This is a genomic window from Atlantibacter sp. MEI4A-1023, assembly GCF_056155425.1.
This window is the reverse complement of the sequence record NZ_CM149568.1, coordinates 3,791,499-3,849,169: the sequence shown is the minus strand read 5'-3', so window position 1 is coordinate 3,849,169 and position 57,671 is coordinate 3,791,499. Positions and strand designations below refer to the sequence as shown.

The following is a 57,671-nucleotide window of genomic DNA, read 5'->3' as shown; positions in this document are numbered from 1 at the left end:
CACCAGGATAGTCGGCCAGATGATGAACAGCCTGGGTTACTGGTGGTACACAATATCAGTTTGCCGCCGGGTGAGTTCGGCGGGCCGTGGATTGACGCGCTGTTCGCCGGAACGTTAGATCCCGATGCCCATCCTTACTTTGCTGATATCGCCCATTTGCGCGTGTCCGCACATTGTCTGATTCGCCGCGATGGCGAAATCGTGCAGTATGTCCCCTTCGATAAACGCGCCTGGCATGCGGGAGTCTCGTTGTATCAGGGCCGTGAGCGCTGCAACGACTTTTCTATCGGTATCGAGCTGGAAGGCACCGATACTTTGCCCTTTACCGATGCGCAATATCAGCAGCTTGCCGCGCTGACACGCACGCTTATCGAACAGTATCCGAAAATTGCCCGGCATATGACCGGGCATAGCGATATCGCGCCGACGCGCAAAACCGATCCCGGCCCGGCGTTTGACTGGCAGCGTTTTCGCGCGCTGGTTGCCAGCCCGACAAATAAGGAGGTGTCATGACGTTATTCACCCTGCTGCTGGTGCTTATCGCCGAGCGCTTATTCAAGCTTGGCGAGCACTGGCAGTTGGACAGCCGTCTGGAAGGCGTATTCCGCCGGATCCACCATTTTTCCTGGTGGCGCACTCTCGGCATGGCGCTGCTCGCGATGCTCATTGTCTGGCTCTGCCTGCGCGCACTGTACGGGCTGTTTTTCAATGTGCCGCTGCTGGTGTTCTGGATATTGCTGGGGCTGTTATGTATCGGGGCAGGGCAGGTTCGTCTGCACTACCATGCCTATTTAAAAGCGGCGAGCCAGGGCGACAGCCATGCCAGAGAAGCGATGTCGGCGGAGCTGACGCTGATTCATGGTGTTCCGCACGAGTGTGACGAGCGCGAGTATCTGCGCGAGCTGCAAAACGCGCTGCTGTGGATTAACTTCCGTTTTTATCTGGCACCGCTGTTTTGGTTTATTGTCGGTGGGATCTGGGGACCGGTATTGTTGACCGGCTACGCGTTCCTGCGTGCCTGGCAAGCCTGGCTGGCGCGCCATCACTCGCCGCAGCAACGTCTTTATTCCGGCGTGGACAGCATTTTGCACGTGCTGGACTGGGTGCCGGTACGTCTGGCGGGCGTGGTGTATGCCCTGTTGGGCCACGGCGAACGGGCGCTGCCGGCGTGGTTCGCGTCGCTGGCCGATCGCCATACGTCGCAATATCAGGTGCTGACGCGTCTGGCGCAGTTCTCGTTAGCGCGCGAGCCGCACCTGGATAAAATCGAAACGCCGAAAGCGGCGGTATCGATGGCGAAGAAAACAACATTCGTGATTGTGGTGGTCGTTGCACTGCTGACGATTTACGGCACGCTGGTATAACCCAGCGCACTGTAGCGCTTAGATCGTCTCCGCTGGCGGGATGCCGAAATCGGGCATCCCGTTTTCGTCCCAGCAGATAATTTTCAGACGGGTATGACGGTTGGGATCGTACAGCGGGTCGCCTTCGATTTCCGTATAGTTGCGCGCATGGTAAACCAGCACGTCGTCCCCCTCTTCGGTTTGGGTGAAGCTGTTATGACCGGGGCCGTACTGGCGGTTTTCATAGCTGGTGCGGAACACGGGCTGCGGGGATTTGTGCCAGTTCGCCGGGTCCAGCGGGTTGGCGTGGATGTCGATCCACAGCAGGCCCATACAGTAGTTTTCATCAGTGGCGCTGGCGGAGTAGCTGATAAACAGCCGGTCGCCATGAAACAGTACTGCGGGGCCTTCGTTCACCAGAAAACCCCGGCATTCCCAGTCGTATTCCGGTTTGCTGAGCATCACCGGTTCGCCTTTCAGCATCCACGGCGTTTCCATTTCTGCCAGATACAGGTTCGAGTTGCCGGGAATATGCGGCGATTTCTGCGCCCACAGATACCAGCGTTTGCCCTGATGCACAAAAGTGGTGGCATCCAGCGCGAAGGTATCAAACGGCGTTTTAACCTGGCCTTTCTCATGCCACTTTCCGGTCAGCGGATCGGCATCTTCGCATTCCAGTACAAACATGCGGTGCTGGAACATATTCAGCGCGTCCAGCGCTTTGGTCCAGGTTGCCGCGAAGTAGAGGTACCATTTCCCGTCGATAGGGTGCAGTTCCGGTGCCCAGATCAGTTCGCTCATCGGCCCGGAGGCAGGTTTGCGCCACACCACAACCGGTTCGGCACTGCGCAACCCATCCAGAGTGCTGGCCCGGCGCAGTTCCAGCCTGTCGTATTCCGGTACGGAGGCAACGAAATAGTAGTCGCCCTGGTGGCGCAAAATATACGGGTCGGCGCGTTGCTCAATAAAAGGATTAGGCCAGTTCATTATGCTTTCCTTACCTGTTCGCTGACGGGAACGCCCACATTCTCGCCAAGTTCATGATAATTGACGCGGCGCTTCGCCAGGTCCGCCTGAATGGTTTTCATCAGTTCACGATCCACTTTCAGCAGACGCACCACGCCTGCGGTGATGAGGTAGCCGACGCCTGGGATCACCGAGAATAACAGCACGATGCCGTTGATGGCGCTGGCGCTTTGGGATTTGGCCCCGGCGTCGTAGCCATACCAGGAGAGCAGGAAGCCCACCATCGCTCCGGCCACCGCCAGGCCCACCTTCAGGAAGAACAGGTTACCAGAGAAGCTGATGCCGGTGATGCGCTTGCCGGTTTTCCATTCGCCGTAATCGTCGACGTCCGCCATTAATGACCAATGCAGCGGGGAGGGGATCTGGTGCAAGATATTCAGCAGGAAGTAGAGCACGACAATCATGACTGTCGCCTGTGGGTCAAAGAAATAGAACGCACAGGAGAAGAGAGCCAGTGCGATGTTGGTCCAGAAGAAAACTTTCAGTTTGCACCAGCGGTCGGTCAGCACTTTCGCCAGCATACTGCCGATCATCATACCGACCACACCGAGACTGATGAAAATCGTGGCGAAATGGGTGCTTTGCCCCATCACCCAGGTGACGTAATACATGGTGGCCGCCATGCGGATAAAGCCCGGACAAACGTTGCACAGGGTGAGCAGTAAAATTCGCACCCACTGGTCGTTTTTCCAGACATCCTTCATGTCTTTTTTCATATCGTCGTGAGTGGGTACTGCCGGGCGGATACGCTCGCGCACCGTGGCAAAGCAGAACAGGAACATGCACATGCCGATAAACGCCAGTACGGTCATCGCCATCTGGTAGCCTTTGGCTTTGTCCTCGCCGCCAAACCATTCCGCCATCGGCAGGAGGGTCAGCGACAGCAACAGCGTGGCGATACCCACCATGACAAAACGATACGACTGGCAGGCTACGCGCTCTTTCGGGTCGCTGGTGATCACGCCCCCCAGCGAGCAGTAGGGGATGTTGATCGCCGTATAGGTTAACGACAGCAGGAAGTAAGTGACAAACGCATAGACAACTTTGCTACTGTAGCTCCAGTCCGGCGTGGTAAACATCAGGATGCTGAACAGGGCGTAAGGCACCGCAATCCACAAAAGCCAGGGGCGGAAGCGCCCGTATTTGCTTTGGGTGCGGTCGGCGAGGGCGCCCATAATGGGGTCCGTTACGGCATCAATGACCCGGATAGAGAGCAGAAGCACCCCGACCAGCGCAGGGGAAAGGCCAAAAATATCCGTATAAAAATAGTTCACAAACAACATGATGGCGCCGAAGATGATGTTGCATCCCGCGTCGCCCATGCCGTAGCCGATTTTTTCTTTAACAGACAGTTTGCTGTTATCCATGTTGGTTTCTCCCACTGAGATGTGGGAATAATTATTCGCCTGCTAAAGATTTATTGCGTTGCAGGAAGTTGGTAGAGACATGGATAAAAACGCTGTGAAAAGGAAAGTGTGAGCCAGGTAGCATTTAAGGAACCACCCTCTCCGAAAGAAGAGGGTGAAAAGAGAGGATTAGTGCGCTTTCGCGACCTTAGCGCCTTTTTGTTTGAACATATAACCTACGCCCAGAACCACCAACCATACCGGGATAAGGTATACAGAGATCGCCATACCCGGGGTCATCAGCATGATGACCAGTACTGCTGCCATAAAGGCCAGGCACAGCCAGTTGCCCATCGGGTAGAAGATAGCCGGGAAGCGCGTTTTAACGCCCTGCAACTGTTTGGCGCGGCGGAATTTCATGTGCGCGAGGCTAATCATCGCCCAGTTGATCACCAGTGCGGAAACCACTAACGCCATCAGCAGGCCGAAAGCTTCTTCCGGTGCGAAGTAGTTAATCAGCACGCACAGCGCGGTGAACAGCGAGGAGATCAGGATGGTGTTAACCGGTACGCCGCGTTTATCCACTTTTTGCAGCATTTTCGGCGCGTTACCCTGTTGCGCCAAGCCAAACAGCATACGGCTGTTGCAGTAGACGCAGCTGTTATAAACCGACAGCGCCGCCGTCAGTACCACGATGTTAAGCGCATTCGCGACCAGCGCATCGCCCAGCTCATGGAAGATAAACACGAACGGGCTGGTATCGGCGGTCACGCGCGACCACGGCATCAGCGACAGCAGCACCGCCAGGGAGCCCACATAGAAAATCAGGATGCGGTAGATAACCTGGTTAGTGGCTTTCGGGATGCTTTCTTGCGGGTTATCGGCTTCAGCGGCGGTAATACCCACCAGCTCCAGGCCGCCGAAGGAAAACATAATGATTGCCATCATCATTACCAGCCCTGACATACCGTGCGGCAGAAAACCGCCCTGTTCCCAGAGGTTACGAACGGTGGCCTGCGGGCCCGCCGTACCGCTAAACAGCAGCCAGCCGCCGAACAGGATCATCCCGATAACCGCGATAACTTTGATAATCGCGAACCAGAATTCCATTTCACCAAACACTTTCACGTTGGTCAGGTTGATGGCGTTGATCAGCACGAAGAATACGGCGGCTGAGACCCATGTCGGGATTTCAGGCCACCAGAATTGAATGTATTTACCGACGGCGGTCAGTTCCGCCATCGCGACCAGCACATACAGTACCCAATAGTTCCACCCGGAAGCGAAGCCAGCAAATCCGCCCCAGTATTTATAAGCGAAGTGGCTGAATGACCCTGCAACAGGTTCTTCTACTACCATTTCGCCTAACTGACGCATAATCAAAAAGGCAATAAAACCCGCGATAGCGTAGCCGAGAATAATACCTGGCCCTGCGGACTGGATAACAGAGGCGCTGCCCAGAAACAGGCCAGTGCCAATTGCTCCTCCCAGCGCGATAAGCTGAATATGGCGGTTTTTTAGGCCGCGCTTCAGCGTGTCGTGTTGACCTTCCATCATAGAACCTCGTGTGCGGTTATAATCGGTGTGAAATATCACCGTTGTAAGTTGTATATTCCGATAGGTGTATTTTTTTATTTACGAAGTGGAAGGCTTAATTTTCCCTATTCCTCTACCACAGCGCCAAGAATAGTGGTAAGCGCAGTTGATTGCACCTGGTTTTATCGCGGTTGCAGATGAAGTGAATAAAAAGAAACCATTTGTAAATCGCCCCGTTATTAATCCTTCCCGAATGCATTTTCAATTTATACGACTATTACGCATTTATATTCATATTTTACTCTGATGAATCGGTTCAGATCGCAAATATCCACGTTTCATTAAGGTTAAAACTACTTCTTTGGTGGTAATCAACTCATTTGTGCAAAGTTACATTAATGAAACGTTATTTCTGTAGGGTTGTTAAAATGTGCCTGCTTTACTGATTTCAATCAAAACCGGGATGGACAGAAGGTGAATACTTTGTTACTTTAGCGTCACGAATGTGAAATTGGTCATACCAATTGACTCCGGGCTAATGGCAGAGACAGGGAATAATGGCCTACAGCAAAATCCGCCAACCAAAACTATCCGATGTGATTGAGCAGCAACTGGAGTTTCTCATCCTGGAAGGGACCTTGCGTCCTGGCGAAAAACTCCCACCGGAACGCGAACTGGCAAAACAGTTCGACGTATCGCGTCCTTCACTCCGAGAGGCGATTCAGCGTCTCGAAGCAAAAGGATTACTGCTTCGTCGCCAGGGAGGCGGGACATTTGTTCAAAGCACACTATGGCAGAGCTTCAGCGACCCGCTGGTCGAGCTGCTGACCGATCACCCTGAATCTCAATTTGATCTGCTGGAAACCCGTCATGCCCTTGAGGGCATCGCCGCGTATTACGCCGCGCTTCGCAGCACTGACGAAGACCTTGAGCGTATCCGTGAACTCCATCAGGCCATTGAGCTTGCCCAGCAATCCGGCGACCTGGATGCCGAATCCGACGCCGTCATGCAGTATCAAATTGCAGTCACCGAAGCTGCACACAACGTTGTGCTACTACACTTACTGCGCTGCATGGAGCCTATGTTGGCCCAAAACGTTCGACAGAATTTTGAATTGCTGTACGCCCGCCGGGAGATGCTCCCGCTGGTAAGCAACCATCGTTCTCGTATATTCGAGGCGATTATGGCGAGAGAGCCGGAGCAGGCGCGAGAAGCGTCGCATCGCCATCTCGCTTTTATTGAGGAGATATTGCTGGACCGCAGCCGTGAGCACAGTCGTCGTGAACGTTCACTGCGCCGCCTACAGCAACGAAAGGACTAAGCGCTTTTTCCGGCTCGTCAGAGTAAGAAAACAGTGCGAATTGAGCGCCAACTTTTAGAGCGCGGCAACTAAACGCAGAACCTGTCTTATTGTGTTTTTGTGAGCAGTCACTTCATGAAAATACAATGGGACAGGTTCCAGCTAAATCAACGTATTAGATAGATAAGGAATACCCCCCATGTCAGAACGTTTACAAAATGACGTGGATCCGATTGAAACTCGCGACTGGCTACAGGCGATCGAATCGGTAATCCGTGAAGAAGGTGTTGAGCGTGCTCAGTATCTGATTGACCAGCTCCTGAGCGAAGCCCGTAAAGGCGGCGTACAGGTTGCCGCTGGTACCGGAGCTGGCAACTACATCAACACTATTGCCGTTGAAGATGAACCGGAATACCCGGGGAATCTGGAGCTGGAACGTCGTATTCGCTCGGCTATTCGCTGGAACGCCATCATGACCGTACTGCGCGCGTCTAAAAAAGACCTGGAGCTTGGCGGCCACATGGCGTCCTTCCAGTCTTCCGCGACCGTGTATGATGTGTGCTTCAACCACTTCTTCCGTGCGCGCAACGACAAAGACGGCGGCGACCTGGTGTACTTCCAGGGCCACATCTCTCCGGGCGTTTACGCACGTGCCTTCCTGGAAGGCCGTCTGACTGAAGAGCAGATGAACAACTTCCGTCAGGAAGTGCATGGCAATGGTCTGTCCTCTTACCCGCACCCGAAACTGATGCCGGAATTCTGGCAGTTCCCGACCGTATCTATGGGTCTGGGTCCGATCGGTGCGATCTATCAGGCTAAATTCCTGAAGTATCTGGAACACCGTGGCCTGAAAGACACCTCCCAGCAAACCGTTTACGCCTTCCTGGGCGACGGCGAGATGGATGAGCCGGAATCCAAAGGCGCCATCACCATCGCGACCCGTGAAAAACTGGATAACCTGGTGTTCGTGATCAACTGTAACCTGCAACGTCTGGATGGCCCGGTAACCGGTAACGGCAAAATCGTTAACGAACTGGAAGGCATCTTCGCAGGCGCTGGCTGGAACGTGATCAAGGTGATGTGGGGTTCCCGTTGGGACGAGCTGCTGCGTAAAGACACCAGCGGTAAACTGATCCAGCTGATGAACGAAACCGTTGACGGCGACTATCAGACCTTCAAATCCAAAAACGGCGCGTACGTTCGCGAGCACTTCTTCGGTAAATACCCGGAAACTGCCGCACTGGTTGCCGACTGGACTGACGATCAGATTTGGGCCCTGAACCGTGGCGGCCATGATCCGAAGAAAATCTACGCTGCATTCAAAAAAGCGCAGGAAACCAAAGGTAAAGCGACCGTTATCCTGGCCCATACCGTTAAAGGCTATGGCATGGGCGACACCGCCGAAGGTAAAAACATCGCTCACCAGGTGAAGAAAATGAACATGGACGGCGTGCGTTATATCCGCGACCGTTTCAATGTTCCCGTCACCGATGAGCAGGTTGAAAAGCTGTCTTACATTACCTTCCCGGAAGGTTCTGAAGAGCACAAATACCTGCACGGCCAGCGTGAAAAACTGCACGGCTACCTGCCGAGCCGCATTCCGAACTTCACTGAGAAGCTGGAACTGCCGAAGCTGGAAGACTTCCAACAACTGCTGGAAGAACAGAACAAAGAGATCTCCACCACCATCGCTTTCGTTCGTGCCCTGAACGTGATGCTGAAGAACCCGTCTATCAAAGACCGTCTGGTTCCGATCATCGCTGACGAAGCGCGTACCTTTGGTATGGAAGGTCTGTTCCGTCAGATTGGTATCTACAGCCCGAACGGCCAGCAGTACACCCCGCAGGACCGTGAGCAGGTTGCGTACTACAAAGAAGACGAGAAAGGCCAGATCCTGCAGGAAGGCATCAACGAGCTGGGCGCAGGTTCTTCCTGGCTGGCGGCGGCGACCTCCTACAGCACCAACGATCTGCCGATGATCCCGTTCTACATCTACTACTCCATGTTCGGTTTCCAGCGTATCGGCGACCTGTGCTGGGCAGCAGGTGACCAACAGGCGCGCGGCTTCCTGATCGGCGGGACGTCTGGTCGTACGACCCTGAACGGTGAAGGTCTGCAGCACGAAGATGGCCACAGCCATATTCAGTCTCTGACTATCCCGAACTGTATCTCTTACGATCCGTCTTACGCCTACGAAGTTGCGGTCATCATGCACGATGGTCTGCAGCGCATGTACGGTGAAGCGCAAGAGAACATTTACTACTACATCACCACCCTGAACGAAAACTACCACATGCCGGCGATGCCGGAAGGTGCCGAGGAAGGTATCCGTAAAGGTATCTACAAACTCGAAACTATCGAAGGTAGTAAAGGTAAAGTTCAGCTGCTGGGTTCCGGTTCTATCCTGCGTCACGTCCGTGAAGCAGCAGAGATCCTGGCGAAAGACTACGGCGTGGGCTCCGATGTGTACAGCGTAACCTCCTTCACTGAACTGGCGCGTGATGGCCAGGATTGTGAGCGCTGGAACATGCTGCACCCGATGGAAACCCCGCGTGTTCCGTACATCGCTCAGGTGATGAACGACGCACCGGCAGTCGCATCTACTGACTATATGAAACTGTTTGCTGAACAGGTTCGTACTTATGTACCGGCTGATGATTACCGCGTACTGGGTACCGATGGTTTTGGTCGCTCTGACAGCCGTGAAAACCTGCGTCACCACTTCGAAGTTGATGCTTCCTATGTGGTGGTAGCGGCCCTGGGCGAACTGGCTAAACGTGGCGAAATCGATAAGAAAGTGGTTGCCGATGCAATCACCAAATTCAACATCGATGCAGAAAAAGTTAACCCGCGTCTGGCGTAAGAGGTAAAAGAATAATGGCTATCGAAATCAACGTACCGGACATCGGGGCTGATGAAGTTGAAATCACCGAGATCCTGGTCAAAGTGGGCGACAAAGTTGAAGCTGAACAGTCGCTGATCACCGTAGAAGGCGACAAAGCCTCTATGGAAGTGCCGTCTCCGCAGGCTGGCGTCGTGAAAGAGATCAAAGTCTCTGTCGGCGACAAAACCGAGACCGGCAAACTGATTATGATTTTCGATTCCGCCGACGGTGCAGCTGACGCTGCACCTGCCAAGGCAGAAGAGAAGAAAGAAGCGGCTCCGGCGGCAGCACCTGCTGCAGCGGGCGGCGTGAAAGACGTTAACGTTCCCGATATCGGCAGCGACGAAGTTGAAGTCACCGAAATCATGGTTAAAGTCGGCGACAGCGTGACCGCTGAGCAATCTCTGATTACCGTGGAAGGCGATAAAGCCTCTATGGAAGTCCCTTCTCCGTTCGCGGGCAAGGTTAAAGAGATCAAAATCAGCACTGGCGACAAAGTCTCCACTGGCTCCCTGATTATGGTATTTGAAGTGGAAGGCGCTGCGCCGGCTGCGGCTGCAAAACCTGAAGTCAAAGAGCAGGCGGCTTCCGCGCCGGCGGCGGCATCCGGTTCTAAAGAAGTTAACGTACCGGACATCGGCGGCGACGAAGTCGAAGTGACCGAAGTGATGGTGAAAGTGGGCGATAAAGTGGCCGCTGAACAATCATTGATCACCGTAGAAGGCGACAAAGCCTCTATGGAAGTTCCGGCACCGTTCGCGGGCACCGTGAAAGAGATCAAAATCAACACTGGCGACAAAGTGTCTACCGGTTCTCTGATCATGATCTTCGAAGTGGAAGGCGCTGCGCCTGCTGCTGCTCCGGCGGCTAAGCAAGAAGCGGCTGCACCGGCTCCGAAAGCAGAAAAACCGGCCGCTGCACCAACTAAAGCGGAAGGCAAAACTGAATTCGCTGAAAACGACGCTTACGTTCACGCGACTCCGCTGATCCGCCGCCTGGCGCGCGAATTCGGCGTTAACCTGGCGAAAGTGAAAGGCACCGGTCGTAAAGGCCGTATCCTGCGCGAAGACGTTCAGGCTTACGTGAAAGATGCAGTGAAACGCGCTGAATCCGCACCTGCTGCTGCCATCGGCGGCGGTATCCCGGGCATGCTGCCGTGGCCGAAAGTGGACTTCAGCAAGTTTGGTGAAATCGAAGAAGTGGAACTGGGCCGCATCCAGAAAATCTCTGGTGCCAACCTGAGCCGTAACTGGGTGATGATCCCGCACGTTACGCACTTCGACAAAACCGATATCACCGATCTGGAAGCGTTCCGTAAACAGCAGAACGCCGAAGCTGAGAAGCGCAAACTGGACGTGAAATTCACCCCGGTTGTCTTCATCATGAAAGCCGTTGCCGCGGCCCTGGAGCAGATGCCGCGCTTCAACAGCTCCCTGTCCGAAGATGGTCAGAAGCTGACGCTGAAGAAATACATCAACATCGGTGTTGCGGTAGATACCCCGAATGGTCTGGTTGTTCCGGTCTTCAAAGACGTGAACAAGAAGAGCATTACCGAGCTATCCCGTGAACTGACCGTGATTTCTAAGAAAGCGCGTGATGGCAAGCTGACTGCTGGCGAAATGCAGGGCGGTTGCTTCACCATCTCCAGCATCGGTGGCCTGGGTACCACCCATTTCGCGCCGATTGTTAACGCGCCGGAAGTGGCTATCCTCGGTGTGTCCAAGTCTGCGATGGAACCGGTGTGGAATGGTAAAGAGTTTACTCCGCGTCTGATGATGCCGATTTCTCTGTCCTTCGATCACCGCGTCATCGACGGTGCTGATGGTGCGCGTTTCATCACCATCATCAACAACATGCTGAGCGACATTCGCCGCCTGGTGATGTAATCGAAAAAGCCGGCCTGACGGCCGGCTTTTTTCTGATAATCTCATGAGGCTTTATGCGGTTATCAGGAACAAAGGACAAATCGTTTGCCGTTTTGTTGTTTCAAAATTGTTAACAATTTTGTAAAATACGGGCGGATAGAACGTCCCGGTGGATGATGGGCGTAACAACAATAGCGTCAGACCCGCCGGATATAAATTACAGAGGTCATGATGAGTACTGAAATCAAAACTCAGGTCGTGGTACTTGGGGCAGGCCCGGCAGGTTATTCTGCGGCCTTCCGTTGCGCTGATTTAGGTCTGGAGACCGTCATCGTAGAACGTTACAACACCCTGGGCGGTGTTTGTCTGAACGTCGGCTGTATCCCTTCAAAAGCGCTGCTGCACGTCGCTAAAGTTATCGAAGAAGCCAAAGCGCTGGCTGAACACGGTATCGTCTTCGGCGAGCCGAAAACCGATATCGACAAGATTCGTACCTGGAAAGAAAAAGTCATCAATCAGCTGACCGGTGGTCTGGCTGGCATGGCGAAAGGCCGCAAAGTAAAAGTGGTCAACGGTCTGGGTAAATTTACCGGGGCCAACACCCTGGAAGTGGAAGGCGAAAACGGCAAAACCGTAATCAACTTCGACAACGCGATCATCGCGGCGGGTTCCCGTCCGATTGAACTGCCGTTTATTCCGCACGAAGATCCGCGCGTGTGGGACTCCACCGATGCGCTGGAGCTGAAAACCGTTCCGAAACGCCTGCTGGTTATGGGTGGCGGCATCATCGGCCTGGAAATGGGTACCGTGTACCATGCGCTGGGTTCAGAGATTGACGTGGTTGAAATGTTCGACCAGGTGATCCCGGCTGCCGATAAAGACATTGTTAAAGTCTTCACCAAACGCATCAGCAAGAAATTTAACCTGATGCTGGAAACCAAAGTGACTGCCGTTGAAGCCAAAGAAGACGGTATTTACGTTTCCATGGAAGGCAAAAAAGCGCCTGCCGAAGCGCAGCGTTACGATGCCGTACTGGTTGCTATCGGCCGTGTGCCGAACGGTAAAAACCTCGACGCCGGTAAAGCGGGCGTGGAAGTGGACGACCGTGGCTTCATCCGCGTTGACAAGCAACTGCGCACCAACGTGCCGCACATCTTCGCGATCGGCGATATCGTCGGTCAGCCGATGCTGGCGCACAAAGGCGTGCATGAAGGCCACGTTGCCGCTGAAGTTATCGCCGGTAAGAAACACTACTTCGATCCGAAAGTGATCCCGTCCATCGCTTACACCGAGCCAGAAGTGGCATGGGTTGGCCTGACTGAGAAAGAAGCGAAAGAGAAAGGCATCAGCTACGAAACCGCCACCTTCCCGTGGGCTGCTTCTGGCCGTGCTATCGCTTCCGACTGCGCAGACGGTATGACCAAACTGATTTTCGACAAAGAAACTCACCGCGTTATCGGTGGTGCGATTGTCGGTACCAACGGCGGTGAGCTGCTGGGTGAAATCGGTCTGGCGATCGAAATGGGTTGTGACGCAGAAGACATCGCGCTGACCATCCATGCTCACCCGACTCTGCACGAGTCTGTTGGCCTGGCGGCAGAAGTGTTCGAAGGTAGCATCACCGACCTGCCGAACCCGAAAGCGAAGAAGAAGTAACCCTTCGTTTCAAATGATAAAAGCGGCTGAATGGCCGCTTTTTTTTGCCCGCTTCCTGTACCGCACCCGCACCTGAATTCCCTCCCGCTGAAAAAACATTTCCCGAACAATATTTCCATACATCTTGTCGCGCAATGCAAACTAATAACGCATTAAATTAATAGCGTGATAATTAATAATTAATGAACTCATTAGAGGTGCAAGATGAAAACGCTTTTGATTACCACAGCCTTTGCCGCCACGTTATTTTCTGGCCTGACGCTTGCCGCCGATCAGCAGATCCCCTGGGCTGATAACAGCGGCGGTACCGAATCGAATCACATCGCCGCTATGGGCGAAGATTTAAATGCCCAGCACCAGCAAATCACTAAAACCGAGGAAGGCGTCTGGGCCACCGGCTCCGGCAGCATTCGTGCCGATGAAGCCGATCTTTCCAGTAACAAACCGCCAGTGGTGGGTCATCCTGACCTGATGCCGCATCAGGGATAAGTTTTTCATTATTAAAAAGCGGCGCAAGGGCCGCTTTTTCAGTTAAAGGTTAACGGCTTGCCATTCGCTTCCGGGATCGAAACGCGTAATAGCTTTAGCTTTTTCGTCGGTTTGCTGGCCAAAATCCGTCTGTAAAATTTCATCCTGTTGGTTAATCATAAAGGTGGCGATGCCGGTTTTCCCGTACTCAACCGGCCAGGCGATAAGCGCGAACCCGCCGACCATTTTTCCGTCCTGTAGATAGTTTTTCTCGCCTTCCTCCGCGTGCTTACCCTGGGCGGTAATAATGCGGAAATGGTAGCCGTGATAGCCCATACCAGGCTGCACCGGACTGAATGATGGCCCTAACGGGCTGGGCGCTTCGCCCGGCCCGGCAGGCCAGTAAAGCCCGTCTTTTTTGCCTTCGCTGCTGACAAATTTTTGCGCATATTCCTGATTCATTTGATAAAAGCTATGCTGGGCATCCACATAGGCATGTATCGCCTGAATAGCAGAGAGTTCGTTGCGGCCAATCGCCCGGGTCAGGATCTCATCCGCTGCGCCTTTCATATCGAACCGCCAGCCGTTTTCGGCTTTAACAATGGGTAGCGGCAGTTGCCAGCCCTCGCTGCCGACGTTGAGGTGCGCAACGTTATCTTTTTGCACGATCCGATGGCTGACTTTCCAGTCACGGGTAAAACGTGCCACGGCTTCGGGATCCACGCCTTCAGGGGGTAAAAACTCCCGCCAGTCGTTGCCCAGTAAGTTGCTGAGTTCTGTCTCATCCTGTTGGTTTATCGCGACGGCAAATGCGTTCGCCGCTTCTTCCGGTGTGTTGAAATACTGCTGCGCCTGAGCAAGGACAGGCAGTAAAAGCAGGGGAAGGGCGCTTAATGTGATTCGGTTTTTCATGCTCGCTCCTGCTTATTGACGATGAAATTCACGATGGCGTGGAGCATTTTCCCGGGCGTGGGAAAGACGCTCCCGATCCGCTGTCGCATGCTGGCGGCTTTGGATCCCCCTTTGCTGCTGCGCCTGCCAGGACGGCGAGCGGCTGTCATTGCCGCTAAAGGCGTTGGCGTTCATTGTTTCTCGCCGCTGCTGGCGCTGCTCCGGGGTAATGGTCGCCCGGTGTTGTTGCACGGCTTCCCGGCGCTGTTGCTGCTGGGTACCAGAATGCTGCATCTCGTTCCTCGCTGCGTCCCGGCGTTGCTGCTGTTGCGCGGTGGGGTTTTTAGCATGCTGCTTCGCCGTTTCACGGCGCTCGCTGTTATCGGCGCTGTCATAACCGCGGTAATTATTACGCTGGGCTATCTGGTTCAGCTGTTTTGATGCGGCCTGGCGCTGTGCATCGCGCGTTGCCGGCTGGGGCGTTTTTAACTTGCGGTCCGTAGATTGCTGGAGTTGCTGCATCGCCGCCTGGCGTTGGCCATCGCGCGATACTGCTGTGTTTTGTGTGGTGCTTAAGCCACCCGCGACAGTGGTCTGGTGGAAACGCGCGGCTACAGCGTCGTTTCTGTACGGCACGTTGTCCCGGTAGGCAGGATTATGCGTCCAGACCCGGTCACCCCCGGTGAGATGTTCGCCAGAAATCCGGTTGTAATTATCCACATTGATATTGATGTTATTGCCGTTGCGATAATAGCCGTCGCCACGATCGTGGTGATAGTCATCGTCATGATCGTGATGATGATGATCGTCGTCGTCGTCCCAGTCGATACTGCTGAACAGCGCATAGGTGGTTGCCACGCCCAGGCTATAGCCAAAGCCCTTCACAAAGCTTTCGGTAAATTGCTGCCCCGGAGGGGGCGGTAAATAGACCGGCGGGTAGCTGGCGTTGGGCCAGGTACCATACACCGTGCCCGGATTGTAAGTCGGGACATACACCATCTGCGGATCGGCGGGCTCGATTTTAATCACGGTTTCGGCGGGCGCGCTACTGACGACGGTGGTTTTCCCGGAGCCCGAATTCTGCGGCGCGGGTGCGGCGGCGGTGGTTTTAGGCGTCTGTGTCACCGTCTGCTGCTGGTTCGATTTCAATGCGCCGGTTTGTTGCGCCAGTGCCCGTAGCTTCTGCACGGCATTCATCACATCCTGAGGCTGGGCCAGAAAAGCATTCCCTAAATCTTCCACCCACTGAGGGTTTTCACCCATGAGCGCCATCAACTGCGGGAACGCCACCAGCGATTTTACGCTGGGGTCCCAGGGCTGGCTCGCCACCGCCTGAATCGCTGGATCGCCCTGCAGCGAGGGGTTATCCCGCGACCATTGCACCGCCTGAATCACATTGGCCGGGTACGTTGAGGCCATCAATACCTGGGATAACAGCGCATCGGGATACAGCGCCACAGGCGCGACCCACTGATCGATTTGCGCGGTGGTATAGGCAGCGGCAGCCGGTGCGACGGGTGCCGGTTGCGCCTGAGCGGGCGCGGGTTGGGAGGCAGGGGGGCTCGTTACAGGTGGCGTCTGGCTTTTCACGTACAGCATGCCGGAGGCGGCTAGCAGCCCGGCACTGCACAGCAGTGCAAGCAGGTGTGGCTTAAAGGGCAATTTCATAGATGACTCCGACGAAGGCCAGCCATAAGGCGTTTAGGATGCCGCGAGTATATTCAACCGTATTTTGCGTTTTTGACTTAAAGGGGGAATAGGGCCATTAAGTCCGGATAAAGAATGTGAGCATTTATTACACAAATTATAAGCGATGATAGATTTGCTGCTGCGCTGATGATCGGTCACTGAAGTACTTCTCTTTCCGCTTGTGTTCAGTTTCTGAGCGGAGCAGAATGTACAGCGTGAGGATTTGCCACAAATCATTACCGCCGGACCGGTGCTTGCTACCACTGCATGGCACAAACTAACCGCTGAAAAGCGGTTTTTTTGTCTTCGCAAAACGCCGCTTTGCTGCGCTATACCCTGCTTAACGATTCAGCAAATCTTTTTATGTTGCTTTTTTGTAAACAGATTAACACCCCCTCAAAATCCTGCTATGCTGCCCGACGCGGTATCGGGCATTTACCCTACAAACTACTGTCTCACAGGAGCGTGAAGAAAATCGCCTGGTTACACCTTGTGTAAGCCGCACTATGACAATGAGAGCGAGGAGAACCGTCGTGCTAGAAGAATACCGTAAGCACGTAGCAGAACGTGCAGCCGTTGGGATTGTTCCAAAACCCTTAGATGCAACCCAAATGGCCGCGCTCGTCGAGCTGCTGAAGAACCCGCCCGCGGGCGAAGAAGAATTCCTGTTAGATCTGCTGACCAACCGTGTACCGCCGGGCGTTGATGAAGCCGCCTATGTTAAAGCCGGATTCCTCGCTGCAATTGCCAAAGGCGAAGCAACCTCCCCGCTGGTCACCCCTGAAAAAGCTATCGAACTGTTAGGCACCATGCAGGGTGGCTACAACATCCACCCGTTAGTGGACGCGCTGGAAAACGACAAACTCGCGCCGATTGCTGCGAAAGCGCTGTCCCATACTCTGCTGATGTTCGATAACTTCTACGATGTGGAAGAAAAAGCCAAAGCGGGCAACAGTTACGCGAAGCAGGTGATGCAGTCCTGGGCCGATGCCGAATGGTTCCTGTCGCGCCCGACGCTTGACGAAAAAATTACCGTTACCGTCTTTAAAGTGACCGGTGAAACCAATACCGATGACCTGTCTCCGGCCCCGGATGCCTGGTCGCGCCCGGATATCCCGCTGCACGCCCTGGCGATGTTGAAAAACGCCCGCGAAGGCATTGAGCCGGATCAGCCCGGCGCAGTCGGTCCGATCAAACAGATCGAAGCCTTGCAGCAAAAAGGTTACCCGCTGGCCTATGTCGGCGATGTCGTGGGTACGGGTTCTTCCCGTAAGTCCGCCACCAACTCGGTGCTGTGGTTTATGGGTGACGATATCCCGAACGTGCCGAACAAACGCGGCGGCGGCTTGGTGCTGGGCGGCAAAATCGCGCCAATCTTCTTTAACACTATGGAAGATGCCGGTGCGTTGCCGATCGAGGTTGATGTTAACAACCTGAATATGGGCGACGTCATCGACGTATACCCGTACAAAGGCGAAGTGCGCAATCACGCAACCGGCGAGCTGCTGGCGAGCTTCGAACTGAAAACCGATGTTCTGCTGGATGAAGTGCGCGCCGGTGGCCGTATTCCGCTGATCATCGGCCGCGGCCTGACCACCAAAGCGCGTGACGCGCTGGGCCTGCCGCACAGCGACGTATTCCGTCAGGCGAAAGACGTGGCGGAAAGCAACCGCGGCTACTCTCTGGCGCAGAAAATGGTCGGTCGTGCCTGCGGCGTTGCGGGCATCCGTCCGGGTGCTTACTGCGAGCCGAAAATGACCTCCGTGGGTTCTCAGGACACCACCGGCCCGATGACCCGTGATGAACTGAAAGACCTGGCGTGCCTGGGCTTCTCTGCGGATCTGGTGATGCAGTCGTTCTGCCACACCGCCGCGTATCCGAAGCCAGTTGACGTCACCACGCACCACACTTTGCCGGACTTCATTATGAACCGTGGCGGCGTGTCGCTGCGTCCGGGCGATGGCGTTATCCACTCCTGGCTGAACCGCATGCTGCTGCCGGATACCGTCGGCACTGGCGGTGACTCCCATACCCGTTTCCCGATTGGTATCTCTTTCCCGGCGGGTTCAGGTCTGGTGGCGTTTGCCGCTGCGACCGGCGTCATGCCGCTGGATATGCCGGAATCGGTACTGGTCCGCTTTAAAGGTAAAATGCAGCCGGGCATCACCCTGCGCGACCTGGTTCACGCGATCCCGCTGTATGCCATCAAACAGGGCCTGCTGACCGTTGAGAAGAAAGGTAAGAAAAACATCTTCTCTGGCCGCATCCTGGAAATCGAAGGGCTGCCGGATCTGAAAGTCGAGCAGGCGTTCGAACTGACTGACGCCTCTGCCGAGCGTTCAGCGGCAGGCTGTACCATCAAACTGAACCGTGAGCCGATTGAAGAGTATCTGCACTCTAACATTGTGCTGCTGAAGTGGATGATCGCGGAAGGCTACGGCGACCGCCGTACGCTGGAGCGTCGTATCCAGGGTATGGAAAAATGGCTGGCGGATCCGCAACTGATGGAAGCCGATGCCGATGCGGAATACGCGGCGGTCATTGAGATCGATCTGGCGGATATCAAAGAGCCGATCCTGTGCGCGCCGAACGATCCAGACGATGCGCGTCTGCTGTCTGACGTGCAGGGCGACAAGATTGATGAAGTGTTTATCGGTTCCTGCATGACCAACATTGGTCACTTCCGCGCGGCAGGTAAACTGCTGGATACCCATAAAGGCCAGTTGCCGACCCGTCTGTGGGTTGCGCCGCCGACCCGTATGGATGCCGCGCAGTTGACCGAAGAAGGCTACTACAGCGTATTCGGTAAGAGCGGGGCGCGTATCGAGATCCCGGGTTGTTCACTGTGCATGGGTAACCAGGCGCGTGTGGCGGACGGCGCGACCGTGGTGTCGACCTCTACCCGTAACTTCCCGAACCGCTTAGGCACCGGCGCGAACGTCTACCTGGCGTCTGCGGAGCTGGCGGCTGTTGCGGCGCTGATTGGCAAACTGCCGACGCCGGAAGAGTACCAGACGTTTGTTTCCCAGGTGGATAAAACCGCCGCGGATACCTATCGCTATCTGAACTTCGACCAGCTTTCCCAGTACACCGAGAAAGCGGACGGGGTGATTTTCCAGACAGCGGTCTGATCCTTCGCGTAACGAAAAGGGAAGCCTCAGCGCTTCCCTTTTTTATGCCTTACGACAGGGCATCCTCTTTGCCGCTGTAGCGCGGCAGGCTTACCACCGGATAGGTAAAGCTCTCTTCAACCCGGCAACGTTCCGGCTTTTTCTGGTCGGCATAAATAATGAACCAGCGCTCATTCTCCGGGAAATAGACCAGATCATCGCCGTTGCGAAACGAGTAGGTTTTATAACGCACGCCCGATTTTGTGTGATCTTTATGCGCGCCAGAGGCTATCTGAAAATGTTTGCCCCACTGCATGGTGGTGAGGTGATATTTAAAAAAGGAGATCAGCACATTCTGGCGGGTCAGACAGTCGAGCCGCACCGCTTCGCCCGCATACGCGGCGGAGAAGGGAAAGGCGAGGGAGATAAACAGCAGGATGGGGGACAATGACATTTTCAATTTTTGCATAACTGATTACGATTTAAGGCTTTAAGAAGATACTCAGGATAGCACAGCCGTCCCGTCTGGCTTTTTTCTCTATCCCTCTGCCCGCCGCGCTGTTTTTCTTGCGCCGTGCTGCGATAATTACTGATAAGAAGATTCGGGCGCAGTTTGCCCGGCGTGTAGCAGAGGAAAACACTATGGATCATGAATTTCTGCGCGACGTTACCGGTACGGTGAGAGTACGCATGTCGATGGGCCATGAAGCGATTGGTCACTGGTTTAATGAGGAAGTAAAGGAGAACCTGGCGCTGCTGGAGGAAGTGGAGCAAGCGGCGCAGTCGGTCATTGGCAGCGAGCGTCAATGGCAAAGCGCCGGGCATGAATACACGCTGTGGCTGGATGGCGAGGAAGTCATGGTGCGTGCCAATCAGCTGGCCTTCTCAGGCGATGAAATGGAGGAAGGGATGAGCTATTACGATGAAGAGAGCCTGTCGCTGTGCGGCATGGAGGATTTTCTTCAGGTACTGCGAGCCTATCGCGAGTTTATCCAACAAAAATAGCGCTAACCGCGTGGAGCATCCCTGCTCCACCTGCGTTACACCACCGGAATATTGCGTCCGTAGTAAATCTCGCGCATTTCTTTCCAGAGCATAGTGGTAATTACTTTCCGCTCTTCTTCGGTTAAATCTTCCGGTTTGGTGTGGAACATGTAGTGCTTCAGATCGAACTCTTTCAGCAGCATTTTGGTGTGGAAAATATTCTCCTGGTACACATTCACATCCATCATGTCGTACAGTGCCTTCATATCTTCGGACATAAAGTTCTGAATCGAATTGATCTCATGATCGATAAAATGCTTCATGCCGTTGACGTCGCGGGTAAAGCCGCGCACGCGGTAATCCACGGTCACGATATCGGATTCCAGCTGGTGGATCAGGTAGTTCAACGCGTTAAGCGGAGAGATCACCCCGCAGGTTGAGACTTCAATATCCGCGCGGAAGGTGCACAGCCCATTTTCAGGGTGACTTTCCGGGTAGGTATGCACGCAGATATGGCTTTTATCCAGATGGGCCACCACCGCTTCGGGCAATGGGCCGGGATGTTCGGTTTTATCGACCAGCTTCGGGTCGACAGGCTCTTCGCTGACCAGAATGGTCACGCTGGCGCCCTGCGGCTCGTAATCCTGGCGCGCAATATTCAATACGTTCGCGCCGATGATGGAGCAGGTTTCCGTCAGGATCTCGGTGAGACGGTTTGCGTTATACAGTTCATCGATATAAGCGATGTAGCCATCGCGCTCTTCCGCCGTTTTGACGTAGCAAATATCGTAGATACAAAAACTCAGGCTTTTGGTCAGGTTATTAAAGCCATGCAGTTTAAGCTTTTTCAATTTTGTTCACCTCCTTAGGATGCCTGGCGAGCCAGCGCGTCGTTCAAGTATTGCGGCAGAGCGAAAGCGGCCGCGTGGATTGCCGGGTTGTAGTAGCGGCAGGGTAAACCGGCGTCGGCGAAACGCGTCTGGAGGGTGTCCAGATCGAGCTGGCGCAGCGCGGGGTTATCGGTGGCCCAGGCGAAGGTCATAATGCCGCCGTAATAGGTCGGGATCGCGGCCTGGTAAAAACTCACGTCTTCGAAGTAATGGCTGAGTTTACGATGGCTGCCGACGGCTTCGTCCTGCTGTAAAAAACAGACGCCGTTTTGCGCCACGAAAATGCCGCCCGGATTCAGTGCGCGTTTGCAGCCCTGATAAAATTCCGAGGTAAACAGGCTTTCGCCGGGGCCGACGGGATCGGTGCAATCGGAGATGATCACATCGAAGGTTTGCGCGGTTTGATTGACGAAGTTAACGCCATCGTCGATCACCAACGTAAAGCGCGGATCGTCATAGCTTCCGGCATTATGGTTGGGCAGATACTGGCGGCAGAACGACACCACGCCCACGTCGATTTCTACCATAGTGATGGTTTCGACGTTTTTATGGCGCGTGACTTCGCGCAGCATCGCGCCGTCGCCGCCGCCGATGATCAGCACACGCTTTGCGTTGCCGTGGGCCAGCAGCGGTACGTGGGTCATCATTTCGTGATAGATAAACTCATCACGCTCGGTGGTTTGTACGACGCCGTCCAGCGCCATGATGCGGCCAAATGCGCGGTTCTCGAAAATGATCAGATCCTGGTGATCGGTCTTTTCGTGATACAGCACATTATCAACGGCAAAGTATTGTCCAAACTGGTCGTGCAGCGTTTCTTGCCACACTTTTGCTTCGGCCATTGGCAGAGACCTCTTTCGTTAACACTCATGGAAAAATGGCGCAACATGATAGCTAACATCTTAGCCTGATGCACGGTCAATATTTCATCAACGAAAGGCGGGAAAGTGATGAGCCTGAACGCAGGAAAGATTCAGGCTGGCTGGGGAGGATTATTTAACGTAGGCGAGCAGGCTGAGTGAATCGCGGGCCAGGGCTTTACATTTTTTTGCGGTGGGAATGGCGATGCCGCTGAGATCGCGGTAGCTGTCTTCGCCGAGCGCCTTCATATTAAAGCTGTCGTAGTTGCTCAGGTCCCACTGGTTTTGCTGGGCGAAAAACACCAGCGCGCGTCGAATCTGGCCGTTGGGCAAGTTTTGGTAGCCGCAATCATTCTTCAAAAATACAAAAACCGCCGTAAGATCAGCCATATCTTCGGCTTCAGACTCATTTAGTGCAAAACTACTGGCGGAGAATCCGAGCAACCCACCGAGTAACACAAACCTGACCCACTTCATCATCGCGCCTGGAACTCCTCTCTGAAGAGTGAAAGTTAGCACAATTCCACATTTCACGACGATCTTTATTATTATTCCGCTGGCTTGACCTTCCGCTTAGGGGAGGGTTTATGCTCAAAATTACACCTGCGAACTATAAGGAAATCGACATGCATCGCCGCGACTTTTTAAAATACTCCGCTGTGCTGGGTGCAGCGAGCGCGTTACCGCTGTGGAGCCGTTTCGCGCTGGCCGCCGAGCGCCCCGCTTTACCTATTCCCAATCTGTTATCCGCCGATGCAGAGAGCCGCATCCGCCTGACGATCCAGGCGGGCCAAACGCTGTTTAACGGCAAAGCGGCGACCACCTGGGGTTACAACGGTAACTTACTTGGCCCGGCGATCCAGTTGCGGCAAGGGAAAGCCGTGACCGTTAATATTCACAACACCCTGGCGGAAGAAACCACGCTGCACTGGCATGGTCTGGAAATCCCCGGCGAGGTGGATGGCGGCCCGCAGGGTGTGATTAAACCCGGTGAAACCCGCACCGTCTCTTTTACGCCGCAGCAGCGCGCCGCCACCTGCTGGTTCCACCCGCACCAGCATGGCAAAACCGGGCATCAAGTGGCGATGGGATTGGCTGGGCTTGTGTTGATTGAAGATAACGACAGCCGCCTGCTGCGCCTGCCTCAGCAGTGGGGCATTGATGACGTCCCGCTGATTATCCAGGACAAACGCTTCGGGGCCGACGGCCAGATCGATTATCAACTGGATATGATGAGTGCCGCCGTCGGCTGGTTTGGCGACACGCTGCTGTGTAACGGCGCGGCGTATCCGCAACATGCCGCGCCGCGCGGCTGGCTACGCCTGCGTTTGCTCAACGGCTGTAATGCCCGTTCGCTGAATATCGCCACCAGCGATGGCCGCCCGCTATACGTCGTCGGCAGCGACGGCGGCCTGCTGGCCGAGCCAGTAAAAGTCACCGAACTGCCGATGATCATGGGCGAGCGCTTTGAAGTGCTGGTAGAAAACCGCGACAACACGCCATTCGATATCGTGACGCTGCCGGTGAAACAGATCGGCATGACCGTCTCGCCGTTTGATCAACCGGTGCCGGTGGTGCGCATTCAGCCGCTGGTGGTCACCGCGTCCGGCGAGCTGCCAGACAAGCTGGTCGATATACCTGCGATACCGGATAGCGCTAACGCCAAAGAGCGCTGGCTACAATTGATGATGGACCCGATGCTCGACATGATGGGTATGCAGGCGCTGGAACAGAAATACGGGAAACAGGCGCTGGCTGGTATGGGCATGCACCACGGTATGGGCCACGGTAATATGAATCATGGGGGGATGGGCCATCAGAATATGGACTTCCACCACGCCAACAAAATTAACGGGCTGGCGTTTGATATGTCTAAACCGGCCTTTGCCGTCGAGCGTGGGCGGTACGAGCGCTGGACCATTTCCGGGGAGGGCGACATGATGATGCACCCGTTCCACATCCACGGCACCCAGTTCCGCATCCTGACCGAAAATGGCAAACCGCCAGCGGCCCATCGCGCAGGCTGGAAAGATACCGTCTGGGTGGAAGGCGCGCGTAGCGAAGTGCTGGTGCGTTTCGATCATCCCGCCCCGGCGGAGCAGGCCTATATGGCCCACTGCCATCTGCTGGAACATGAAGATACCGGCATGATGCTGGGCTTCACCGTTGCGTAAAATAAAAAGGCCGCGAATTATTCGCGGCCTTGTTCTTTAACGTTGAGAGTTATTTCGCGTCATCCGGCAGCGCGAAGGCAACAATGTAATCACCCATCTTCGTGCCGAACGAACCGTGGCCCCCGGCGGAAATCACCACGTACTGCTTCCCGTTAACCTCATAGGTCATCGGCGTGGCTTGGCCACCCGCTGGCAGACGTCCTTCCCACAGTTTTTCACCGTTGGTCATGTTGTAAGCGCGCAGATAGTTATCTGCGGTTGCGCCAACAAACAGCACATTACCGGCGGTGGAGATCGGCCCGCCGAGCATCGGCATCCCGAGATTAAACGGCAGCGGGAACGGCAGTGAGAACGGCAGGCTATCGCGCGGCGTCCCGATACGTTTTTTCCACACCACTTCGTTGGTCTTCAGATCCAGCGCGGAGATGTAACCCCAGGCCGGTTGCTTACACGGCAGACCAAACGGCGACAGGAACGGGTTCAGGGTCACACCGAATGGCACACCGTACTGTGGCTGAATACCGGTTTCCTGGCCGCTTGCGGCATGCGGCGGATCGGACGGCTCCATCGGGTTATCCGGGCCGCGCGGCATCAGTTTCGACACGAATGGCAGCGCAATCGGGTTAGCAATCGCCACCTGACGGTTCTGATCGACGGAAATACCGCCCCATTCGAACATTCCCAGGTTACCCGGGAACACCAGCGTGCCTTGCTCAGACGGCGGGGTGAAAATCCCTTCGTAGCGCAGTTGATGGAACATCACGCGGCACACCAGCTGGTCGAACATGGTGGCGCCCCACATATCCGCGCCGCTCAAATCTTTAGTCGGACGGAAGCTCAGTTCAGAGAACGGCTGGGTCGGGGAGAGGCGGTCGCCTTTCGCCGGGCCTTGCGGGACCGGTTTTTCCGGCGCAGGCACCACCAGTTTGCCGTCACGGCGGTCCAGCACGAAGATGTTACCGGTTTTCGCCGGCGCGTAGATCACCGGAACTACGTTGCCGTTCTTATCAGTGATGTCCGCCAGCGTCGGCTGGGAAGGCATATCCATATCCCACAGATCGTGGTGAACGGTTTGATAAGACCAAGCCAGCTTACCGGTGGATGCGTTCAGCGCCACAATCGAGCTGGCGTAACGCTCCTGATCTTCGGTGCGGTTACCACCCCAGATATCCGGCGTGGAAACGCCCATTGGCAGATAGACCAGGTCCAGTTGCGCATCGTAGGCGGCAGGCGCCCAGGAATTCGGGGAGTTCAGCGTGAAGTGATGCTCATCCGATGGGATAGCATTCGGGTCTTTGGCACCCGGATCGAACGCCCATACCAGATCGCCGGTATTCACATCGAAACCACGAATAACGCCAGACGGCTCGCGAGTCGAGTAGTTATCGGTCACCGCGCCGGCAATCACGATAATTTTATCGGTCACAATCGGCGGCGACGTCGGCTCATACATGCCCGGCGTGGTCACCGGCTGGTTGGTTTGCAGATTGAGAATGCCTTTGTTGGCAAAGGATTCGCACAGCTTACCGTTGTCGGCATTAATGGCGAACAGGCGGCCATCGTTCACCGGCAGGATGATACGACGCGGACAGTCTGCCACCACGTCCGGGCTGGCGGTATCGGCGCGCGCTTCATGATAAGAGACGCCACGGCAGGTCACATGCTGGAACGACGGATTGGCGTTCAGTTGTGGATCGAAATGCCATTTTTCTTTACCGGTCGCCGCATCCAGTGCGAACAGACGCTGGTGCGCGCTGCACAGGTACAGCGTGTCGCCCACTTTAATCGGCGTAACCTCGTTGGTGATTTCGCCCGGGTCGGTCGGCAACTTCACATCACGGGTCTGGAAGGTCCAGGCTTCTTTCAACTCATGAACGTTATCCGCGTTAATTTGTTTAAGCGGAGAGAATCGTTGCCCTTCCTGGTTACGGCCATAGGCAGGCCAGTCGCCGTCCGGGATCGCCGGAGCCGCAGTAGTGGCTGCCGCCGCATCGGTTTTCAGCGTGCCATTGATCTCTTGCGGATCGTTGAAAATGGCCCATCCGAGAATACCGGCGGTGATAATCAGCGTCACCATCATTGAGGGGAGAGCAGGGCGCGATATCACCGGCAGTTTTCGCCAGACAAATGGCAGGATCAGCCAGATGCCGAAGAATACCAGGATGTCGCAACGCGGGGTCAATGCCCAGAAGTCGAAGCCGACTTCCCAGATTGACCACAGCATGGTGGCAAGCAGCAGCGCCGCGTACAGCCAGAGCGCCGATTGTTTACCGCGCCACAGCAGCCAGGCGACACCAAGCATCACCAGGCCCGCTATCGGGTAGTACCAGGAACCGCCTAATGTGACTAACCACACCCCGCCAATCAGTAAATACAGCCCGCACAATGCTGCGAACAGGGCTGTTAACATCACGATTAGTGATGATTGTTTATGTTTTGTTTCCGCCATAATCACACTCTTAATTTTTTAGTAGCAAGTAATTATAGTTATTAACATGTGTGATCTTAATCACAAAAAGAGCTTTTTTTCAGAATAGGTCCCGACGCGCTAATTACTGTTATACTGCCTGCCTTACGAATGAGTGTTGGCGGAAAACGCGTCGGCATTTAATGATTTAGCTTTTAAATCATATGGTTAGTGATATGAAACATACTGTTGAAGTGATGATCTCCGAAGCGGAGATTAAAGCGCGTATTGTTGAACTGGGGCGTCAGATTACCGAACACTACCGCGACAGCGGAAGTGAGATGGTACTGGTGGGTCTGCTGCGTGGTTCGTTTATGTTTATGGCCGATTTGTGCCGTGAAGTGCAGGTCGGGCATGAAGTCGATTTTATGACCGCATCGAGCTACGGCAGCGGTATGTCCTCTACCCGCGATGTGAAAATCTTAAAAGATCTGGATGAAGATATTCGCGGCAAAGACGTGTTGATTGTTGAAGACATTATCGACTCCGGGAACACCCTGTCGAAAGTGCGCGAGATCTTAAGCCTGCGCGAGCCGAAGTCTCTCGCTATCTGTACGCTGCTGGATAAGCCGTCGCGTCGTGAAGTGGATGTGAAAGTCGAGTTTATCGGTTTCTCTATCCCCGACGAATTCGTGGTGGGTTACGGCATCGATTATGCCCAGCGCTATCGCCATCTGCCGTACATTGGCAAAGTCGTTCTGCTGGACGAATAAACAAAGGGGCCGTGGCCCCTTTGGTGTTATTTATGGCTGGTGTGCGTCTGCGTTAAGTTGCAGATGCCGTTGCGATAACGCTGCTCCAGCGTTTCACGGCTGGTAGCGGTCACGTCCAGATCGCGCAGCAGGCCATCATGAATACCGTAAGCCCAACCGTGGATAGTGACTTTCTGTCCGCGTTTCCACGCAGATTGCATGATGGTGGAGTGCCCAAGGTTGTACACTTGTTCCATCACGTTCAGTTCACACAGCGTATCCAGACGGCGTTCCTGCGGGATTTCGCCCAACAGGGAGCTGTGTTTGAACCAGATATCGCGGATGTGCAACAGCCAGTTGTTGATCAGGCCCAATTCAGGATTTTCAACCGCTGCCTGTACGCCGCCGCAGCCGTAGTGCCCACAAATAATAATGTGTTCAACTTCAAGCACATCCACCGCATACTGAACCACTGACAGGCAGTTGAGATCGGTATGGATCACCAGGTTGGCGACGTTACGGTGAACAAACAGTTCGCCCGGCTCAAGGCCGGTTAACCGTTCGGCGGGAACGCGGCTATCAGAGCAGCCGATCCAAAGAAAGCGCGGCTTTTGCGCTTGAGAAAGGCGTTCAAAAAAACCAGGATCTTCGTTCACCAGCATTTTGGACCAGTGAGCGTTATTGCTGATGAGTGTATCGATGTCTTTCATTTAGGTTAACAACCTGTAACCGTGGGATTGCGTTAATGTAATATAAGGCAACTCAATTATTTTTTAAACACCATAACTTTTGTGCGATACAAGGTAACTGTATATCCATGACAATTGCATTGGAACTGGAAGGATTAAAAAAAACCTATCCCGGCGGCGTGAAAGCCTTACGTGGCATTGACTTACAGGTAGAGGCAGGGGATTTCTACGCACTGCTTGGCCCGAACGGCGCCGGTAAATCTACCACCATAGGGATAGTGAGCTCGCTGGTGAACAAGACCTCGGGCCGCGTGAGGGTGTTTGGTTATGACCTCGAAAAAGACGTGGTCAACGCCAAACGCCAGCTGGGCCTGGTGCCACAGGAGTTCAACTTCAACCCGTTCGAAACGGTGCAGCAGATTGTGGTTAACCAGGCGGGTTACTACGGCGTTGAGCGTAAAGAGGCGATGGAGCGCAGCGAAAAATACCTCAACCAGCTCGATCTGTGGGAAAAACGCAATGAACGTGCGCGGATGTTGTCCGGCGGGATGAAGCGCCGTTTGATGATTGCCCGCGCGTTGATGCATGAGCCGAAACTGCTGATCCTCGACGAACCTACCGCCGGGGTGGATATCGAACTACGCCGTTCGATGTGGGGGTTTCTCAAGGATCTTAACGACAAAGGCACCACCATTATCCTCACTACCCACTACCTGGAAGAAGCGGAGATGCTGTGCCGCAATATCGGCATTATCCAGCGCGGTGAATTGGTGGAAAACACCTCGATGAAATCGCTGCTGTCCAAGCTGAAATCAGAGACCTTTATCCTCGATTTAGCGCCGCGCAGCCCGCTGCCGAAGCTGGAAGGCTACCAGTACCGCCTGGTGGATACCTCAACGCTGGAGGTGGAAGTGCTGCGCGAGCAGGGCATCAACAGCGTCTTTAACCAACTGACCGCACAGGGCATTCAGATCCTGAGTATGCGTAACAAAGCCAACCGCCTGGAGGAGTTGTTCGTGACTCTGGTGAATGAAAAGCAAGGAGACCACGCATGATGCAGCTGTATTGGGTGGCGCTGAAAAGTATCTGGACCAAAGAGATCCACCGTTTTATGCGCATCTGGATCCAGACGCTGGTTCCGCCCGTCATCACCATGACGCTCTATTTTATTATCTTCGGCAACCTGATCGGCTCGCGTATCGGCGAAATGCATGGCTTTACCTATATGCAGTTTATCGTCCCGGGGCTGATCATGATGGCGGTGATCACCAACGCCTACGCCAACGTGGCGTCATCGTTCTTTAGCGCTAAATTCCAGCGCAACATCGAAGAGTTGCTGGTGGCACCAGTGCCGACCCATGTGATCATTATTGGTTACGTCGGCGGCGGCGTGGCGCGCGGTTTGTGCGTGGGTATTCTGGTGACCGCTATCTCGCTGTTTTTCGTGCCGTTTCAGGTGCATTCGTGGCTGTTTGTCGGCGTTACGCTGCTGTTTACCGCCATATTGTTCTCGCTGGCGGGGCTGCTGAATGCCGTTTTCGCCACTACGTTTGACGACATCAGCCTGATCCCGACCTTTGTACTGACGCCGCTAACCTATCTGGGCGGGGTGTTTTATTCCCTGACGCTGCTGCCGCCGTTCTGGCAGGCGCTGTCTCACCTCAACCCCATCGTGTATATGATCAGCGGCTTCCGTTACGGCTTCCTGGGCATTAACGATGTGCCGCTCGGCTTTACTATGGGCGTACTGGTGGTGTTTATCCTGGCGTTTTATATGCTGTGCTGGTACTTAATCCAGCGCGGACGCGGCTTACGCACCTGATCGCGTTACTTCTGAAAGTAAAACGAGGCTCTCATTTTGAGGGCCTTTTATTTTCCCATGATTCGTATCACAACAGCGGTTCGTCACTTCGCTAAACTACCCCCTTTGGATAAGGAGCCGCGAATGCTCGGATGGGTCATCGCCTGTCATGACGACAAGGCGCAATGCATACTGGAACACCTGGAAAAACGCTTTGGCCACATTCCGCAGTGCCGGGTGGTGAACTACTGGCATGGCATCGGTACTAACATGCTTAGCCGAATGATGTGCGATGCGCTGCACCATGCAGACTCAGGCGACGGGGTGATTTTTCTCACTGACTGCAATGGCGGCGCGCCGTATCGCGTTGCTGCACTGATGAGCCACAAGCACGATAATTGTGAAGTGATTTCCGGCGTCACCGCCCACCTTCTTGGCGAACTTTATCCGCTGCGTTTCTGCTTAAGCAGCCGCGCCTTTCGCCACACCATCGTCGAGCGCGGCGGCGACGGCGTGAGCAGTCTCTGGCACCAGCAGCAAAAAAATCCCCCCTTCGTGTTACTGCATCATGCATAACCTGCGGTTTACCGCTTGGTGTGAAAGGCACTTTTTGTCAAAATAAGCAAAATTTTCTCACCGCTTCGGTTAACTATGCTGCCTCGCCTGATTTTCTGCTTTGTGCTGTTACTGGCCGCGCCAGCCGGGGCGATCCTGGTGAATCCGACGTTTAATCCGCCGCGCTATATGCAAACCACGGACGATGCGGATATCTGGGCGCATATTGGCAACCGGGTGATTTCCGTTGGCAGAATCGAGCAGGGGCAGGTGCTGGCGGTCGTGCCGACCGACGCCGATTACTACGAGTTCAGCTTTGGTTTTAGCACCGGGTTTATTGATAAACAGCATCTGAAACCGGTACAGGGCAAACTGCGGATTCAGGATCGGCTGGGGGATTTACACAAGCCGCTCAGCAATCAGAACCTGCTCACCTGGCAAGCCGTCACGCTATATAACGAGCCAGACAATAAGAGCGAACCGCTGGGCGTGCTGGCGGAGAACCTGCGTTATCCGATTATTTCTAAACTCAAAGACCGGCTTAACCAGACCTGGTTCCAGATCCGCATCGGCAACCGGCTGGCATGGGTCAGCAGCCTGGAAGCGCAGGAAGATAACGGCATTCCGGTGCTGACTTATCACCATATTCTGCGCGATGAAGAGAACACCCGTTTTCGCCATACGTCCACCACTACGTCGGTGCGCGCCTTCAGCAACCAGATGACCTGGCTGCGCGACATGGGCTATACCACGCTCTCGCTTTACCAGCTTGAGGGCTACGTGAATAACCGTATGAATTTGCCCGCCAGAGCGGTGGCGATCACCTTCGACGATGGCCTGAAGTCGGTGTCACGCTATGCGTATCCGGTGCTGAAGCAGTACGGATTTACCGCCACGGCGTTTATTATCTCTTCGCGCATCAAGCGCCATCCGCAAAAATGGGACCCGAAATTTCTACAGTTTATGAGCCTGGCGGAACTCCAATCCATTCAGGACGTGTTTGATATTCAGTCGCATACCCACTTTTTGCACCGCATTGATGGCTTACGCCACCCGATTATGCTTAGCCGCAGCTATCACAACATCCTGTTTGATTTTGAGCGTTCGCGCCGGGCGCTGGCGCAATTCAACCCCCACGTGCTGTATCTCTCGTACCCGTTTGGCGGTTACGACCAGAAGGCGGTTAAAGCGGCCCATGATGCCGGTTTTCATTTAGCGGTAACGACGGTGAAAGGGAAGGTGAAACCGGGGGATAACCCGTACTTGCTGAAGCGGCTGTATATTCTGAGAACCGACTCGCTGGAGGATATGGCACGGACAATCAGTAATCAGCCGCAGGGGTAATAGCGCCCGCGAACAGGCGCAAAAACATCAGGCAACCTGAACCGGAACCGCTTTGGCGGTGCGTTTCATCACGTTATCGCCGTCAAAGTACGCCACTTTCGGCTGCCAGCTGCGGGCCTGCTCATCCGGCATGGTGACGTAGCTGGCAATAATCAAAATATCGCCCACATCGGCGCAGTGCGCCGCCGCCCCGTTAACGGAGATGATTTTCGAACCGCGCTCGCCGGAAATGGCGTAAGTAGAAAAACGCTTACCGTTGGTCACGTTATAAATATCGATGGCTTCGTATTCCAGAATGCCAGCCGCTTCAAGAAAATCCTGATCAATGGCGCAGGAACCTTCATAGTGCAAGTCTGCCTGAGTCACTTTGACGCGATGCAGTTTGCCCTGCAACATTGTACGAATCATAAATTTAACCCTGTTAACACCAACACTGTCAGAGCGGGGACGCCCGCTCCAGGAATTTTACCCGGGCAGTATTGCCCGTTTTATAAACGCTGTCTATCCCCGTTCCGTTACGCCAGATCGACCGTCAGATTATCAATCAGGCGCGCCTGGCCAAGCCATGCCGCCATCAGCACCACGGCGCGCTGGCTCTGCGGCGTCAGCTCCAGCAGGGTATCGGCATCGCGGATCTGCAAATCATCGCTGCGGAAGCCTTTTTCGTTCAGCTCCAGCGCGGCGGCTGCAAGAATCTCTTCCACGTTGCGCTCGCCAGCTTTTAATTTTTCGCCGATGCCGTTCATCACTTTGCTGAGTCCCGGCGCGATTTTACGCTGGTCGCTGGTGAGGTAGCCGTTGCGCGAGCTGAGTGCCAGGCCGTCTTTGGCCCGCACGGTCGGCACGCCAACAATCTCGATGTCGTAGCTCATATCGGCGACCATTTTGCGGATCAGCGCCAGCTGCTGGTAATCCTTCTCGCCGAAGCAGGCGATATCCGGTTGCACCAGGTTAAACAGCTTGCTGACCACGGTGGACACGCCGCGGAAATGCCCCGGACGGCTCGCGCCTTCCAGCATGGTGGAGATGCCCGGCACGTCGACATAGGTTTGCTCGCCCATGCCGCGCGGATACACTTCTTCCGGCGTCGGGGAAAAGACGAACCCCACGCCGCGACGGTTCAGTTTTTCGCAATCTTCCTGCAGGGTGCGCGGATAACGCGCCAGATCGTCCGGGCGATCGAACTGCATCGGATTAACGAAAATGCTGACCACCACCACGTCGGCGCGTGCTTTCGCTTCATCAACCAGTTTCATATGGCCGTCATGAAGATTTCCCATCGTCGGCACCAGCGCAATCCGTTTGCCTTCAAGGCGCAGACGGCGAATCTGCTGGCGCAGCATCAATACGGTTTCAATAATCAGCACAACCCATACTCCTGTCAGTGGAAACTGTGTTCTTCACCCGGATAAGCCCCGGATTCGACCTCAGTAATATACTGGCGTACGGCGGCACGCATGTCGCCCGCGTCGGCAAGGAAATTTTTAGCGAATTTCGGGATATGGCCGCCGGTGATGCCGAAGGCGTCGTGCATCACCAGGATTTGCCCGTCGGTGACGTTGCCCGCGCCGATGCCGATTACCGGGATGCGTAATGCGTCGGTAACGCGCTTCGCCAGCTCAACCGGTACGCATTCCAGCACCAGCAGCTGCGCCCCGGCGGCTTCCAGCGCCAGCGCATCGTCCAGTAGCGTTTGCGCGGCGGCTTCATCACGACCCTGCACTTTATAGCCGCCGAAAATATTCACCGACTGCGGGGTCAGGCCCAGATGGCCGCACACCGGCACGGCGCGTTCGGTCAGCATCCGCACGGTATCCACCAGCCAGCGGCCACCTTCGATTTTCACCATATTGGCACCGGCGCGCATCACCACGCTGGCGTTGGCAAACGTCTGTTCCGGCGTGGCGTAGGCCATAAACGGCAGGTCGGCCAGCAGCAGGCAATGCGGGGCACCGCGACGCACCGCACGGGTGTGATAGGCGATATCGTCAACGGTGACGGGCAGGGTGGAATCATGTCCCTGTACTGTCATTCCCAGCGAGTCGCCCACCAGCATCACGCCGATGCCTTCGTCGGCAAACAGTTTGGCGAAGCTGAAATCATAAGCCGTGATGGTCGCGAATTTCTGGCCGCTGGCCTTGAGACGTCGTAGCTGGGCAATAGTGGTTGGTTTCATGGCTGTCCCCTGAACTGAAAATGGCGAACAGTGTAAACGATAGTTTTCAGGCTGAGTAGCCGGGGTTCAGGGAGGAAGCAACTACCAGCGGGAAATGCCGGAAGGATCAAGATTTGCCAGCAGATCGGTCACGTTATCACCATCCGGGAAGCGTAAATCCGGGGCGATTTGGGCCAGCGGCAACAGCATAAAGGCGCGGTTTTTCATGTCGTAATGCGGGACGGTCAGGCGGGGAGTGTTCATTTGCAGCTCGCCAAACAGCATGATGTCCAGATCGAGGGTACGCGGCCCCCAGCGATGGGCTTTACGCTCGCGCCCCTGCTGTAGCTCGATGCGCTGGGTATGATCCAGCAGCGCTTCCGGGGCCAGCGCGGTATCCAGCGCCACGGCGGCGTTGAGATAATCGGGCTGATCCTGCGGGCCAAGCGGTGGGGTGCGATAAAAGTCGGAAACCGCGACGATCTGGCTTTCGGGGATCTCAGCCAGCGCCGCCAGGGCAGCATTCACTTGTTCAAGCGGGGACGCAAGGTTGCTGCCGATAGCGATATAAACGCGGGTCACGCGTTGCCCTCACGGCGTGGCGCACGACGGCGCGGGCGGCGTGGACGGCGGCGCGTGGCCGGTTCATCATCCAGATCGTTAAGCATATCTTTCTGTGCAGGCGGCGCGGAAACCTGAAACTCGCCCCACCAGCGGGTCAGACGCTGCAGTTCGGCATTGTTTTCCGCTTCGGCGCGCAGTTCAAGCAGGTCGTAAGCCGCGCGGAATTTTGGATGCTCCATCAGCTTCCAGGCGCGTTTACCCTGACGGCGCGACATGCGTAACTGCAACTGCCAGATATCGCGGATTAGCGCGGTGATGCGTTTCGGGATCGCCAGCGAACGGCAGGCTTCGTCGAGCACATCGTTCATCGCCAGCGCGAAAGCATCGTTCCAGCTCAGGCCACTTTCCTGCGCGATTTTTTGCGCGGTTTCAATTTGCGGATACCAGAACAGGGCAGCGAACAGGAATGCCGGATTCACGCGCATGTCGTTGTGAATGCGGGTATCGGTGTTCTTCAACACCTGGGCGATGATGCGCTCCATTGGGCTGTCGCCCTGCTCAGTGAAGAAGCGGGTAATCGTCGGGAACAGCGGCTGGAACAGGGAATATTCGCGCAGCAGCAGATAGGTATTGTAGCCGTAGCCCATCTGCAACAGCTTTAACGCTTCTTCAAACAGGCGCGCGGGCGGCACATCGTTCAGCAGCGTTGCCAGACGGGGGATCGGCTCGCCGGTTTCCGGGCTGATCTGCATATCCAGTCGGGCGGCGAAACGCACCGCGCGCAGCATACGCACCGGATCTTCACGGTAGCGGGTTTCCGGATCGCCAATCAGACGGATGATGCCAAGTTTTAAGTCCTGCAATCCGCCGACGTAATCGCGCACGGTAAAATCCGCCACGCTGTAATACAGGCTGTTGATAGTGAAATCGCGGCGCTGGGCGTCTTCTTCGATGGAGCCGAAAATGTTATCGCGCAGCAGCATGCCGTTCTGGCCGCGTTGTGAAATCGCGCGATCGCTGACATTTTCTTCGTGATGACCGCGAAAGGTCGCCACTTCGATAATTTCCGGGCCGAACATCACGTGCGCCAGGCGGAAACGGCGGCCAACCAGACGGCAGTTGCGAAACAGTTTGCGGACCTGATCCGGCGTGGCGTTGGTCGTCACATCGAAATCTTTTGGTTTTTTGCCCAGCAACAGATCGCGCACGCCGCCGCCGACCAGCCACGCTTCATAGCCCGCTTTATTCAGGCGGTACATCACCTTGAGGGCGTTTTCACTGATATCTTTGCGGGAAATAGCGTGCTGTTCGCGCGGGATGACGGTAATCGTGGGCTGGCTGACGATATCGTCAACCTCGCTTTCCTCGCGATTTAACACCTTGCGGCAAAAATTAGCGACTCGGGTAAAAATGGTGCACCTCGGTAGTGTGTCAGACTCTGGACAAAAAATAGCGGCTAATCATAGCTCAGCGCAACGCATTTGAGAATGCTGGATTCACGGGTATCCGATGGGGAGACCAGTTGATCGCCGCTTCGCGCAGCAACGCATCGGTAGATAAATCCCGCCAGTGCTCTGTTACAGGCTGGTTCAAAAACTGCAAAGCGGCAACCAGCATCGGTTTCGGATCGCCGTGCGGCAAAGCAGGAGCATGGTTCTGTTTTGACAGTTTATTCCCGTCGGCGTTGAGCGCCAGAGGCAGATGAAACCACTCAGGCGGCTGCCAGCCGAACTGATGATACAACGACTCCTGTCGCACGGTGGGTTCAATTAAATCCGCCCCGCGTACAATTTCGGTAATACCCTGAAAATGATCGTCCACCACCACCGCAAGGTTATAGGCAAACAGCCCGTCGCGGCGGTGAATAATAAAATCTTCACGGGCCAGCGCCGGGTCGGCGACGATCTCGCCGCGCAGCCGATCGGTAAAAGCCATGACCGGCTGGGTCTGGCGTAAACGCACGGCGGCGTTTTCCGGGCCATGATGCAAATCACGGCAGTGGCCGTCGTAAATGCCGCCGATCTGCTGGATGCGGCTGCGGGTGCAGGTGCAGTAATAGCTGCGCTGATGTTCGCGTAGCCAGGCAAGGGCGTCGCGGTAGGCGTCGTGGCGTGCGGACTGGTACAGCACCTCGCCGTCCCAGTGCAGATTATAGTGTTCAAGCTGGCGCAAAATGGTATCGGCAGCGCCGGGCACTTCGCGCGGCGGGTCGATATCTTCAATGCGCACCCGCCAGACGCCGTGCTGCGCGCGGGCCTGCAAATAGCTGCCCAGCGCGGCGATCAGCGAGCCGAAGTGAAGTTCACCAGAAGGAGAAGGGGCAAAACGCCCGATATAAGCTGTGGACATAGCGCTAAAAAACAAGGCGGGAGAGACCCCGCCTTTGTTATTGATGGATATGAGCTGGGCTTAGCCAGCCATCTGTTTTTCGCGGATTTCGGCCAGCGTCTTGCAGTCAATGCACAGGTCCGCGGTCGGACGTGCTTCAAGACGACGAATACCGATTTCCACTCCACATGATTCGCAGAAGCCGAAGTCTTCGTCTTCTACTTTTTTAAGAGTCTTCTCGATTTTCTTGATCAGTTTACGCTCACGGTCGCGGTTACGCAGTTCGAGGCTGAACTCTTCTTCCTGGGCGGCACGGTCGACCGGGTCCGGGAAGTTAGCCGCTTCATCCTGCATATGCGTAACGGTGCGATCGACTTCATCCCTAAGTTGATTACGCCATGCTTCAAGAATGCGCTTGAAGTGTGCCAGCTGGGCTTCATTCATATACTCTTCGCCCGGCTTCTCTTGATACGGCTCCACCCCAGCGATGGCGAGAATACTCAGGGACGATGTTTTACGTTTTTGCCCTTCTTGCATGTTGCTTCTCCTTAACACGCACTATCGATCCCCTTGTCGGGGGAAAAATCAGGCCGCTATAAATAGCAGAAGCTTTTCGGGATAGCAATTGTATAAACGTTACACTTGACAACCCTGTGAGGAAAAGCGTATTTGCGCATGCGCCTGAAACAATAATGACTCAAACGGTTAACCGGCATTACAAACAGACCGGTACGGGTATCGTTAATTGCATTTTCTCGGCGGTTAACGTCGCCTTCCAGGCAACGATTTCCACCCCTTTTTGCTGTGCTTCACTGAGCAACATCGCGTATCGGGGGTCGATGTGGCGCGCCGGAGAGACCTGTTCAATCGCCGAATGCAACACGGCGAATAACAGGACGGCACGTTCGCCGTTCTCCACCACACTCATCAATTCACGCAGGTGTTTTTGGCCCCGCACCGTGACGGCGTCGGGAAAATACCCTTGCGAATTATCCGATAACGTTACTGATTTCACTTCAATATAGCAGTTAACCTTGCAACCTGCCTGTAACATGAAATCAATACGGCTGCGCTCTGCGCCGTACTTAACTTCGCTTAAGACCGCCGAATATTCAGAAAATTCACCCAGATGATTTGCCAGTAGGGCTTCCTTCACCAGCTGGTTGGCGCGCAGCGTGTTCACGCAGATGAAATGCCCCTGCTGAGTCTGGGTTAACTCCCAGGTGTGCGGATACTTACGCGTCAGATTGGGCGAGGTGGAATACCACACGGTATCGCCCGGCGTGGCGCAGCCGGTCATCGCGCCGGTATTAGGGCAATGCAGGGTCAGCAGCGCGCCGTCGGGCGTGACGACATCGGCCAGAAAACGTTTGTAACGCTTAATCAGCGTGGCGGATTGCAGCGGGGGAGAAAACTCCATAATCGATCCTTTTTATAATAGCGACCAGCGCTCCAGCGGCTGGTAATGCGTACGGCCCTGGCTGAACTGCGAGGAATAGAGCACGAATTCGGTCACCGGAAAGGCCCAGTGAAAGCCCGGCGCCGGGATCGCTACCTGATGCGCAGCATTCCGCAGTAGCGTGACATGCGGATGAAACGGCTGCGGGCTTTGATAGCAGCCGCTGCGTGCGGCCTGGGCGCGCAGCAGATTAGCCAGTTGCAGTAACCCGCGCGGCGGCTGGCGGCTGCCCAGCCAGACCACCCGCGAACGCGGCCAGTGCCCGGCATCATCCAGCGCCAGGGTAAACGCAGGCTGCTGGATGCGCCCGGCCAGCGTCATCAGCGTTTGCTGCTTTTGCTCGCTGACTTCCCCTAAAAACGCCAGTGTCAGGTGTAAATTCGCCGCCGCGATGGGGCGGCCCGCGTTCGGGGCGAACTGCGCGGCGCGCCACTGGATCACCTGCTGTTGGATCGCAGCGGGGATCTCAAGCGCGAAAAATAGCCGTTTGGGCTCAGACATGGCAGTTCTCGGTAATGGTTTGAGGGGATGCTACAATGCGCCCGTTTTAATGTTAACCCTTTTGATGTGAACCCCAGGGAGCTCTCTGTGTCGTCATTGCCGGTCGCCGCCGTTTTACCCCATCTGCTGGATGCCCTGCAATCCGCCCCGCAAGTGCTGCTCAGTGCGCCCACCGGCGCAGGCAAATCTACCTGGCTGCCGCTACAGCTGCTGAAGGCGGCGGGCCTCAATGGCAAAATTCTTTTGCTGGAACCGCGTCGTCTGGCGGCGCGTAACGTCGCCCAGCGTCTGGCGGAGTTGCTGGATGAAGCGCCCGGTGAAACCGTTGGCTACCGGATGCGTGGCGAAACCTGCGTTGGGCCAAAAACGCGTCTGGAAGTGGTCACCGAAGGGATTTTGACGCGCCTGATCCAGCAGGACCCGGAACTCACCGGCATCAGTCTGGTGATCCTCGATGAATTCCACGAGCGCAGCTTACAGGCCGATCTGGCGCTGGCGCTGCTGCTGGATGTGCAGCAGGGACTGCGCGACGATCTCAAAGTGCTGATTATGTCTGCCACCCTGGACAACGCCCGCCTGGAAGCCCTGTTACCCGAGGCGCCGATTGTGGCGTCAGAGGGGCGCGCGTTCCCGGTAGAGCGGCGCTGGCAGCCGTTGCCCAGCCAGTTGCGCACTGAAGAGGCGATTGCCATCGCGACGGCGCAGTTGTTACGGGAAGAATCCGGCTCGCTGCTGCTGTTTTTGCCCGGCGTAGCGGAAATCCAGCGCGTGCAGGAACAGCTGGCTGAGCGTATCCCTGGCGATGTGCTGCTGTGCCCGCTGTACGGGGCGCTGCCGCTTAGCGAGCAACGTAAAGCGATCCTTCCCGCGCCCGCCGGGTTTCGCAAAGTGGTGCTGGCGACCAATATTGCCGAAACCAGTTTGACCATCGAAGGGATTCGCCTGGTGGTGGACAGTACCCTGGAGCGTGTGGCGCGTTTTGACCCACGCAGCGGCCTGACGCGGCTTATCACCCAGCGCGCCAGCCAGGCGTCGATGATCCAGCGCGCCGGTCGCGCCGGGCGGCTGGAGCCGGGCATCTGTCTGCATCTCACGGCGAAAGAGCAGGGCGAGCGCGCGGCGGCCCAGGCGGAGCCGGAAATCCTGCAAAGCGATCTCAGCGGATTATGGCTGGAGTTGTTGCAGTGGGGCTGCCAGGATGTCGTGCAGCTCAACTGGCTGGATACGCCGCCTGAAGTTAACCTTGCCGCCGCCCGCACGTTACTCGAACAGTTAGGCGCAATAAAGGAAGGGCGATTAACCGCGCGCGGTCTTCAGATGACAAAATTCGGCAACGATCCCCGGCTGGCGGCAATGCTGGCGGCAGCGGATTCCGCCGATCAAAAAGCCACCGCCGCCTGGCTTGCCGCGCTGCTTGAAGAACCACCGCGTAACAGTAACAGCGATTTAGCCAGCGCGTTTTCGCGCAGCCAGCACAACTGGCAGAGCCGCAGCCAACAGTTGCTAAAGCGCATGGACAGCCGTGGCGGCGCGCGGGATATCGCCCTCGCGCCGAAGCTGTTAGCCATCGCGTATGGCGACCGCATCGCCCGGCGGCGCGGGCTGGATGGCCGCTATCAGCTCGCTAACGGCATGGGTGCGCGTCTCGATCCTGACGATGCGCTGACCCGCTATGAATGGCTGATCGCCCCACTGCTTTTGCAGGGCAGCCACTCGCCGGATGCGCGCATGTTGCAGGCGCTGGCGCTGGATATTGACGCGCTGACCGCCCAGTGCCCGCAGCTGCTGCGCCAGCAGGACAGCGTAGAGTGGGACGATGCCCAGGGCACGCTGAGAGCGTTTCGCCGCCAGCAAATCGGCCAGTTAGTGGTCAGGAACCAGCTGCTGGCGCGCCCATCGGAAGAAGAATTACATCAGGCGATGCTTAACGGCATCCGTGAAAAAGGGCTGGCGGTACTGAACTGGAGCCCGCAAGCCGAGCAATTGCGGCTACGCTTACACTGCGCCGCGCAATGGCTGCCTGAATATTGCTGGCCTGATGTTTCAGATCCGGCACTTTTGGCTACACTTGAGCGCTGGCTGTTGCCGCAACTCAGCGGCGTGCACTCGCTGCGCGCCTTGCAGAACGTCGATTTAAGCGCGGCGCTCGGCAATCTGCTGGAGTGGTCGCAGCGTCAACGTCTGGATAGTGCGCTGCCAACTCATTACACTGTGCCCACCGGAAGCCGGATAGCCGTGCGCTATCATCAGGAAAACCCGCCCGTGCTGGCGGTGCGGATGCAGGAAATGTTCGGCGAAGCGGCGACCCCGGTGATTGCCGAAGGCCGCGTTCCGCTGACACTGGAGCTGCTGTCGCCCGCCCAGCGCCCGCTGCAAATCACCCGTGATTTGAGCGCTTTCTGGAAAGGATCGTACCGGGAAGTACAAAAAGAGATGAAGGGGCGTTATCCAAAACATGCCTGGCCGGACGACCCAGCCAGCGCGTTGCCGACACGCCGCACCAAAAAGCATCAGCCGTAACGGGATGCCGGTACTTTTGAGAGATTTCTTCTTTCGCGGCGACGTGAAAGAACCAAGAATCAGGCCCTCGCGCCTGAACGTAGTGGAGAGAAAGCATGGCGGGGAATGACCGCGAACCCATCGGGCGTAAAGGGCGACCTTCACGTCCGGTGAAACAGAAAGTGACCCGTCGTCGTCTCAGAGATGATGAGTACGACGATGAATATGAAGACGATGCAGACGAGGAGCCAATGCCCCCACGGAAAGGCAAAGGGAAAAAGCCGCAGAAAAAGCGCCGCTGGCTATGGCTATTGCTGAAAATCTTGCTGGTACTGCTTGTGGTGCTGGTGATTTACGGCGTTTATCTCGATCAGAAAATCCGCAGCCGCATCGACGGTAAAGTCTGGCAGTTGCCCGCCGCAGTCTATGGCCGGATGGTCAACCTTGAGCCGGATATGCCCGTCAGCAAGCAGGAGATGGTGCAACTGCTCGAGGCGACGCAGTATCGCCAGGTGACGCGAATGACGCGCCCGGGCGAGTTTACCGTGCAGGCCAACAGCATCGAGATGATCCGCCGCCCGTTCGATTTCCCGGACAGCAAAGAAGGGCAGGTGCGCGCGCGTCTGACGTTCAGCAAAGATCGTCTTGAAACTATTGAGAACCTCGACAGCAAGCGCCAGTTCGGCTTCTTCCGCCTCGATCCGCGCCTGATCACCATGCTTTCTTCGCCGAATGGCGAACAGCGTCTGTTCGTGCCGCGCAGCGGCTACCCGGACCTGCTGGTGGATACGCTGATCGCTACCGAAGACCGCCATTTCTACGAGCATGACGGCATTAGCCTCTACTCGATTGGCCGTGCGGTGCTGGCGAACCTGACCGCCGGGCGCGCCGTTCAGGGGGCGAGTACGTTGACCCAGCAGTTAGCGAAAAACCTGTTCCTGTCGAGCGAGCGCACCCTGTGGCGTAAGGCTAACGAAGCCTATATGGCGCTGATCATGGACGCCCGCTACAGCAAAGACCGCATCCTTGAGCTGTATCTGAACGAAGTGTATCTCGGCCAGAGCGGCGATAACGAGATCCGCGGTTTCCCGCTGGCCAGCCTGTATTACTTTGGCCGCCCGGTTGACGAACTGAGCCTTGACCAGCAGGCGCTGCTGGTGGGCATGGTGAAAGGCGCGTCGATTTATAACCCGTGGCGTAACCCGAAAATGGCGCTGGAGCGCCGTAATCTGGTGCTGCGTCTGTTGCAGGAACAGAAGGTTATCGACCAGGAGCTGTATGACATGCTGAGCGCCCGTCCGCTGGGCGTGCAGCCGCGCGGCGGGGTGATCTCTCCGCAACCGGCGTTTATGCAGATGGTGCGCCAGGAGCTGCAAACCAAACTGGGCGATAAAGTGAAAGATCTCTCCGGCGTGAAGATCTTCACCACCTTTGATTCTGTGGCGCAGGATGCGGCGGAAAAAGCCGCTATCGAAGGCATTCCGGCGCTGATCAAACAGCGTAAGCTGAGCGATCTGGAAACCGCGATGGTGGTGGTCGACCGCTTCAGTGGCGAAGTCCGCGCGATGGTCGGCGGGGCGAATCCGCAGTTTGCTGGCTATAACCGCGCTATGCAGGCGCGCCGCTCTATCGGTTCACTGGCTAAACCGGCGACCTATCTGACCGCGCTCAGCCAGCCGAACCAGTATCGCCTGAATACCTGGATTGCCGATGCGCCGATTTCGCTGCGTCAGCCGAACGGCCAGGTGTGGTCGCCGCAAAACGATGACCATCGTTACAGCGGCCAGGTGATGCTGGTGGATGCGCTGACCCGCTCCATGAACGTACCGACGGTGAATCTGGGGATGGCGATTGGCTTGCCTGCAGTCACCGAAACCTGGCTGAAACTGGGCGTGCCGAAAGATCAGCTACACCCGGTTCCGTCAATGCTGCTGGGTGCGCTGAACCTGACGCCGATTGAAGTGGCCCAGGCGTTCCAGACCATCGCCAGCGGCGGCAACCGCGCCACGCTGTCAGCAGTACGCTCGGTGATTGCCGAAGACGGCACCGCGCTGTTCCAGAGTTTCCCGCAGTCTGAACGTGCGGTACCGGCGCAAGCGGCGTATATGACGCTGTGGACCATGCAGCAGGTCGTGCAACGCGGTACCGGGCGTCAGTTGGGCGCGAAATTCCCTGGCCTGCATCTGGCCGGGAAAACCGGTACCACCAACAATCAGGTGGATACCTGGTTTGCCGGTATCGATGGCCGCGAAGTGGTGATCACCTGGGTAGGCCGCGACAACAACCAGCCGACCAAGCTGTATGGTGCCAGCGGTGCGATGTCGATTTACCAGCGCTACCTCAGCAACCAGTCGCCGATCGCGCTGGATCTGACGCCGCCGGAAGACATCGTTAATATGGGTGTGGACGACCAGGGTTACTTCCTGTGCGGCGGCGGCGGAATGCGTTCGCTGCCGGTGTGGACCACCAACCCGGATGCGCTTTGCCAGCAGAGCCGCCCGGTAGAGCCATCGGGTAACCCGTTTGACCAGTCATCACCGTCGCAACCGCAGCAGCCTCAGCAACAGCAGCAGGCTCCGGCGCAGGAACAGAAAAGCGATGGCGTGGCAGGCTGGATCAAAGACATGTTCGGCAGTAACTAACGCAGCCATAAAACGCGTATAAGGGCGGGATCATCCCGCCCTTTGTTTTGCGTGATTCTCACCTTTTTCACATCCCTGTAACCGCCTCAATACCCCGCTATAACCTACTTTTAGCAAGGTGATTATTTCTTGTTCCCTCAGTGAAATCAGGGGCGTGTGCTGCTTGCTATGCAAACAGCGTTTCGCATATTATCCTGCGGTCATAATAATAATTATCGTTTACGTTATCATTCGTCATATTCACGTAGAGAAAATCCAATGGCGCGTCCAGACACTGCTCAGCCAGTCAATACCTCACTGCGTAAAGTCGCAGTGATGATAGCCACAGCAGTCGGCAGCATTTCTGCTCCGGTTTTTGCGGCTGACACTACCCAGAAAGAAGATACCATCACCGTTACCGCAGCGGCTCCGCAGGAAAGCGCATGGGGCCCGGCGGCTACCATCGCGGCCAGACAATCGGCCACCGCCACTAAAACGGATACCCCAATCCAGAAGGCACCGCAGTCTATTTCCGTGGTAACTGCCGAAGAGATGGCGCTGCATCAGCCGAAATCCGTGAAAGAAGCCCTGAGCTATACGCCGGGCGTCGCCGTGGGAACCCGTGGCGCATCCAACACCTATGATTACCTGATCATTCGCGGTTTCGCCGCCGACGGCCAGAGCCAGAATAACTATCTGAACGGCCTGAAAATGCAGGGCAATTTCTATAATGATGCGGTGATTGACCCCTATATGCTGGAACGCGCCGAAGTGCTGCGCGGTCCGGTTTCCGTACTGTACGGAAAGAGCAACCCTGGCGGCCTGTTGAACATGGTCAGCAAGCGCCCGACCACCGAGCCGCTGTATGAAGTCCAGTTCAAAATGGGCACCGACAGCCTGTATCAGACCGGCTTCGATTTCAGCGATGCGCTGGATGACGACGGTGTTTACTCCTGGCGCTTAACCGGCCTGGCGCGCTCGGCGAACGCCCAGCAGAAGGGTGCGGAAGAGCAGCGTTACGCCATCGCGCCGTCATTTAGCTGGCGTCCGGATGACAAAACTAACTTTACCTTCCTCTCTTACTTCCAGAACGAGCCGGAAACCGGCTATTACGGCTGGCTGCCGAAAGAGGGCACGGTATCTACGCTGCCGAACGGTAGCCGTCTGCCGACCGATTTCAACGAAGGCGCGGATAACAACACCTACTCGCGTAACGAGAAAATGGTGGGTTACAGCTTCGAACACGGCTTTAACGACACCTTCACCGTGCGTCAGAACCTGCGTTATGCGCAGAACAAAACCTCGCAGAACAGCGTTTACGGCTATGGCATGTGTTCCGATCCGCTGTACACCGGCGATCCGGCTAGCGGCCCATGCGCAACCATTGCGCCGTCAGAATGGGGCCATACCCTGACGCGCCGCTATGTAGACGACGACGAGAAATTAGAGAACTTCGCGGTTGATACCCAACTGCAAAGCACCTTCGCTACCGGCTCCGTGGACCACACCCTGCTGACCGGCGTCGACTTTATGCGCATGCGTAACGACATCAACTCCTGGTTTGGTTGGGCGGGTTCCGTGGCGTCATCGGATATCTATAACCTCGACCGCAGCGACTTTGATTTCGGTGCTCACCCTGGTCCTGGTGCCGCTTACCGTGTGCTGAATAAGCAGAAACAGACCGGCGTCTACGTGCAGGATCAGGCGCAGTGGGACAAGGTGCTGGTGACCCTGGGCGGCCGTTACGACTGGGCGGAGCAGGATTCGTTGGATCGTGAAGCGAATGTCCAGCACTCGCGTAATGATAACGAGTTCACCTGGCGTGGCGGCGTGAACTATCTGTTCGACAACGGCGTGACCCCGTACTTTAGCTACAGCGAGTCGTTCGAACCGGCCTCTACCGTGGGTGCGGATGCCAATATCTTCGCGCCGTCTAAAGGCAAACAGTACGAAGCGGGCGTTAAATACGTACCGGAAGATCGTCCGATCGTGCTGACCGGCGCGGTGTATCAGCTGACCAAAACCAACAACCTGATGGCCGACCCGGCGGGCTCGTTCTTCTCGGTTGAAGGCGGCGAGATCCGCGCGCGCGGCGTTGAGCTGGAAGCCAAAGCGGCGCTTTCCGCGAGCATCAACATAGTAGGTTCTTACACTTACACCGATGCGGAATACACCACCGATACCAACTACAAAGGCAACACCCCGGCCCAGGTGCCAAAACACATGGCGTCTCTGTGGGGCGATTACACCCTGTTTGACGGCCCGCTCTCTGGCCTGACCCTGGGCACCGGGGTTCGCTATACCGCTTCCAGCTACGGCGATCCGGCGAACTCTTTCAAAGTGGGCAGCTACACCCTGGTAGATGCACTGGTCCGCTACGACCTGGCTCGCGTGGGTATGGCTGGCTCCAACGTGGCGCTTCACGTCAACAACCTGTTCGATCGTGAATACGTCGCCAGCTGCTTCAATACCTATGGCTGCTTCTGGGGCGCGGAACGTCAGGTTGTCGCGACTGCGACCTTCCGTTTCTGATCCGTTTTCGGGCACGGTACGCCGTGCCCTTTATCAAGTTGATGACTATGCAGGATAAACAAACGCATCCCGATACCACCTTTTCTCTGCGCGATATCACTTTCCGGGTGCCAGGCAGAACCCTGCTTCATCCGCTCTCATTGACCTTTCCTGTCGGTAAAGTGACGGGACTGATCGGCCACAACGGTTCCGGTAAATCCACCCTGCTCAAAATGCTTGGCCGCCATCAGAAGCCGTCCGACGGCGATCTGCTGCTCAACGATTTACCCCTGGACCAGTGGAGCAGCAAAGCCTTTGCCCGCCAGGTAGCCTATCTGCCGCAACAGCTACCGCCCGCGGAAGGCATGACGGTACGCGAACTGGTGGCGATTGGCCGCTATCCGTGGCACGGCGCGTTAGGGCGTTTCGGCGTCGCCGATCGTGAGAAAGTGGAAGAGGCTATCGAACTGGTCGGGCTGAAGCCGTTCGCCCATCGCCTGGTGGACAGCCTGTCCGGCGGCGAACGCCAGCGGGTGTGGATTGCGATGCTGGTGGCCCAGGACAGCCGCTGTTTATTGCTGGATGAACCGACATCGGCGCTGGATATCGCCCATCAGGTGGACGTGCTGGCGCTGATCCACCGTCTGAGCCAGCAAAAAGGCTTAACGGTGATTGCCGTGCTGCATGACATCAATATGGCGGCGCGCTACTGCGATTATCTGGTTGCCCTGCGCGGCGGCGAAATGATTGCCCAGGGCGAACCCGCCGCCATGATGCAGAGCGAAACCCTCGAACGCATCTACGGTCTTCCTATGGGCATTCTCCCTCATCCCGCGGGCGCGGCCCCGGTGAGCTTTGTTTACTGATGTCAGACTCCCTTTTAACGTTAATTTCCCGTCGTCGCCTGGTAACGGCGATGGCGTTATCACCGCTGCTGTGGCAAATGGGCACCGCCCGCGCCGCGACGGTCGACCCGCATCGCGTGGTGGCACTGGAATGGCTGCCGGTAGAGCTGCTGATGGCGCTCGGCGTAATGCCTTACGGCGTGGCGGATATCGTTAACTACAGAATGTGGGTCAATGAGCCCGCGCTGCCGGATTCGGTGATCGACGTCGGGCTGCGTACCGAACCGAATCTGGAACTGCTGGCGCAAATGAAGCCGTCCATGCTGGTCTGGTCCACGGGCTATGGCCCATCCGAAGAGACGCTGCGGCCTATCGCGCCGGGGCGCGGATTTAGCTTTAGCGACGGTAAACAACCGCTGACCAAAGCGCGTAACTCACTGCTGGAGATGGGCGAGCTGCTGGGGCTTTCCCAGGCGGCGCACGCGCATCTGGATAAGTTTGACGCTTATCTGGCGCAGATGAAACCCCGCTTTGCCGGGCGGGGCAATCGCCCAATCCTGATGATGACCCTGATGGACGAGCGCCACGTGCTGGTGATGGGTGAGAACAGCCTTTTCCAGCAGGTCATGGACGTGATGGATATTCCCAACGCCTGGCATGGTGAAACCAATTTCTGGGGCAGCGCCGTGGTGGGTATTGAACGCCTTGCGGCGGTGAAAGACGCCGATGTGCTGTGCTTTGAGCACGGTGATGATGCGCTGATGGCGCGTATCGCCGCCACCCCGCTGTGGAAGGCGATGCCGTTTATCCGCCAGCAGCGTTTCCAGCGCGTGCCCGCCGTGTGGTTCTACGGCGCGACCCTCTCCTCGATGCATTTCTGCCGGGTGCTGGATGCTGCGCTGGGAGGCAAAGCATGAGGGCCAAAAGCAATCTGTTCGCGCCGGTACTGCTGTCGGTGATGTTTCTGGCCGGGCTGTGGCTCACCTGGTTTAACCTCAATCATCAACTGCCGCGCGACCAGTGGAGCGCGGCACTGTGGCATCCCAGCCAGGATGCCCTCGATCAGATGCTGTTCCACTACAGCGCGTTGCCGCGCCTGGTGCTGTCGCTGCTGGTTGGCGCGGGGCTGGGGCTGGTGGGCGTGCTGTTCCAGCAGGTGCTGCGCAACCCGCTGGCGGAACCGACCACGCTCGGCGTGGCGACGGGCGCGCAGTTGGGTATCGCCATCACCACGCTGTGGGCGCTGCCCGGCGGTTATATGACCTCGCAGTTCGCGGCGCTGGCGGGCTCGGCGCTGGTGGGGCTGATTGTTTTCGGCGTTGCCTGGAATAAACGGCTTTCGCCGATCACGCTGATTCTGGCGGGGCTGGTGGTTAGTCTGTACTGCGGCGCGGTGAATCAACTGATCGTAATTTTCCATCACGACCAACTGCAAAGCGTGTTTTTGTGGAGTACCGGGGCGCTTAACCAGACCGACTGGAGCATTGTTTCCCGGCTGTGGCCGCAACTGCTGGGCGGGGTGATGCTGACGCTGCTGCTGCTGCGCCCGCTCACCCTGATGGGGCTTGACGACGGCGTGGCGCGCAATCTGGGGCTGGCGCTGTCCGTGGCGCGGTTAGCGGCGCTGGTGCTGGCAATCGCCATCAGCGCCCTGTTGGTTAACGCGGTGGGGATTATCGGCTTCATCGGCCTGTTTGCGCCGCTGCTGGCGAAAATGCTCGGCGCGCGCCGCCTGCTGTCCCGGCTGATCCTCGCGCCGCTGATCGGCGCGCTGATCCTGTGGCTGTCGGATCAGATGATTGTCTGGCTGACCCGGGTGTGGATGGAAGTCTCGACCGGCGCGGTAACGGCGTTAATTGGCGCGCCGCTGCTGCTGTGGCTGCTGCCGCGTTTGCGCACCCAGAGCGCGCCGTCTCTCGATGCGGGCGACCATATCCCCACGGAACGCCAGCACGTGCTGTTATGTAGCCTGGCGGGCGTTGGGGTGCTGTTGCTGATGATTGCCGTTGCCCTGACGTTTGGCCGCGATGCGCACGGCTGGACGTGGGCCAGCGGCGATCTGCTGCGGGACCTGCTGCCGTGGCGCTGGCCGCGCGTACTGGCGGCGATGACCGCAGGCTGTATGCTGGCGGTGGCGGGCTGTATTATCCAGCGGTTGACCGGCAACGCCATGGCGAGCCCGGAAGTGCTGGGCATCAGTTCCGGCGCGGCGTTTGGCGTGGTATTGATGCTGTTCCTGGTGCCGGGAGATGCCTTTGGCTGGCTGCTTCCCGCCGGGAGCCTGGGCGCGGCCGCCACGCTGCTGATTATCATGATCGCTGCCGGACGCGGCGGGTTTTCCCCGCACCGGATGCTGCTCGCCGGGATGGCGTTAAGTACCGCCTTCACCATGCTGCTGATGATGCTTCAGGCCAGCGGCGATCCGCGCATGGCGAAAGTCATCACCTGGATTTCCGGCTCGACCTACAGCGTCACCGGCCAGCACGCGGTATACAGTTTTATCGTGATGGCGGCGCTGCTGGCGCTGACGCCGCTGTGCCGCCGCTGGTTAACGGTATTGCCGCTGGGCGGCGATACGGCGCGGGCGGTGGGAATGGCGCTTACGCCGTCGCGCGTGGCGTTGCTGATGCTGGCATCCGGCCTGACGGCGGCGGCGACCATGACCATCGGCCCGTTAAGTTTTGTCGGGTTGATGGCCCCGCATATCACCCGGATGATGGGTTTCCGTCGCGCGCTGCCGCAGTTGGTGATTTCCGCGCTGCTTGGGGGGCTGCTGCTGGTGGTGGCGGACTGGTGTGGGCGCATGGTGATGTTCCCGTATCAGATCCCGGCAGGGTTACTCTCGACCTTTATCGGCGCGCCGTACTTCGTGTATCTGCTGCGTAAGCAAAGCCGGTAAAGTTCTGGCCTCTTTCGCCCTGAAAGGGGTCTTATTCTGCCGGAACCGCACTGGCGATAAATTCGCGCAGCCACTGGTGCGCCGGGTCGCGGTGCATCCGCTCCGGCCACAGCATCATCTTCTCAAACCCGGCAATTTCAATTGGCGCGTCCAGTACGCGCAGCGCCGGATCGTCGCGCACCAGCCGTTCCGGCAACAGCGCCACCAGATTAGTACGGCTCAGCACGGCGCTGACAAAGCTGAAGTGCGGTACGGACAGTACGACCTTACGCGACAGCCCTAACGCCGCCAGCGCCTCGTCGGTGCTGCCGACAAATCCGCCGCCATCGGGCGAAACGATCACATGTTCCAGTTGGCAAAACTGCGCCAGATCCGGTGCGTGTTGCAGTTCGGGGTGATCGTGGCGGCACACCAGCCGGTAATTTTCATAGAACAGCAAGCGGCTGCGCAGTTCCGGCGGCGCGCCGGTACGGGTGAAAATCGCCAGATCGAGTTTGTCATGCTCCATCGCGGCGGAAAGCCGGGTCGAGGGCACCTCCAGCAGCGCCAGACGACAGTGCGGCGCGGCGTTACGTAACCTATCCAGCACGGGCAGTAATACTGAATATTCGCTGTAATCCGATGCGGCGATATGCCAGGTGAGCGCCGCCTGAGCAGGATCGAAAGGCAGCGGCGAGGCGATGGCGTGATCCAGTGCCTGAAGCGCCTGGCGCAACGGTTCCCGTAGCGCGTCGGCCCGCGCGGTGGGGCGCATTCCGCGCGGCCCCGGCAGCAGTAGCGGATCGCCTAACGATTCGCGGAGTTTAGCTAACTGTACGCTGACCGAGGGTTGTGAAAGATGCAGACGCGTCGCCGCGCGGGTGACGTTTTGCTCAGTCAGCAGCGCATCCAGCGTCAGCAGCAAATTCAGATCCAGACCGCTGAGATTGTTCATCGCTATACCTGATATTAAGGCTATTCATTTTCACTATACCTGACGATGAGCGATGCTGGCGTCACTTTTCATCAGGAGACAGAGTTATGAACGTATTGATTGTCTATGCCCACCCGGAACCCCATTCGCTCAATGGCGCACTAAAAAACGTGATGGTCGGGCAGCTTACCGCGCTGGGCCATCAGGTGCAGGTTTCCGATCTGTATGCCATGAACTGGAAGGCCTCGCTGGATGCGGCAGACTTTCCTCTCGATCGCCAGGGCAAGCCGTTCGATCCAGCGGAGGATTCGCGGACCGGTTACGAGCAGGGATTACAGACCCCGGATATCACCCGCGAGCAGGAGAAACTGCATTGGGCGGATACAGTGATTTTTCAGTTCCCGCTGTGGTGGTTCACCATGCCTGCCATTATGAAGGGCTGGTTTGAGCGTGTGTACGCTTACGGTTTTGCCTATGGCGTGGGCGAACACTCCGATAGTCACTGGGGCGACCGCTATGGCGAAGGCAACATGACCGGCAAGCGCGCCATGTTGGTGGTCACAACTGGCGGTTGGGAGAGCCATTACCACCCGCGCGGCATTAACGGCGATATTGATGGCATTCTGTTCCCCATCCACCACGGGATGCTGTGGTATCCGGGTTTCGACGTTCTGCCGCCGCACGTGATTTATCGCGCCCATAAGATGGATGAACAGCGCTTTCAGGAAGAGTGCGAAAAACTGGACGCGCGGATGAAAACCCTGGAGCAAACCACGCCGCTGCCGTTTCGTCGCCAGAACTTTGGTGATTATCAGATCCCGTCGTTAATCCTGAGGCCGGAACTGGCGGAAGGGGAGAGCGGATTTAGGGTTCATCTGCAACGCTGAAGGGAAAGCGGCCCGCGCCGGATAGCGCGGGCCTGAGTATTACAGTTTGGCAAACACCTGGCGCGCCGCGTCGAGGGTGTTATCAATATCTTCTTCACTGTGCGCCACGGACATAAAACCCGCTTCAAACGCCGACGGTGCCAGATACACGCCTTCTTCCAGCATCAAATGGAAGAAACGCTTAAAGCGCTCAACGTCGCAGCCCAACACGTCCTGATAGCAGGTCACGCTCGGCGCATCGGTAAAGAACAGGCCGAACATCCCGCCGACATGGTTCACCACCAGCGGAATACCCGCCTCCTGCGCCGCTTCGCGCAGGCCTTCCGCCAGACGAGTGGTCAGGTCGGTCAGGGTAGCGTGAATACCCGGCTGGGCCACCTCGGTCAGGCAGGCGTAACCCGCCGCCATGGCGATCGGGTTGCCGGACAGTGTACCCGCCTGGTAAACCGGGCCGGTCGGCGCCAGGGCTTCCATGATTTCACGGCGTCCGCCGAACGCGCCCACCGGCATACCGCCGCCGATGATTTTACCCAGGCAGGTCAGATCCGGCTCCACGCCGTAATAAGACTGCGCGCCAGCCAGCGCCACGCGGAAGCCGGTCATCACTTCATCAATAATCAGCAGCGCGCCGAATTCATCGCACAGCGCGCGCAGGCCCGGCAGGAAGTCCGGCTGCGGCGGGATACAGTTCATATTGCCCGCGACCGGCTCGACGATGATGCAGGCGATGTCCTGCGGATACTGCTCAAACGCCTCGCGCACCGAAGCGAGATCGTTGTAGGTGCAGGTCAGGGTATGTTTGGCGAAATCCGCCGGCACGCCTGGTGAGTTCGGCTGGCCGAGCGTCAGCGCGCCGGAGCCCGCTTTCACTAACAGACAATCGGCGTGGCCGTGGTAGCAGCCTTCGAATTTGATGATCTTGTCGCGATGGGTGTAACCGCGCGCCAGGCGGATTGCACTCATGGTGGCTTCGGTGCCGGAGTTCACCATTCGCACCATATCCATCGTCGGCACCAGTTCGGTGACCAGCTGCGCCATTTTGACTTCCATCTCGGTGGGCGCGCCAAAGCTTAAACCACGCTGGGCGGCTTCGATCACCGCGTTACGGATGGCGGGGTGGTTATGTCCCAGCACCATCGGACCCCAGGAGCCCACGTAGTCGATATAGGCTTTTCCGTCGGCGTCATACAGGTACGCCCCGTCGGCGCGCTCAATGAAAAGTGGTGTTCCCCCTACGCCGGTAAATGCGCGTACCGGTGAATTAACCCCGCCAGGGATAAGCTCGCGTGCGGCAGCGTAGAGATGTTCAGACTTACTCATGAATCGGCTCCTGATTCGTGGAATGGGTAACAAGGGGCTATTCTAAGGGATCCACGGAAGGTAATAAAAGTTTTGCCCGATTAAAGCATCATAATTCGAAGGGATTTTCCTCGCGACGTCTGGGTTCAGGGCGAGTAAAATGCCGCGCGTAAAAAATCTACCTAAAAATGATGATGTATGAATTCTGAAAACTCCTCGTTTGAAGTACAGCAGTTTGTCCGCCTGACGCGCCGCGAGCGGATCCGGCAATTACTCAATCGCGATAAAACGCCCGTCGCCATCCTGTTAATGGCCGCGGTTGTAGGCACGCTCACCGGCCTGGCAGGCGTGGCATTTGATAAAGCCGTGGAATGGGTCCAGCTAAATCGCATGATGCTGCTGGCCAGCACGGCGGACCGCGAATGGCTGGTCTGGCCGCTGGCGTTTATCGTCTCGGCGCTGTTAGCGATGTTCGGTTACTGGCTGGTGCGCCGTTTTGCGCCGGAGGCGGGCGGCTCGGGCATCCCGGAAATCGAAGGCGCGATGGAAGAATTACGCCCGGTGCGCTGGTGGCGCGTGCTACCGGTGAAATTTTTCGGCGGGATGGGAACGCTGGGCGCGGGCATGGTGCTGGGGCGCGAAGGGCCGACGGTGCAGATTGGCGGCAATATCGGGCGCATGGTGCTGGATGTTTTCCGCATGCGCAGCGCAGAGGCACGCCATACCTTACTGGCAACCGGCGCGGCGGCAGGCCTTTCCGCCGCCTTTAACGCGCCGCTGGCGGGCATTCTGTTTATCATCGAAGAGATGCGCCCGCAGTTTCGCTACAGCCTGATCTCGATTAAAGCGGTATTCACCGGCGTGATTATGTCGAGCATTGTGTTCCGGGTGTTCAACGGCGAAGCGGCAATCATCGATGTGGGACAACTCTCCAACGCGCCGATTCATACCCTGTGGCTGTATCTGGTGCTGGGGATGATTTTTGGCATTGTCGGGCCGCTGTTTAACGCGCTGGTGCTGAAGGCGCAGGATATGTTTGCCAAAATCCATGGTGGGAATATCACGAAGTGGGTGTTAATCGGTGGGACGATCGGCGGGCTTTGCGGCGTGCTGGGGCTTATCGATCCCAGCGCGGCGGGGGGCGGCTTTAATTTGATCCCGATTGCTGCGGCGGGCAATTTTACCGTTGGGATGCTGCTGTTTATCTTTATCACTCGTATCATCACCACGGTGCTGTGTTTTTCTTCTGGCGCGCCGGGCGGAATTTTCGCCCCGATGCTGGCGCTGGGGACGCTGCTGGGTACCGCGTTCGGCATGGCCTGTATCGCCTGGTTCCCGGCGTGGCAACTGGAGCCAGGCACTTTTGCCATCGCCGGAATGGGGGCACTGTTCGCCGCCTCGGTGCGCGCGCCGCTGACCGGTATCGTGCTGGTTCTGGAAATGACCGACAATTATCAGCTCATATTGCCAATGATTATTACCTGCCTGGGTGCCACACTGCTGGCGCAGTTCCTGGGCGGCAAGCCGCTCTATTCCACTATCCTGGCGCGGACATTAGCCAAACAGGAAGCGGAGCAGCAGCAGGCCGCACGACCGGAGAATACTTGAACGATTTACCAGGGTATTAGATAATGACCAAAAGATTGGGTGATATCCGTCATACTTCTGGCCGTTTCTGTTCCGGGACCGCCTCCAGGATTCGGTTAATTACCCGAATCGCCGTATCAATGGGAGCAAATAATGAGTGATGACGTAGCGCTGCCTCTGCAATTTACCGATGCAGCAGCCAATAAAGTAAAAAGCCTGGTTGCCGATGAAGAGAACCCGAACCTGAAACTGCGTGTATATATCACCGGTGGTGGTTGCAGCGGCTTCCAGTATGGTTTTACCTTTGATGACCAGATCAACGAAGGTGACATGACCATTGAGAAACAGGGTGTCGCGCTGGTGGTTGATCCGATGAGCCTGCAATATCTGGTGGGCGGCGCGGTGGATTACACCGAAGGTCTGGAAGGTTCCCGCTTTGTGGTGACTAACCCGAACGCCACCAGCACCTGCGGCTGCGGTTCTTCATTCAGCATCTAAGCCGTAACGTCGATAAAAAAAGCCGTGATTGCATCACGGCTTTTTTGTTTTCAGGCGCGGTCATCCAGCGCAAACGTCGGCAGTTTTAAATGCCAGCGGATCGCCGCCAGGCGGATCGTCAGCGTCACCACCATCCCCACCATACTGGCCTGCTCTAACGGCATGCCAAACAGATAGAAAGCGTTGGCATGAACGATGCCGCCGATAATGCAGGCGGTAGCGTAGATTTCGGTACGCAGGATCATCGGCACTTCGCGGGCCAGCACGTCGCGAATAATCCCGCCGCCCACGCCGGTCAGCACGCCCATACACACCGCCACCAGCGGGCCGGTTCCGGCCATAAAGGCTTTGTTCACCCCGATACCGACAAATACCGCCAGCCCGACGGCGTCCAGCACCGGCAGCACCCATTTCGGCAGGCGGCGCGGCTGGCGCACCAGCACAATGGTCAACATACAGGTCACCATCGCCACCACCAGGTCGGTGGGATCTTTAACCCAAAACACCGGGCCGTGGGCGAGGGCCATATCGCGGATGGTGCCTCCGCCTACGGCCGTGACGACGCCCAGCACCAGTACGCCAAACGGATCCATCCGCAGCTTACCGGCCAGTAAAACCCCTGAAATAGCAAAAACGGCAGTACCAATGATATCCAGCCAATAGACCAGCATTGCTCACCCTCAGTTCGTTGTTTCCGCCATCGCCTGGCAGAGCTGTTTTGCGGCGAGGATGATACGCGGGCCTGACCGTTCAAACCAGTCGTCGTGAAGGGCAATAACCGGAACTTTGAGCTGGTCATGCCAAAATTGCGATGTTTTTGGGATATTGCGCTGTTCCCCGGCCACCACGATGGCCTGCGGTTTACGCATTAGTACCTGTTCACGGCTCACCTGCGGCCAGGGGACGCGGCTGTCGGCGAAGATATTTTCACCACCACACACTTCCAGGATCTGGTTTTGCAAGGAGGATTTACCGGAGGTAAACAGCGGATGGTCGCCGAACTGCATAAAAACGCGGGTTTTCGGTTTGTCAGCATACTGTTTTCGCAGGGCGGCAAATTCCTGTTCGAGCTTATCGGCAGCGGCGTTGGCCTGCTCTGGCGCCGGGCTCCACGTTGCCAGCTTGCGCAGCGCGGCGACAATATCCTCCACGGTCAGCGGGTCGAGCCACAGTACCTCGATGCCCAGCGCGTTAAGCTGGTTAACCTGGCGTTCAGGATTACCGCCGCGCCAGGCGACGACCAAATCCGGTTTCAGCGCCACGATGCGCTCGAAATTCATGCCCTGCCAGTTGGCGACCTGCTCAAGCTTTTTGGCAGCCTCCGGGTAATCGGAATAGTTGCTGACGGCAATCGGCGTGATCCCCGCGGCAAATGCCAGTTCGGTGTTGCCGGGTGACAGGGTGATCACACGCGGCGCGGCAAACAGCCACGCCGGGAAGAGGAAAAGGGCGCACAGCGCCCCGAAGCGTTTTAGCTTAGCCATGCTGGAGCTGTTGGAGCAGCGTTTCAACCATCAGGCTGGACTGCTTCGCCGCCACCGTCAGGAACTCGTCAAAGCTGAGGTGGGACTCCTGATCGGCCACGTCGGAAATGGCGCGTACCACCACAAACGGCACTCCGAAGTTGTGGCAAACGTGCGCCACGGCGGTGGCTTCCATTTCTACCGCAATGGCATTCGGGAAATGCTGGCGGATTTTCGCCAGGTTTTCCGCGCCGTTAATAAACGCATCACCGCTTACCACCAGGCCGCGCACCGCGTGAAGGTCCAGTTTCTGAATGCAGGCTTCGGCTGCGGCAATCAGTTTCTCATCGGCTTTAAAGCCTGCCGGGCAGCCCGGCAACTGGCCGTATTCGTAGCCGAACGCGGTAACATCGGCGTCGTGGTAGCGCACATCTTCAGACACCACGATATCGCCCACTTTCAGGGTCGACGCCAGGCCGCCTGCGGAACCGGTATTGATAATGACGTCGGGTTTGCAGTGTTCCAGCAGCAGGGTTGCGCCCATCGCCGCCGCAACTTTACCAATTCCCGATTTCAGCAGCGCCACGTCGGTTCCGTTTAAGGTTCCGGTATAAATTTCGCAACCGGCAATGTTCAGCGTTTGACGGTTTTCGATTTTGTCGCGCAGAAGGGTAACTTCTTCTTCCATTGCGCCAATGATGCCTGCTTTCATAGAGATACTCGCTAAATGTTAGATTCAGGGGCATAGTCTATCATGGCAATGACAGGGAAATAATTCGCTTCTGATTAAGAGCTGGAGGGCTTATGGCTGAGTTCGACTTTCGCAATAAGATTAACTGGCGTCGCCGCTACCGCTCGCCACAGGGCGTGAAAAGCGAGCATGAGATTGTGCGCATTTTTGAAAGCGACCGCGGACGCATCGTCAACTCTCCCGCCATTCGCCGTCTCCAGCAGAAAACCCAGGTCTTTCCCCTTGAGCGCAACGCTGCGGTGCGCACCCGTTTGACCCATTCCATGGAAGTCCAACAGGTGGGACGCTATATCGCCAAAGAGGTACTCAGCCGCCTGAAG

General features: G+C 56.7%; 50 protein-coding genes (2 of these 50 cut by a window edge). 25 read left to right on the top strand and 25 right to left on the bottom strand.

Going from position 1 to position 57,671, the window contains the following annotated elements; translation table 11 throughout:
• On the top strand, positions 1-513 hold the 3' portion of the coding sequence (gene ampD / locus ACVV26_RS18225) for a 1,6-anhydro-N-acetylmuramyl-L-alanine amidase AmpD (RefSeq protein WP_474798607.1). It extends 51 nt beyond the left edge of the window; the window shows 513 of its 564 coding nt (coding positions 52-564); its start codon lies off the left edge, out of view; its stop codon occupies positions 511-513.
• The gene (ampE, locus tag ACVV26_RS18220) at positions 510-1,364 is read left to right on the top strand and encodes a beta-lactamase regulator AmpE (protein ID WP_312981536.1); all 855 of its coding nucleotides are present in this window, start codon (positions 510-512) and stop codon (positions 1,362-1,364) included. The genes ampD and ampE overlap by 4 nt, the downstream gene beginning before the upstream one ends.
• Positions 1,365-1,382: 18 nt before the next feature.
• Here ampE and ACVV26_RS18215 read toward each other — a convergent pair whose 3' ends face one another.
• From ACVV26_RS18215 to aroP, 3 genes are all read right to left on the bottom strand, one after another.
• Positions 1,383-2,333, bottom strand: a complete 951-nt coding sequence (locus ACVV26_RS18215; RefSeq protein ID WP_474801903.1) for a glycoside hydrolase family 43 protein — start codon at positions 2,331-2,333, stop codon at positions 1,383-1,385.
• Positions 2,330-3,736, bottom strand: coding sequence for a glycoside-pentoside-hexuronide (GPH):cation symporter (locus tag ACVV26_RS18210; RefSeq protein ID WP_474798606.1), 1,407 nt, complete (start codon positions 3,734-3,736; stop codon positions 2,330-2,332). The genes ACVV26_RS18215 and ACVV26_RS18210 overlap by 4 nt, the downstream gene beginning before the upstream one ends.
• 168 nt (positions 3,737-3,904) lie before the next feature.
• The gene (gene aroP, locus ACVV26_RS18205) at positions 3,905-5,272 is read right to left on the bottom strand and encodes an aromatic amino acid transporter AroP (RefSeq protein ID WP_474798605.1); all 1,368 of its coding nucleotides are present in this window, start codon (positions 5,270-5,272) and stop codon (positions 3,905-3,907) included.
• A gap of 536 nt (positions 5,273-5,808) precedes the next feature.
• Between aroP and pdhR the strand changes: the two genes are divergently transcribed.
• From pdhR to ACVV26_RS18180, 5 genes are all read left to right on the top strand, one after another.
• Positions 5,809-6,573, top strand: coding sequence for a pyruvate dehydrogenase complex transcriptional repressor PdhR (gene pdhR / locus ACVV26_RS18200; protein WP_125293654.1), 765 nt, complete (start codon positions 5,809-5,811; stop codon positions 6,571-6,573).
• A 178-nt stretch (positions 6,574-6,751) separates the two neighbouring features.
• Positions 6,752-9,415 (top strand): pyruvate dehydrogenase (acetyl-transferring), homodimeric type, encoded by a 2,664-nt coding sequence (gene aceE, locus ACVV26_RS18195; protein WP_312981529.1) that lies wholly within the window; start codon positions 6,752-6,754, stop codon positions 9,413-9,415.
• A 14-nt stretch (positions 9,416-9,429) separates the two neighbouring features.
• On the top strand, positions 9,430-11,322 hold the full coding sequence (gene aceF, locus ACVV26_RS18190) for a pyruvate dehydrogenase complex dihydrolipoyllysine-residue acetyltransferase (protein WP_474798604.1): 1,893 nt from the start codon (positions 9,430-9,432) through the stop codon (positions 11,320-11,322).
• 210 nt (positions 11,323-11,532) lie between these two features.
• Positions 11,533-12,957, top strand: a complete 1,425-nt coding sequence (lpdA, locus tag ACVV26_RS18185; RefSeq protein WP_125293651.1) for a dihydrolipoyl dehydrogenase — start codon at positions 11,533-11,535, stop codon at positions 12,955-12,957.
• Positions 12,958-13,161: 204 nt separating this feature from the next.
• Positions 13,162-13,446: a hypothetical protein gene (locus tag ACVV26_RS18180; protein WP_474798602.1), complete on the top strand. Its 285-nt coding sequence runs from the start codon at positions 13,162-13,164 to the stop codon at positions 13,444-13,446.
• A 42-nt stretch (positions 13,447-13,488) separates the two neighbouring features.
• Here ACVV26_RS18180 and ACVV26_RS18175 read toward each other — a convergent pair whose 3' ends face one another.
• A complete protein-coding gene (locus ACVV26_RS18175; RefSeq protein ID WP_474798601.1) occupies positions 13,489-14,337 on the bottom strand; it encodes a DUF2950 domain-containing protein in 849 nt (282 codons plus the stop codon).
• Positions 14,338-14,349: 12 nt separating this feature from the next.
• The gene (locus ACVV26_RS18170; RefSeq protein WP_474798599.1) at positions 14,350-15,984 is read right to left on the bottom strand and encodes a DUF3300 domain-containing protein; all 1,635 of its coding nucleotides are present in this window, start codon (positions 15,982-15,984) and stop codon (positions 14,350-14,352) included.
• 554 nt (positions 15,985-16,538) lie between these two features.
• On the opposite strand from ACVV26_RS18170, the gene acnB reads away from it, so the two are divergent.
• Positions 16,539-19,136: a bifunctional aconitate hydratase 2/2-methylisocitrate dehydratase gene (acnB, locus tag ACVV26_RS18165; protein ID WP_474798597.1), complete on the top strand. Its 2,598-nt coding sequence runs from the start codon at positions 16,539-16,541 to the stop codon at positions 19,134-19,136.
• A 49-nt stretch (positions 19,137-19,185) separates the two neighbouring features.
• Here acnB and ACVV26_RS18160 read toward each other — a convergent pair whose 3' ends face one another.
• Positions 19,186-19,569 carry a hypothetical protein gene (locus ACVV26_RS18160; RefSeq protein WP_474798596.1) on the bottom strand — a complete coding sequence of 128 codons (384 nt, stop codon included), beginning with the start codon at positions 19,567-19,569 and terminating at the stop codon, positions 19,186-19,188.
• A gap of 188 nt (positions 19,570-19,757) precedes the next feature.
• Between ACVV26_RS18160 and yacL the strand changes: the two genes are divergently transcribed.
• The gene (gene yacL, locus ACVV26_RS18155) at positions 19,758-20,120 is read left to right on the top strand and encodes a protein YacL (RefSeq protein WP_474798594.1); all 363 of its coding nucleotides are present in this window, start codon (positions 19,758-19,760) and stop codon (positions 20,118-20,120) included.
• 35 nt (positions 20,121-20,155) lie between these two features.
• Here the strand turns inward: yacL and speD are convergent, their stop codons facing one another.
• From speD to ACVV26_RS18140, 3 genes are all read right to left on the bottom strand, one after another.
• Entirely contained in the window at positions 20,156-20,950 is a 795-nt protein-coding gene (speD, locus tag ACVV26_RS18150) for an adenosylmethionine decarboxylase (RefSeq protein ID WP_312984935.1), read from the bottom strand.
• A 14-nt stretch (positions 20,951-20,964) separates the two neighbouring features.
• Positions 20,965-21,831 carry a polyamine aminopropyltransferase gene (speE, locus tag ACVV26_RS18145; protein ID WP_474798592.1) on the bottom strand — a complete coding sequence of 289 codons (867 nt, stop codon included), beginning with the start codon at positions 21,829-21,831 and terminating at the stop codon, positions 20,965-20,967.
• Positions 21,832-21,981: 150 nt separating this feature from the next.
• Complete coding sequence (locus tag ACVV26_RS18140; protein WP_474798590.1) at positions 21,982-22,329, bottom strand: YacC family pilotin-like protein; 348 nt, start codon at positions 22,327-22,329, stop codon at positions 21,982-21,984.
• Positions 22,330-22,475: 146 nt separating this feature from the next.
• Here ACVV26_RS18140 and cueO point away from each other — a divergent pair, with 146 nt between their 5' ends.
• Positions 22,476-24,023 (top strand): multicopper oxidase CueO, encoded by a 1,548-nt coding sequence (gene cueO, locus ACVV26_RS18135; RefSeq protein ID WP_474801900.1) that lies wholly within the window; start codon positions 22,476-22,478, stop codon positions 24,021-24,023.
• Between the two features lie 49 nt (positions 24,024-24,072).
• On the opposite strand, the gene ACVV26_RS18130 is transcribed toward cueO, so the two are convergent.
• Positions 24,073-26,472, bottom strand: coding sequence for a glucose/quinate/shikimate family membrane-bound PQQ-dependent dehydrogenase (locus tag ACVV26_RS18130; protein WP_474798589.1), 2,400 nt, complete (start codon positions 26,470-26,472; stop codon positions 24,073-24,075).
• 194 nt (positions 26,473-26,666) lie between these two features.
• Between ACVV26_RS18130 and hpt the strand changes: the two genes are divergently transcribed.
• Positions 26,667-27,203 carry a hypoxanthine phosphoribosyltransferase gene (gene hpt / locus ACVV26_RS18125; protein ID WP_312984928.1) on the top strand — a complete coding sequence of 179 codons (537 nt, stop codon included), beginning with the start codon at positions 26,667-26,669 and terminating at the stop codon, positions 27,201-27,203.
• Between the two features lie 26 nt (positions 27,204-27,229).
• Here the strand turns inward: hpt and can are convergent, their stop codons facing one another.
• Entirely contained in the window at positions 27,230-27,892 is a 663-nt protein-coding gene (gene can, locus ACVV26_RS18120) for a carbonate dehydratase (RefSeq protein ID WP_161660852.1), read from the bottom strand.
• Positions 27,893-27,999: 107 nt separating this feature from the next.
• Between can and ACVV26_RS18115 the strand changes: the two genes are divergently transcribed.
• The 4 genes from ACVV26_RS18115 to ACVV26_RS18100 all read left to right on the top strand — a co-directional run bounded on the left by ACVV26_RS18115 (position 28,000) and on the right by ACVV26_RS18100 (position 31,571).
• Positions 28,000-28,926, top strand: a complete 927-nt coding sequence (locus ACVV26_RS18115) for an ABC transporter ATP-binding protein (protein ID WP_474798588.1) — start codon at positions 28,000-28,002, stop codon at positions 28,924-28,926.
• Complete coding sequence (locus tag ACVV26_RS18110) at positions 28,923-29,693, top strand: ABC transporter permease (RefSeq protein WP_312984923.1); 771 nt, start codon at positions 28,923-28,925, stop codon at positions 29,691-29,693. Before ACVV26_RS18115 ends, ACVV26_RS18110 begins: the two co-directional genes overlap by 4 nt.
• A gap of 123 nt (positions 29,694-29,816) precedes the next feature.
• Positions 29,817-30,248, top strand: coding sequence for a PTS sugar transporter subunit IIA (locus ACVV26_RS18105; RefSeq protein ID WP_312984920.1), 432 nt, complete (start codon positions 29,817-29,819; stop codon positions 30,246-30,248).
• Positions 30,249-30,323: 75 nt separating this feature from the next.
• The gene (locus ACVV26_RS18100) at positions 30,324-31,571 is read left to right on the top strand and encodes a polysaccharide deacetylase family protein (protein WP_474798587.1); all 1,248 of its coding nucleotides are present in this window, start codon (positions 30,324-30,326) and stop codon (positions 31,569-31,571) included.
• A gap of 27 nt (positions 31,572-31,598) precedes the next feature.
• On the opposite strand, the gene panD is transcribed toward ACVV26_RS18100, so the two are convergent.
• The 9 genes from panD to thpR all read right to left on the bottom strand — a co-directional run bounded on the left by panD (position 31,599) and on the right by thpR (position 38,578).
• Entirely contained in the window at positions 31,599-31,979 is a 381-nt protein-coding gene (gene panD / locus ACVV26_RS18095; RefSeq protein ID WP_474798586.1) for an aspartate 1-decarboxylase, read from the bottom strand.
• Positions 31,980-32,086: 107 nt separating this feature from the next.
• Positions 32,087-32,938, bottom strand: coding sequence for a pantoate--beta-alanine ligase (gene panC, locus ACVV26_RS18090; RefSeq protein ID WP_474798585.1), 852 nt, complete (start codon positions 32,936-32,938; stop codon positions 32,087-32,089).
• A 14-nt stretch (positions 32,939-32,952) separates the two neighbouring features.
• Positions 32,953-33,747 carry a 3-methyl-2-oxobutanoate hydroxymethyltransferase gene (gene panB, locus ACVV26_RS18085; RefSeq protein WP_474798584.1) on the bottom strand — a complete coding sequence of 265 codons (795 nt, stop codon included), beginning with the start codon at positions 33,745-33,747 and terminating at the stop codon, positions 32,953-32,955.
• Positions 33,748-33,828: 81 nt separating this feature from the next.
• Positions 33,829-34,308 (bottom strand): 2-amino-4-hydroxy-6-hydroxymethyldihydropteridine diphosphokinase, encoded by a 480-nt coding sequence (gene folK, locus ACVV26_RS18080; protein ID WP_474798583.1) that lies wholly within the window; start codon positions 34,306-34,308, stop codon positions 33,829-33,831.
• Entirely contained in the window at positions 34,305-35,702 is a 1,398-nt protein-coding gene (gene pcnB / locus ACVV26_RS18075) for a polynucleotide adenylyltransferase PcnB (protein WP_474801898.1), read from the bottom strand. The genes folK and pcnB overlap by 4 nt, the downstream gene beginning before the upstream one ends.
• A 55-nt stretch (positions 35,703-35,757) precedes the next feature.
• Positions 35,758-36,639, bottom strand: coding sequence for a tRNA glutamyl-Q(34) synthetase GluQRS (gluQRS, locus tag ACVV26_RS18070; RefSeq protein ID WP_474798582.1), 882 nt, complete (start codon positions 36,637-36,639; stop codon positions 35,758-35,760).
• A gap of 60 nt (positions 36,640-36,699) precedes the next feature.
• Positions 36,700-37,155 (bottom strand): RNA polymerase-binding protein DksA, encoded by a 456-nt coding sequence (dksA, locus tag ACVV26_RS18065; protein WP_002436912.1) that lies wholly within the window; start codon positions 37,153-37,155, stop codon positions 36,700-36,702.
• Between the two features lie 178 nt (positions 37,156-37,333).
• Complete coding sequence (sfsA, locus tag ACVV26_RS18060; protein ID WP_474798581.1) at positions 37,334-38,038, bottom strand: DNA/RNA nuclease SfsA; 705 nt, start codon at positions 38,036-38,038, stop codon at positions 37,334-37,336.
• A gap of 12 nt (positions 38,039-38,050) precedes the next feature.
• Entirely contained in the window at positions 38,051-38,578 is a 528-nt protein-coding gene (thpR, locus tag ACVV26_RS18055; RefSeq protein WP_474798580.1) for an RNA 2',3'-cyclic phosphodiesterase, read from the bottom strand.
• A gap of 87 nt (positions 38,579-38,665) precedes the next feature.
• On the opposite strand from thpR, the gene hrpB reads away from it, so the two are divergent.
• From hrpB to fhuB, 6 genes are all read left to right on the top strand, one after another.
• A complete protein-coding gene (gene hrpB / locus ACVV26_RS18050; RefSeq protein WP_474798579.1) occupies positions 38,666-41,098 on the top strand; it encodes an ATP-dependent helicase HrpB in 2,433 nt (810 codons plus the stop codon).
• A 95-nt stretch (positions 41,099-41,193) separates the two neighbouring features.
• The gene (gene mrcB / locus ACVV26_RS18045) at positions 41,194-43,719 is read left to right on the top strand and encodes a bifunctional glycosyl transferase/transpeptidase (RefSeq protein WP_474798578.1); all 2,526 of its coding nucleotides are present in this window, start codon (positions 41,194-41,196) and stop codon (positions 43,717-43,719) included.
• Between the two features lie 258 nt (positions 43,720-43,977).
• Positions 43,978-46,230 carry a ferrichrome porin FhuA gene (gene fhuA / locus ACVV26_RS18040; RefSeq protein WP_474798577.1) on the top strand — a complete coding sequence of 751 codons (2,253 nt, stop codon included), beginning with the start codon at positions 43,978-43,980 and terminating at the stop codon, positions 46,228-46,230.
• A gap of 47 nt (positions 46,231-46,277) precedes the next feature.
• Complete coding sequence (gene fhuC / locus ACVV26_RS18035) at positions 46,278-47,075, top strand: Fe3+-hydroxamate ABC transporter ATP-binding protein FhuC (RefSeq protein ID WP_312984900.1); 798 nt, start codon at positions 46,278-46,280, stop codon at positions 47,073-47,075.
• Positions 47,075-47,971, top strand: coding sequence for a Fe(3+)-hydroxamate ABC transporter substrate-binding protein FhuD (gene fhuD, locus ACVV26_RS18030; RefSeq protein ID WP_312984898.1), 897 nt, complete (start codon positions 47,075-47,077; stop codon positions 47,969-47,971). The genes fhuC and fhuD overlap by 1 nt, the downstream gene beginning before the upstream one ends.
• Positions 47,968-49,953, top strand: coding sequence for a Fe(3+)-hydroxamate ABC transporter permease FhuB (fhuB, locus tag ACVV26_RS18025; protein WP_474798576.1), 1,986 nt, complete (start codon positions 47,968-47,970; stop codon positions 49,951-49,953). The genes fhuD and fhuB overlap by 4 nt, the downstream gene beginning before the upstream one ends.
• A 31-nt stretch (positions 49,954-49,984) precedes the next feature.
• Here the strand turns inward: fhuB and ACVV26_RS18020 are convergent, their stop codons facing one another.
• Positions 49,985-50,887 carry a LysR family transcriptional regulator gene (locus tag ACVV26_RS18020; protein WP_474798575.1) on the bottom strand — a complete coding sequence of 301 codons (903 nt, stop codon included), beginning with the start codon at positions 50,885-50,887 and terminating at the stop codon, positions 49,985-49,987.
• An 86-nt stretch (positions 50,888-50,973) separates the two neighbouring features.
• Here ACVV26_RS18020 and ACVV26_RS18015 point away from each other — a divergent pair, with 86 nt between their 5' ends.
• Complete coding sequence (locus tag ACVV26_RS18015; RefSeq protein WP_474798574.1) at positions 50,974-51,753, top strand: NAD(P)H-dependent oxidoreductase; 780 nt, start codon at positions 50,974-50,976, stop codon at positions 51,751-51,753.
• A gap of 39 nt (positions 51,754-51,792) precedes the next feature.
• On the opposite strand, the gene hemL is transcribed toward ACVV26_RS18015, so the two are convergent.
• The gene (gene hemL, locus ACVV26_RS18010; RefSeq protein ID WP_474798573.1) at positions 51,793-53,073 is read right to left on the bottom strand and encodes a glutamate-1-semialdehyde 2,1-aminomutase; all 1,281 of its coding nucleotides are present in this window, start codon (positions 53,071-53,073) and stop codon (positions 51,793-51,795) included.
• Positions 53,074-53,250: 177 nt separating this feature from the next.
• Between hemL and clcA the strand changes: the two genes are divergently transcribed.
• Positions 53,251-54,660 carry a H(+)/Cl(-) exchange transporter ClcA gene (clcA, locus tag ACVV26_RS18005; RefSeq protein ID WP_474798572.1) on the top strand — a complete coding sequence of 470 codons (1,410 nt, stop codon included), beginning with the start codon at positions 53,251-53,253 and terminating at the stop codon, positions 54,658-54,660.
• Positions 54,661-54,792: 132 nt separating this feature from the next.
• On the top strand, positions 54,793-55,137 hold the full coding sequence (gene erpA, locus ACVV26_RS18000; RefSeq protein WP_125293614.1) for an iron-sulfur cluster insertion protein ErpA: 345 nt from the start codon (positions 54,793-54,795) through the stop codon (positions 55,135-55,137).
• Between the two features lie 50 nt (positions 55,138-55,187).
• On the opposite strand, the gene ACVV26_RS17995 is transcribed toward erpA, so the two are convergent.
• Genes ACVV26_RS17995 through mtnN form a run of 3 tightly spaced genes read right to left on the bottom strand, consistent with a single transcriptional unit; the run spans position 55,188 to position 57,312 of the window.
• Complete coding sequence (locus ACVV26_RS17995) at positions 55,188-55,808, bottom strand: TRIC cation channel family protein (protein ID WP_183169486.1); 621 nt, start codon at positions 55,806-55,808, stop codon at positions 55,188-55,190.
• Between the two features lie 9 nt (positions 55,809-55,817).
• A complete protein-coding gene (gene btuF / locus ACVV26_RS17990) occupies positions 55,818-56,621 on the bottom strand; it encodes a vitamin B12 ABC transporter substrate-binding protein BtuF (protein ID WP_312984885.1) in 804 nt (267 codons plus the stop codon).
• Positions 56,614-57,312 (bottom strand): 5'-methylthioadenosine/S-adenosylhomocysteine nucleosidase, encoded by a 699-nt coding sequence (gene mtnN / locus ACVV26_RS17985; RefSeq protein WP_312984883.1) that lies wholly within the window; start codon positions 57,310-57,312, stop codon positions 56,614-56,616. The genes btuF and mtnN overlap by 8 nt, the downstream gene beginning before the upstream one ends.
• Before the next feature lie 92 nt (positions 57,313-57,404).
• Between mtnN and dgt the strand changes: the two genes are divergently transcribed.
• Positions 57,405-57,671 carry the 5' portion of a dGTPase gene (gene dgt / locus ACVV26_RS17980; protein ID WP_474798571.1) on the top strand. It continues 1,248 nt past the right edge of the window, so 267 of the gene's 1,515 nt are visible here — the first part of the coding sequence; its start codon is at positions 57,405-57,407; the stop codon falls past the right edge of the window.

Excerpts from the sequence above, each read along its gene's own strand:
- ampE (WP_312981536.1), top strand. The coding sequence starts at position 510 with ATGACGTTATTCACCCTGCTGCTGGTGCTTATCGCCGAGCGCTTATTC.
- ACVV26_RS18210 (WP_474798606.1), bottom strand. The coding sequence starts at position 3,736 with ATGGATAACAGCAAACTGTCTGTTAAAGAAAAAATCGGCTACGGCATG.
- aroP (WP_474798605.1), bottom strand. The coding sequence starts at position 5,272 with ATGATGGAAGGTCAACACGACACGCTGAAGCGCGGCCTAAAAAACCGC.
- pdhR (WP_125293654.1), top strand. The coding sequence starts at position 5,809 with ATGGCCTACAGCAAAATCCGCCAACCAAAACTATCCGATGTGATTGAG.
- aceE (WP_312981529.1), top strand. The coding sequence starts at position 6,752 with ATGTCAGAACGTTTACAAAATGACGTGGATCCGATTGAAACTCGCGAC.
- aceF (WP_474798604.1), top strand. The coding sequence starts at position 9,430 with ATGGCTATCGAAATCAACGTACCGGACATCGGGGCTGATGAAGTTGAA.
- lpdA (WP_125293651.1), top strand. The coding sequence starts at position 11,533 with ATGAGTACTGAAATCAAAACTCAGGTCGTGGTACTTGGGGCAGGCCCG.
- ACVV26_RS18180 (WP_474798602.1), top strand. The coding sequence starts at position 13,162 with ATGAAAACGCTTTTGATTACCACAGCCTTTGCCGCCACGTTATTTTCT.
- ACVV26_RS18175 (WP_474798601.1), bottom strand. The coding sequence starts at position 14,337 with ATGAAAAACCGAATCACATTAAGCGCCCTTCCCCTGCTTTTACTGCCT.
- ACVV26_RS18170 (WP_474798599.1), bottom strand. The coding sequence starts at position 15,984 with ATGAAATTGCCCTTTAAGCCACACCTGCTTGCACTGCTGTGCAGTGCC.
- ACVV26_RS18160 (WP_474798596.1), bottom strand. The coding sequence starts at position 19,569 with ATGTCATTGTCCCCCATCCTGCTGTTTATCTCCCTCGCCTTTCCCTTC.
- yacL (WP_474798594.1), top strand. The coding sequence starts at position 19,758 with ATGGATCATGAATTTCTGCGCGACGTTACCGGTACGGTGAGAGTACGC.
- speE (WP_474798592.1), bottom strand. The coding sequence starts at position 21,831 with ATGGCCGAAGCAAAAGTGTGGCAAGAAACGCTGCACGACCAGTTTGGA.
- ACVV26_RS18140 (WP_474798590.1), bottom strand. The coding sequence starts at position 22,329 with ATGATGAAGTGGGTCAGGTTTGTGTTACTCGGTGGGTTGCTCGGATTC.
- cueO (WP_474801900.1), top strand. The coding sequence starts at position 22,476 with ATGCATCGCCGCGACTTTTTAAAATACTCCGCTGTGCTGGGTGCAGCG.
- ACVV26_RS18130 (WP_474798589.1), bottom strand. The coding sequence starts at position 26,472 with ATGGCGGAAACAAAACATAAACAATCATCACTAATCGTGATGTTAACA.
- hpt (WP_312984928.1), top strand. The coding sequence starts at position 26,667 with ATGAAACATACTGTTGAAGTGATGATCTCCGAAGCGGAGATTAAAGCG.
- can (WP_161660852.1), bottom strand. The coding sequence starts at position 27,892 with ATGAAAGACATCGATACACTCATCAGCAATAACGCTCACTGGTCCAAA.
- ACVV26_RS18115 (WP_474798588.1), top strand. The coding sequence starts at position 28,000 with ATGACAATTGCATTGGAACTGGAAGGATTAAAAAAAACCTATCCCGGC.
- ACVV26_RS18110 (WP_312984923.1), top strand. The coding sequence starts at position 28,923 with ATGATGCAGCTGTATTGGGTGGCGCTGAAAAGTATCTGGACCAAAGAG.
- ACVV26_RS18105 (WP_312984920.1), top strand. The coding sequence starts at position 29,817 with ATGCTCGGATGGGTCATCGCCTGTCATGACGACAAGGCGCAATGCATA.
- ACVV26_RS18100 (WP_474798587.1), top strand. The coding sequence starts at position 30,324 with ATGCTGCCTCGCCTGATTTTCTGCTTTGTGCTGTTACTGGCCGCGCCA.
- panD (WP_474798586.1), bottom strand. The coding sequence starts at position 31,979 with ATGATTCGTACAATGTTGCAGGGCAAACTGCATCGCGTCAAAGTGACT.
- panB (WP_474798584.1), bottom strand. The coding sequence starts at position 33,747 with ATGAAACCAACCACTATTGCCCAGCTACGACGTCTCAAGGCCAGCGGC.
- gluQRS (WP_474798582.1), bottom strand. The coding sequence starts at position 36,639 with ATGTCCACAGCTTATATCGGGCGTTTTGCCCCTTCTCCTTCTGGTGAA.
- dksA (WP_002436912.1), bottom strand. The coding sequence starts at position 37,155 with ATGCAAGAAGGGCAAAAACGTAAAACATCGTCCCTGAGTATTCTCGCC.
- sfsA (WP_474798581.1), bottom strand. The coding sequence starts at position 38,038 with ATGGAGTTTTCTCCCCCGCTGCAATCCGCCACGCTGATTAAGCGTTAC.
- thpR (WP_474798580.1), bottom strand. The coding sequence starts at position 38,578 with ATGTCTGAGCCCAAACGGCTATTTTTCGCGCTTGAGATCCCCGCTGCG.
- mrcB (WP_474798578.1), top strand. The coding sequence starts at position 41,194 with ATGGCGGGGAATGACCGCGAACCCATCGGGCGTAAAGGGCGACCTTCA.
- fhuA (WP_474798577.1), top strand. The coding sequence starts at position 43,978 with ATGGCGCGTCCAGACACTGCTCAGCCAGTCAATACCTCACTGCGTAAA.
- fhuC (WP_312984900.1), top strand. The coding sequence starts at position 46,278 with ATGCAGGATAAACAAACGCATCCCGATACCACCTTTTCTCTGCGCGAT.
- fhuD (WP_312984898.1), top strand. The coding sequence starts at position 47,075 with ATGTCAGACTCCCTTTTAACGTTAATTTCCCGTCGTCGCCTGGTAACG.
- fhuB (WP_474798576.1), top strand. The coding sequence starts at position 47,968 with ATGAGGGCCAAAAGCAATCTGTTCGCGCCGGTACTGCTGTCGGTGATG.
- ACVV26_RS18020 (WP_474798575.1), bottom strand. The coding sequence starts at position 50,887 with ATGAACAATCTCAGCGGTCTGGATCTGAATTTGCTGCTGACGCTGGAT.
- ACVV26_RS18015 (WP_474798574.1), top strand. The coding sequence starts at position 50,974 with ATGAACGTATTGATTGTCTATGCCCACCCGGAACCCCATTCGCTCAAT.
- hemL (WP_474798573.1), bottom strand. The coding sequence starts at position 53,073 with ATGAGTAAGTCTGAACATCTCTACGCTGCCGCACGCGAGCTTATCCCT.
- clcA (WP_474798572.1), top strand. The coding sequence starts at position 53,251 with ATGAATTCTGAAAACTCCTCGTTTGAAGTACAGCAGTTTGTCCGCCTG.
- erpA (WP_125293614.1), top strand. The coding sequence starts at position 54,793 with ATGAGTGATGACGTAGCGCTGCCTCTGCAATTTACCGATGCAGCAGCC.
- ACVV26_RS17995 (WP_183169486.1), bottom strand. The coding sequence starts at position 55,808 with ATGCTGGTCTATTGGCTGGATATCATTGGTACTGCCGTTTTTGCTATT.
- btuF (WP_312984885.1), bottom strand. The coding sequence starts at position 56,621 with ATGGCTAAGCTAAAACGCTTCGGGGCGCTGTGCGCCCTTTTCCTCTTC.
- mtnN (WP_312984883.1), bottom strand. The coding sequence starts at position 57,312 with ATGAAAGCAGGCATCATTGGCGCAATGGAAGAAGAAGTTACCCTTCTG.